Raw genomic sequence first — 57,671 nt, forward strand, 5'->3', positions numbered from 1 at the left:
TTTCGGATTGCTGTCGGCCGGGCAGATCCAGGGAAATATCCACTATTCTGAAAGTGAAAACGCATCTGCTTTTACGGGTATTCCGCCTAAAAAAGAAAATAAGAAGAATAAAAAACTGATTCTGGAAGCTTCTAACGGTGACCAGACGTGCCGGAAAATAGTCGGCATAGGGGAGAAATATGACTTTACCTATCTGCGTCCCGGCATATGGAACGTAAAAGTGTACAGGAATGGGTTGGAAAAAAGATATAAAATCCCGGTTGACAGTTTTCAGTTTATATTAAAATCATCGGAAACAAGAGATCTCATAATCCAGGTGATTAAACAGGCATCAGAAATAAAATATCAAAAGGAAAGTATTAAAGTAATGTATAATAAAAAGTAGAATGAGACAATTCGGAATACATGCGGTGATTTTTCTAATGATATCATGTAGAATATCCGCTCAGAGTACAGGAAACAGAACCATTGCCCTAACCTTACCTGTAGTAACATTGATCGACATTGAGCCTACCGGTACTATTACTCTGGCTTATTCTGCACCTGCAGATGCAGGGAGGCCGGTAACAACACCTTCTGCGAATATGACCAAATGGATTAATTATACTTCAGCCATAGCTCCGGGAGGAATTAGCAAAAGAATTACAGCAGCCGTCAATCAGGTGATTCCGGGGGTAAATGTAAGAATTCAGGCATCTGCGGCTTCAGGGGCCGGAGGCGGGACGTTAGGTATCCCTTCTGCGCAGATAACGCTTACAACCACGCCACAGACCATCATCAGCGGAATCGGTGGTGCCTTTACAGGGAACGGAGCCTACAACGGTCATCAGCTTAATATAAGCCTTACCACAAATATTTACGCTAATTTATATGCCAGAACAAATACTCCGATTGTCATCACCTATACCATCACTGAATAATTATAAAAGCATGACCTATAAAAATATTTTACTGAATAAAGGCTTCTTGTATAAAAGTATTATTCCTGTTTTTTTATTTGTCTCATGTCATGTAAAATCACAGCGAACCCTTACTGTGGGGGGAACCAACTGGATTGTAGCTGTGCCATCCATTACCGAAGCAGGCAGCAATTATTCAGGGACTTATGAAAGTGCAAATAATCAAGTACTGCTAAATGCCAGTATCCCGCTGCTACTGGGAAACGGCAAAGTGACAGTACGGTATGAGCCTGATCCTAGTTGGGACATCAATTTAATTTTGTATGCAAAACGGACAGGGAACGGGACTACGGCCTGCATTGCATGCACCATAACCGGAGGAACTTCTTATGTAATAATTCCGTTAACCGATGTGGAACTCTTCCGTATTCAGGCTACGCTTGCATTGGCTTCTTATACGAATATTCCGGTACAGCTGCAATTATCCGGTGTCTCCGTAACTATTCCTGCACGTACTTATAACAGTCGAATTATTTTTACGATAGGTGCTTTATAAAAGTATTATATAAGAAGTATGATTTATAAACGATGGTCTCAATATGATTACTGGTCAGATATATTTAAAATTAAGTTAAAATGGTCCTGATATCTTTTTAAGTTGAATACTTAAGATCTTCCGTGTATAAGAATATTTGTATAGCCATAAATATGTCAATGCATTCAGTTTCTGTGAATGTATTGCAATATTATTGTATTGGTATGTGTAGTGTAAGTTTTGGTATTTTGGCTTCAGTTTTTATAAATGTTTACAGTTATTGAGCCGTTTTGCTTTTAGAATTCCACATCTTTAAGCATCAGTTCTTTTTGCAGATGTGTGTATGTATGTATGTATGTATGTATGTATGTATGTATATATATTTGATTTTGTAATAGTTTCTAAACGCAAAAACTCCTTCATCGGATGATGAAGGAGTTTTATAAAATAAAAAAAGACTGGCGGCGACCTACTCTCCCGCTTTCGCAGTACCATCGGCGCTGGTGGGCTTAACTTCTGTGTTCGGAATGGGAACAGGTGAGCCCCACCGCTAAAACCACCCTAAAGGTTGTATATAGCTGTAGGCAGTAGGCTATAAGCTTTAGGCTTACAGCGTAAAGCATACTGCTTTTTATCGGTAAATATCATCACAAAGGCAAAACCATTTTGGCACTTATAAGGCTTGGCTTATCGCATGAAGCTATAAGCTTACAGTATCCTGATAGGCAATAAATCTACGGGTAATTAGTACTACTCGGCTATGCTGTTACCAACTTTACACCTGTAGCCTATCAACGTGGTCATCTCCCACGACCCTTAAAAGATGTCTCATCTTGAGGCGAGTTTCACACTTATATGCTTTCAGTGTTTATCTCTTCCAAACGTAGCTACTCAGCGGTGCACCTGGCGGTACAACTGATACACCAGAGGTTTGTTCAATTCGGTCCTCTCGTACTAGAATCAAGCCCTCTCAAACATCTAACGCCCGCAATAGATAGAGACCGAACTGTCTCACGACGTTCTGAACCCAGCTCGCGTGCCACTTTAATGGGCGAACAGCCCAACCCTTGGGACCTTCTCCAGCCCCAGGATGTGACGAGCCGACATCGAGGTGCCGAACCTCCCCGTCGATGTGAGCTCTTGGGGGAGACTAGCCTGTTATCCCCGGAGTACCTTTTATCCTATGAGCGATGGCCCTTCCATACGGAACCACCGGATCACTATGTCCTGCTTTCGCACCTGATCGACTTGTAGGTCTCACAGTCAAGCACCCTTATGCCATTACACTCTACGCACGGTTACCAAGCGTGCTGAGGGTACCTTTGAAAGCCTCCGTTACTCTTTTGGAGGCGACCACCCCAGTCAAACTACCCACCACGCAATGTCCTTCCATACAGAAGTTAGGCTCCAAGTAAGTAAAGGGTGGTATTTCAACGTTGGCTCCACAGACACTAGCGTGCCCGCTTCATAGCCTCCCACCTATCCTACACATTACTTACTCAAAGTCAATACGAAGTTATAGTAAAGGTTCACAGGGTCTTTTCGTCCCATTGCGGGTAATCGGCATCTTCACCGATACTACAATTTCACCGAGCTCGTGGCTGAGACAGTGCCCAGATCGTTACACCATTCGTGCAGGTCGGAACTTACCCGACAAGGAATTTCGCTACCTTAGGACCGTTATAGTTACGGCCGCCGTTTACTGGGGCTTCAGTCAAACGCTTCGCATTGCTGCTAACGCCCTTCCTTAACCTTCCAGCACCGGGCAGGTGTCAGACCCTATACAGCATCTTTCGATTTAGCAGAGTCCTGTGTTTTTGATAAACAGTCGCCTGGGCCTCTTCACTGCGGCCAGCATTGCTGCTGGCGTCTCTTCTTCCGAAGTTACGAGACTATTTTGCCTAGTTCCTTAGCCACGACTCACTCGAGCACCTTAGGATTCTCTCCTCGACCACCTGTGTCGGTTTTGGTACGGGTTGCTTCACTTCGGCTTTTCTTGGAATCTATTTCCTTACAGCAGCTTCGCCCGAAGGCTAGGCCTTGACTATTCCGTCAGTCTCCAGTAAGTACGTAAATCCGTCCCCTTTTTAGTGTGAGCAAGTATGGGAGTATTAACCCATTGTCCATCCACTACCCCTTTCGGGTTCGCGTTAGGTCCCGACTAACCCTCAGCTGATTAGCATAGCTGAGGAAGCCTTAGTCTTTCGGTGAGGGGGTTTCTCGCCCCCTTTATCGTTACTTATGCCTACATTTTCTTTTCTGTCCGCTCCACAATACCTCACGGTACTGCTTCGGTGCAAACAGAATGCTCTCCTACCAGATATAATAAATTATAAATCCATAGCTTCGGTAATATGCTTATGCCCGATTATTATCCATGCCGGACCGCTCGACTAGTGAGCTGTTACGCACTCTTTAAATGAATGGCTGCTTCCAAGCCAACATCCTAGCTGTCAATGCAGTCCAACCGCGTTGCTTCAACTTAGCATATATTTGGGGACCTTAGCTGTTGGTCTGGGTTCTTTCCCTCTCGGACATGGACCTTAGCACCCATGCCCTCACTGCCGCAGAACATTTATTAGCATTCGGAGTTTGTCAGGAATTGGTAGGCGATGAAACCCCCGCATCCAATCAGTAGCTCTACCTCTAATAAACTTTATTGCGACGCTGCACCTAAATGCATTTCGGAGAGTACGAGCTATCTCCCAGTTTGATTGGCCTTTCACCCCTACCCACAGGTCATCCGAAGACTTTTCAACGTCAACCGGTTCGGTCCTCCACTCTGTGTTACCAGAGCTTCAACCTGCCCATGGGTAGATCACAAGGTTTCGCGTCTAATCCTACTAACTATGCGCCCTATTCAGACTCGCTTTCGCTCCGGCTCCGGACCTGAAGTCCTTAACCTCGCTAGTAAAATTAACTCGTAGGCTCATTATGCAAAAGGCACGCCGTCACCCAACTTGTGGGCTCCGACCGCTTGTAGGCGTACGGTTTCAGGTTCTATTTCACCCTTCTATTCGAAGTGCTTTTCACCTTTCCTTCACAGTACTTGTTCACTATCGGTCTTTCAGGAGTATTTAGCCTTGGAGGATGGTCCCCCCATATTCAGACAGGATTTCACGTGTCCCGCCCTACTCATTTATCACTCAAATATGCCTTTCATGTACGGGGCTATCACCCTCTACGGCTGTTCTTTCCAGAACATTCTATTAAACATATAAAAGCTTTTGGGCTAATCCGCGTTCGCTCGCCACTACTTACGGAATCTCTTCGATTTCTTTTCCTCCGGGTACTTAGATGTTTCAGTTCTCCGGGTTTGCTCTCTAAATAAATTTAGAGTGACTGGTCTTCAACCAGACGGGTTGCCCCATTCGGACATCTCGGGATCAATTCGTGTGTGCCGATCCCCCGAGCTTTTCGCAGCTTACCACGTCCTTCTTCGCCTCTGAAAGCCTAGGCATCCGCCATACGCCCTTAACGATTTCTTTCCTATTTTTTAGGTTACTCAAGCACTTATAAGTGCTCGGTTTTCTCTTTGTGATGTCTTTACCGTTAATGTCAATGATCTTTGTTCTTGTACTTAAGCAATCAAGTGAAGCATACTAATGACGGCTCCGTCATTATGTAGAATATACACTTTCTTTTATTACCCTCATACATCATACCCTATTACCTAAGTAATTAAGTACAATCCGTGGAGAATAAGGGAGTCGAACCCTTGACCTCCTGCGTGCAAGGCAGGCGCTCTAGCCAGCTGAGCTAATTCCCCCTCTAGTCAGACTTAAAAGACTCAAGATCCTAGAGACAAGACTTTCTAATTGACAGTCTTGGTTCATGGCTCTCTACTCTTCCCGTCTTTTGCAATTAGTAGTCTCGGGCAGGCTCGAACTGCCGACCTCTACATTATCAGTGTAGCGCTCTAACCAGCTGAGCTACGAGACTGTCTTTTAGACTAACAGATCCCAGATGCTAGATACAAGACTTTTACATTGGTCTTGGTTCTTGGCTCTCCGCTCCTGTATCTCTATCCCTATACTAATTCCTAGTGGGTTTGTATTGTATTTTATGTAAGATAGCAACCAATAAAAAAACTAAAGCTCTAACTTTAAGTAAGTACTTGGTACAGTTAAGTACCTAATTTTGTTTATACTCGCTTAACGAGTCTCTAAAATGAGATGTTCCAGCCGCACCTTCCGGTACGGCTACCTTGTTACGACTTAGCCCTAGTTACCTGTTTTACCCTAGGCAGCTCCTGTTACGGTCACCGACTTCAGGTACCCCAGACTTCCATGGCTTGACGGGCGGTGTGTACAAGGCCCGGGAACGTATTCACCGCGCCATGGCTGATGCGCGATTACTAGCGATTCCAGCTTCATAGAGTCGAGTTGCAGACTCCAATCCGAACTGAGACCGGCTTTCGAGATTCGCATCTTATCGCTAAGTAGCTGCCCTCTGTACCGGCCATTGTATTACGTGTGTGGCCCAAGGCGTAAGGGCCGTGATGATTTGACGTCATCCCCACCTTCCTCTCTACTTGCGTAGGCAGTCTTACTAGAGTCCTCAACTTAATGGTAGCAACTAGTAACAGGGGTTGCGCTCGTTGCAGGACTTAACCTAACACCTCACGGCACGAGCTGACGACAACCATGCAGCACCTTGAAAATTGCCCGAAGGACGGTCTATTTCTAAACCCATCAATTCCCATTTAAGCCTTGGTAAGGTTCCTCGCGTATCATCGAATTAAACCACATAATCCACCGCTTGTGCGGGCCCCCGTCAATTCCTTTGAGTTTCATTCTTGCGAACGTACTCCCCAGGTGGCTAACTTATCACTTTCGCTTAGTCTCTGAACCCAAAAGCCCAAAAACGAGTTAGCATCGTTTACGGCGTGGACTACCAGGGTATCTAATCCTGTTCGCTCCCCACGCTTTCGTCCATCAGCGTCAGTTAAGACATAGTGACCTGCCTTCGCAATTGGTGTTCTAAGTAATATCTATGCATTTCACCGCTACACTACTTATTCCAGCCACTTCTACCTTACTCAAGACCCGCAGTATCAATGGCAGTTTCACAGTTGAGCTGTGAGATTTCACCACTGACTTACGAGTCCGCCTACGGACCCTTTAAACCCAATAAATCCGGATAACGCTTGCACCCTCCGTATTACCGCGGCTGCTGGCACGGAGTTAGCCGGTGCTTATTCGTACAGTACCTTCAGCTACTCTCACGAGAGTAGGTTTATCCCTGTACAAAAGAAGTTTACAACCCATAGGGCCGTCGTCCTTCACGCGGGATGGCTGGATCAGGCGCTAACCCATTGTCCAATATTCCTCACTGCTGCCTCCCGTAGGAGTCTGGTCCGTGTCTCAGTACCAGTGTGGGGGATCACCCTCTCAGGCCCCCTAAAGATCATCGACTTGGTGAGCCGTTACCTCACCAACTATCTAATCTTGCGCGTGCCCATCTCTATCCACCTCAGTTTTCAATAAAAAACGATGCCGTCTCTTATATTATGGGGTATTAATCTTCCTTTCGAAAGGCTATCCCCCTGATAAAGGCAGGTTGCACACGTGTTCCGCACCCGTACGCCGCTCTCTCTGTCCCGAAAGACAAATACCGCTCGGCTTGCATGTGTTAGGCCTCCCGCTAGCGTTCATCCTGAGCCAGGATCAAACTCTCCATTGTATGTTTGTCTGACTCACTCAAAGTTATTTTACGCTTTAGTTTTTCCTTATTCTTGGTTGTATATCTGTTTTTCAATGATCTCTCTTCTTCCGCTCCCACGGCCACCCTTTTCTGTCGTTGGGCTTTGCCGTATTTGCGTGTGCAAAAGTAAAACTTTATTTCTAATCCGCCAAATGTTTTTAAGGAAAATTTTAAAGTTTTTTTCTCTAACCTTAACCCCTCTCAACATCCAACCCCTCTACTCCTGCGCTCCCGTTTTACCGGACTGCAAAGATACAAATCTTTTCCAACCATCCAAATTTTATTTATCTAAAATCCTAAAAAGTTTTTCCCGATCCGTATCCTACACAACTGCCTGAAGCAATCCTGTAAGGTAGATGATTAGTTATTTTATTCCGGCTTACCTAAAAGCCTCTTCTGCGCTGCTGATCTACTCTCGTTTTTCAGTGGGGCAAAGATAGAAACTCATCCCTTATCTTCCAAATATACGTAACATTATGTTCATCTTAAAACACAATTTGTGGGAAAGTAAATCCTTATCCAACTGACTGCATAACGTTTACAGACAATTCAGAGTTATCCACAAGATTCAAATACCATGGGTATGGGTTAAAAAACTTAAGGTCATATAAAGTGGTTTCGCCGGTAAATGGAGACCAAAAGGACCTGAAAACAGATTTTAAATCAGTGGCGAAGGTTATAAATCCTACCGGTTGCTGACAAAGATTCTGATTTTTTATAACACAGTTCTCATATAATATATAAGAAGAAGTAACGAAATAAGTAAATTATGCCGGGATGGGTTTATCAAAGTGATTCCTGACAATACAATGATTGTTGAACTGTGATTAGATTAACATTGACCGGTGTAGAAACGACTTTGTGTGATAAATCTGTGAGAAAAACCGTAATGCAAACTTTAATCAAACCTTACAGGTTCTCAAAACCTGCAAGGTTAGGTTTCAAATACTTCTGACGGTAGGTATACTCTATAAGAGTATACAATATATAATAGTGCAATATATAGGAGCGCAATGTTCCAAACCACCCCGTCAAAAATCCTCTGGATTTTTGACACCCCTCCAAAGGAGGGGAATTTTTATAGCAGGATTATTAACACTGACTCATTAAAATTAAACTGGAATGATAACTCCTGATAACTAAGGATGATTCAATAATAATCCGGTAATAGCTAATGGTAATGGTAATGGCAGATGAGAAGTGTGATAATGAGAGATAAGAAGTGGCGGTTAAGTAATAGCACGCAGTAAACGGATTTTATAAACTGGTATTCTTGGGCCGTCCCAAACCCCTAGCCCCGATAGAAACGACTACCCCGCAACAAACAAGGATAGGCGAAGGAAATGCAGTGGCAAGACAAGGCGTGAGGAGTAATAGTGGATAGCGGGATATAGCTCCTAAAGAAAAAAATCAGAGCTTAGTTGCCCTGATTCTGTTTGGTATAGATGGTACTTAAAAATTCCGCAAAGGATTTTTCCAATCCGATGATATCGCCGCTTTTTAAGTTTAAGCCTCCCGTCCCGGTTTCATCAGCTTTCACCTTTGCCGATGAGATCCGGAAATACTGGTTTAAGCTGTTTTGCTTAGGCTGAACTTTTATTGTGGAACCCAGCAGTTTTTTTGTTGAGAGGGTATATACTTCGCCCGGAATTGTTTTAAGTTCAAGATAAGATCTCGGGGAAATGGTATAGTCCTTTTTATTTATAGCTATTGTCTGGTCTTTCTCCGAAGAGGCAAATATATAGATATACTCTTTCTGATCAGTCAATTTTTCTTTCGGCAGATAGTACAGGCTGAACCTATAATTGGCCGGATTGAAATCCTGACGTGAACCGTCAATGCTTTCAAACGGCTTTAATGAAAATGTATTGGCTCCGATTTCTTTTGCCTTTTTATAAATTAATGAAAAGATTTCGGCATCTTCTTTTGAAAAGCCCTGCACTTCTATTTCACCCAGATATTCCGCACCTTCAGTCTTTTCATTGATCTTATATAAAAATTTATCTGTGTTGTCATGTGTTTTTTCAACTTTTGTGAGGTATACATTCTGTGCACAGAAAAAGTGAACCAGAAAAATGAAAATAAATGCGCTAAGGTTTCTCATGTTATCTGTATTTTACTGTGTAAGGATATGAACACATTCTTCCAGGCTGTTTTCCCAGTGTTTGGGCTCTATTTTATAAACTTCTTCAATTTTATCAAGGCACATCGTACTTCTTGCGGGCCTTTTAGCCGGCGTAGGATATTGCTCTGTTGTTAATTGATTTAATTTTACTGATGATTTTGAGAACTCAGCGATTTTCTGCGCAAACTCAAACCAGGTGGCTTCAGGATAATTGGAGAAATGAAAGATGCCATATGTTTTTACAGGATTCTCAATAATCTGCATAATGGCTTCTGCCAAATCGTTTGCATTGGTAGGCTGGCCAAACTGATCTGCCACGATTCCCAGTTCTTCTTTCTGCGCGAACAGGCTCAGCATGGTTTTAACGAAATTTTTATTAAATTCCGAATACAGCCATGATGTCCTCAGAATAATGGTTTCAGGATAAATATCCAGTGCCAGTTCTTCTCCTTTTAATTTTGAGGCGCCGTAAACTCCAGTCGGATTTGTGAAGTCATCTTCAGAATAGCATAAATTGGTATCTCCGTCGAAAACATAATCTGTGGAAACATGAATAAAAGCTGTTTCATGTTCTTTACAGGCCTTTGCCAGATGGGCTACCCCTCCGGCGTTCACTGCAAATGCCCTGTCTTTCTCTGTTTCTGCAAGATCTACGGCCGTATAGGCGGAAGCATTAATACAGAAATCCGGTTTGTGATTATGAAAGAAGTCATTTACCGCGTTTTCATTGGTAACGTCTAAAGTCTGTGAATCGGCAAAGATAAATTCATAGTCCAGTTCAAAATCCGGAGCGATTTTTCTGATGCAGTTTCCCAATTGGCCATTTCCTCCTGTTACTAATATTTTTTTCATTATGAATTTTTTGCGTTTTGTGATCTCAGGAATTTAACCCTGGACTGAAAATCTTTCTGTTCCAAATCTACATAAAACTGCTTAAAGGTTTCCTGTATTTCTTCCGGATGTACTTCAGACTTTCTTGTTTTAATATTAAAATAAATTACCGTTACCCACAATACGGCATGTGTTGTTTTCTCATCCAGGCTTTTCATGAGGATTTCGACTTTGGATGTCCTGTCCTGAATATCGATGGTCTTGCTGCTGATTACTACGGAAGTATTATACCTTACTTCTTTCATGTAAGCGATTTCGTTCTGAATGGCAATCCATGTACATCCTGTAAGCTTGGTATATTCTTCATAGGTGAAACCGTAAAATGTTTCCACATGGTCTTCCCTGGCATTAAACATATAGTCAAGATACTTCACATTATTCAAATGGCCGATCGGGTCGCAGTCACTAAATCTAACCTTTACCGTGGTTGATACTTCTTTTTCCATTCTGCAAAAATAAAAAAACCACCCCGATGGGAGGTGGTTAGTTTTATAAATGTTTGTTAATTTCTAAAAATTACTGAACACCCAATTCTTTTTTCACTGCCGGAGTAGCATCTACGCCTCCTTTGAATACGAAAGCTGAAGAATTTGCATCCATGATATATTCATATCCGTTTGCTTTAGCCACTTTAGAAACCGCATCGTTCAGTTTTTTCTCAATCGGCTCATAAGCAGTATCCTGCTTAGCCACGAAATCTTTCTGGGCTTTATCGTTCATCTGCTGAATTTCCTCCTGCATTTTTGCCAATTCTGCCTCTCTTGCTTTGTTCTCGTCAGCTGTTTTCTTAGGTGCTTCTTCAGAATACAGCTTTAATTTAGCCTGTCCTGCATCTGCTTTTTTCTTAATTTCAGCTTGTTTAGTATCTAAGAAAGCTTTAAGATCAGTATCTGCTTTTTTCTTTTCAGGCATTGCATTTAGAACACCTATAACATCTAAAGTAGCAATTTTTTGAGCTTTTGCCATACCTACTGATACAACCATCATTACCGCTGCAAATAATACACTTAATTTTTTCATAATTGGTAAATAAATAATTTAATTTGTTTTTAGATTTGTAAATTTAATAAAAGTTAAACTTTTATTTTTTGGTTTTCGTTTTTTCTTTCTTTTCGGTATCCTTTAATAAGATATCCAATACTTTATCTGAGTAATCGAATCTTTTCTGGAGGAAAATGACATTGTTGCTTGTTTTGTCAAGAACCATACCCAAACCGTTTTTTTCAGACATTGTTTTTATCGCTCCCCAAATCTGATCCTGAAAAGGCTGTACCAGATTGGTTCTCAGTTTTTTTATTTCTCCTGTAGCTCCAAAACGCAGACTGGTGGTAGTTTTAACATTTTTTTCAAGATCCATCACTTCTTTTTCCCTAAGCTTCAGCTGATCGCCGATGAGAAGAACTTTTTCACTTTCGAAAGCTGATCTCTTCCGCTCATATTCAGACTGCAGGCTCTGCAATTCCGACTGCCATGTATCAATCTGTGCATTCAATCTTGCTTCTGCTTCTTTGTACTGCGGCATTTTGCTCAATATATATTCAGTATCCACAACACCCACTTTCTGTGCATTGCTTAGACCGAATAGCAGGAATAATACGAATGAGAAAACAATTCTGAAATTTTTCATAACATGAATGGATTATAATGATTGGTTCATCAGGAAGTGGGTCTTCCATCCGGAAGGCTCAGTTCCTGTAACGGTTTTATCGAATCCGTAAGCGAAATCAAATCCAATCAACCCGAATGCTCCCATGTAAACCCTTACACCAACACCCACGGATCTTTTTAACTGGAATGGATTATAATTCCCCCAGGAATTCCACACGTTACCTCCTTCTGCAAACGTCAACGCATAAATTTTCGCCGTCTGGTTCAATGAAATCGGGTATCTTAATTCTAACGTAAATCTGTTATAAATAGTACCTCCCCCTGTAGGCGTAATATCTTCAGAAGTCCCTCCGTAAGTAGAAGCATTTTCATACCCTCTTAACGGAATCAATTCTCTACCGTCATACCGTCCTCCGAAAAGCCCGGTACCTCCTACATAGAATCTTTCAAACGGCGGAGCCCCCAACTGTTTGTTGTATCCGTCCATGAATCCCATTTCAGCAGAAGACCTCAAGACCAGTTTCCCGACAATTTCGTTGTAAACATCGGCTTTGAACTTCACCTTGTAGAATTCCATCCACTTATACTTTTCCGTTGGCGTCATTGTAGAATAATCTTTATTATTAAACAATGAATACGGCGGAGTCAGTTTTACCGAAAGATCCAGGTTGGAACCTGTTGTCGGGAAAATCGGGTCGATACCGGCAGAGTTTCTGCTTAAGCCTATATTGACACTTAAGTTATTTGCCGTACCGTAATATTCTGTAGTTCCTCCGAAATCGAAAGGATAGTTTTTAAAGTCATATTTCTGGAACTGAAGTCCTGTATACAGAGAGAAATAATCATCCGGCCATTTCAGCAATCTGTTTAATCCTACTGTAGCGGAGAAAATATTCAGCTTCTGGGAAGATCCGAACTGATCTGAATATTTTACCCTGGAATTGTTTAAACTTACAGAAAGTGCAGTAGGTCTGGTCCCGAATAACCAAGGTTCAGTAAATGAAACTCCGTAATTCTGGAAGTACTGCCCTGCCTGTGCCTGAAGTGACAAAGTCTGCCCGTCACCCTGAGGAACCGGTCTAAAGTCTTTAAACTTCAGAAAGTTTTTTAACGAGAAATTATTGAAGGTTAATCCTAATGTCCCGATGAAGCTGTTCCCTCCGTAACCGGCCTGCAATTGTACCTGTGAAGATCCTTTTTCTACCAGCTTCCAGTTAATGTCCACAGTATTATCCTGCTGATTCGGCTGGATATCCTGTCCTACCTGTTGAGGATCAAAGAACTGCATCCCTGCCAGATCAAAATAGGTTCTTTTAATATCACTCTTAGCAAACAGGTTCCCCGGTCTTGTTCTCAGTGCCCTGAGAATTACGTGGTCATGGGTAGTGGTATTTCCTTCCCACGTCACCTTGTTCCAGGTTGCTTTTTCTCCTTCATTGATCCGGATTTCAAGATTGATCTTGTCACCGCTTACCGATTTTTCCACCGGTGTCACATTAGAGAAAAGATAGCCGTTGTTCATGTACATCGACTTGATATCTGAGTCATCTTCTTTTCCGCCGTCTTCCCCAACTTTTTTGTTGAACCCTACGGCATCGTAAATATCTCCCTTCTTATATCCCAATAACCTCTGAAGATAATCTGTAGGATATACAGTGTTTCCGGTAAAGGTAATGTCACCGATATAATATTGCTTTCCTTCGCTAAGCTTTACATTAATTTCGTAATTGTTTCTTTTATTTCTCCATACAGAATCTGAAACAATAGCTGCATCCCTGTATCCTAAGGAATTGTAATAACTGATCAGGTTCTGTTTGTCTTCCTGGTATTTGCCTTCGATAAATTTTGAAGACTTCAGGATTCCCCCGATCCCGAATCTTTTCTGTTTGGTTTCCTTAAAAGCGTTCTTTTTAAGCTTTCTGTCAGTCACCGCCTGATTTCCTTCAAATTCAATGTGATCTATCTTAATCCTTTTCCCTTTATCGACATTAATCGTCCAGTCTACCAAATTAGGGTCACCTGCATTTACTTTATCCTGAATGGTAATTTTAGCATCTGCATATCCTTTTTTGATATAGTCTTTAGGGATATTTGTTTTAAGACTTGAAACTAAGTTCTGGGTAATTTTAGTACCGGGCTTCAGATTGTTATCTTTAGCCATTTTCTCATTCTTCGATTTACCGATCCCTTTCCCGGTGAATTTCACTTCACCAAGGTCTTTAAGATCCTGCAGGTAGAAACGCAGGATTACCGTTTCGCCTTCAATACTCTGTACATACACTTCCACCTCAGAAAAAGACTGGGTGTCCCAAAGTTTTTTAACAGCATTGCTGATTTTCTGTCCCGGGATATCTACAGTTTCACCTTTTAATAATCCTGTAAACCTCAGAATCTGAGCTGGCGTATATTTTTTAACCCCATCTACAACAATGTCTTTCAAGGTGTAGGTTCCTGCCTGGTTTTCTGCATGCACAGAATTGCTCACCTTTGTGCTGTCCTGTGGAGTTACCTGTCCATAAAAATGTGCAGAAGCAACAAACATGATGATGGGTAATAGTCTAAACTTCATTTTTATCGTAGTCTTTCTTTTCTTAATTTACTGGATTTTTATCTGTTCGCCGGTCATTCCGAATCTTCTTTCCTTGTTTTGATAATTAACAATACACTGAAAGAAAATGTCTTTTGTGAAGTCCGGCCACAAAACATCTAAAAACTGCAGTTCTGCATAAGCGATCTGCCAAAGGAGGAAATTGCTGATTCTGATTTCGCCGCTGGTTCTGATCAGCAGATCAACAGGCGGAAAATCTTTTGTATATAGGTAACTTTCGAATAATTTCTCATCAATATTTTCTACATCTACCCTGCCTTCTTTTACGTCTTCGCTTATATTTTTTATGGCATTCAGTATTTCATTCTGGGAACCGTAGCTGATTGCCAGTACCAAATTGCCTTTTGTGTTTTCTTTTGTAAGTTCCACTACCCGGAGAAGCTGGTCTTTCACCAGTGACGGCAGTTTGTCCAGATTCCCGATAACATGCATCCTTAACCCTTTGCTGAAGATTTCCTCCGCCTCCAGAAGTAAGGTTTCCACCAGCAGATTCATTAAGGTATGTACTTCTTCTGCAGGGCGGCTCCAGTTTTCCGAGGAAAAGGTATACAGCGTTAAATAGGGAATGTTTATTTCATTGCATGCATTAATGGCATTCCTTACCGCATTAATGGCATTCCTGTGGCCGAAAGTTCTTTCTTCGCCACGTGATTTTGCCCATCTTCCATTACCGTCCATGATGATTGCAACATGTTTTGGTAAATTTTCAGGATCTATTTTATCTTTTATCAACGACATATTAATCACAATAACACGGAGGTCTTCCGAATGAGTAGGTAAGCCCTAAGCTTACGGTGTTCATCCAGTCCTTGGACTTAAGATCCCCTATATTTCTTTCTCCTATAAATGCAGCTTCTCTTTCTTTGGATACTACATAATATGCATCGGTTTCAAGCAATGATCCTCCGGTAACCGGGCTTAATATATCCCCGTTATAGCTGGAGATTACATCTTTGCTCAGAATTCTGTTGTAATCCAGCTGATCCGTCACCGTATATCTGAAGGTGGCTTCAGCAAAGATGGCCCAATTATAGTTGAACTTATATTTCAAACCTACCCCAAAAGGAATATGCATGGTTGTCTTTTTTCCGGTAGAGTATACCGGTGTTGTGGTAAAATCCAGTTCATTGATCGGGGCCAGTGCCACTCCGTCTGAGTCTCTTCTGAAATCATTTACCAGCGTGGCTTTCGGCGCATCAAACATCAAGGCACCTATCCCACCGAAAATATACGGGCTCACCATATTTTTCTGCTCATTGTTTACCGGGAAGAAGTTGTATTCGAAAACCAAACTTGCTTCATAAACATTATTTTTCCCGAATGAATTCCTGTTCTGCCTGTATTCTTCTTTTGCTACTTTATCATCAAACTGTATCTGGTTATACCCAAGATCCAATCTTACGGTCTGATGGGGATTAAAATTAAATCTGTATAAAATACCCCCATAAAACGGAACTCCCCACTCCGACGTCTTACTTAAATCCAATGGCTTTTGTAAAAGATAATTCGTTCTCCCTATATCCCCAACTAGGTTACTCATACCTAGACGAACTCCAAGTTCGTTTCTTTGAGCTTTAACGCTTACCACTGTTCCTAGAGCGGCAAGGAAGCTAAACAATAATTTTCTATTCATAAAAGAATATGGATTTATGGTTATTTTAAAATTTAATTTTTGCAAATATAAAACATTTTTATATTAAAGATAATCTTAATGCTTAGTTAAAAATAAACAAAAAAACATAATTTGTTATAAAGTAAACGGTAAACTCGCCAAATTATTCTTTTTTTAATAGATTCAACATGATTACTACAGTAATAAACCCCCATTAAATGAGGGCTTAAAAGTATTATTTTTTATTGAATATCTGCTGAACTTTATTCCTAATTCTTATCAGTAAAGGTTCTCTATAGAATTTGTCTTCATCAAAGTAGCCGTAACCATAGCCATAACCGTAGCCGTACCCATAGCCCTGCTTAACAGTATAGTCATTATACACGATTCCCAGATGATTGATTTCTCCGTTATGGTATTTCTCGGTAATCATCTTCAGCATATATTTTTCCGTATATTCATGACGCACCACATAGATATTCGCATCCGAATATTTCATCAGTTCATAAGAATCCGCTACCAGGCCTACAGGTGGAGAATCAATGATGATAAAATCATAAAGTTCTTTAAGATCTTCTATAAACTTGATATTCCTGTCGCTCATCAAAAGCTCGGAAGGGTTTGGCGGGATAGGTCCGGAGGTTGCCACGTCAAGGTTAGGGATTCTCGTTTTGTTGATGATCTGTTCCATTTCCACTTCACCGGTCAGGTAATTTGAAATCCCGTATTTATTGTCGATTTTAAAATCCCCGAAGATCTTAGGTTTTCTGAGGTCCATTCCCAGAAGGATTGTTTTTTTATCACTTAAACCAAGCACCGAGGCCAGGTTAATGGAAACATAGGTTTTCCCTTCTCCCCCGATTGAAGAGGTAATGAGTATCGTTTTGCTCTCACCGTTTTCACCGGATAAGAACCGCACATTCGCTCTAAGTCCCCTGAAAGCCTCTGAAACGGAAGATTTTGGCTGATCCAGTACGGTAAGCATATTTTCATTACTGTTATTCCCGATCACGCCGAGCAGCGGAATCCTGGTGGCATTAAGCAGTTCTTTGATATTCCTGATTTTGTTGTCCAGCAATTCTCCTATTAAAATAAACAGCAATGGCAAAACCAACAGCCCACCTATGATCCCTAATTTTGTTGCTTTTATATTAGGTGCAATTGGTGGCTGTCCTACATTCTTCGCCGGGTCAATCACGGTAATATCCGACTGGTTGCCCGCCATTCTCATCTGGGTTTCATTCTGTCTTCCCATCAAACTGTTGTAGGTAGCTTCAATCATACTGTACCCTCTTTCCGCATCCAGGTACCTTCTCTGTTTTTCAGGGTAGGTTGACAGATCTGAGTTTGCCTGATCCACCTGCTGGTTGATTTTTCCGATCTCATTATAATATCCTGAATAGTAATTCCTCAAGGCACCGCTAGAATTCATTTTAGCATCGTCAATCAATCTGTTGATCTCTTTCATCGGCTCAGAATCCGGCTTATAGATCAATGCCATTTCACGTTTTTTCAGATATAATGCTTTAAGCTCAGAAACTGAAGCACTGAAGAACCCATCCTGAAAACCGGCCGCCGTAGTACTGATCATTTTTTCAAAACTCTGGGCTTCCAGGCTTTGTTTGATCTGGTTTAAGGAAGTGATCTTGCTTTCGATATCTGCCTTTTTGGCCTCCAGTTCTTTAATCTTTGTTAAGGATTTCTCATCACGGTCTTTGATATCGTAGAGCTTTTCACTGGTTTTCATATAATTCAAGACATCAGCACTTGAATCCAGTTTTTTCCTGATTCTTTCAAGATTATCTTTTAAATAAACATCTGTATTTTTATCAACCGTTAGTTTATCAGCTAATCTGCGTTTCTGCAGCTGGTTGACAGACATGTTGAGAAAGTTCACTGTGCTGTTAAGATTATATCCCGTCTTCGTTATGATCATAATGGTACCGATCTCCTTATCAAAATCCACTCCTATATTGGAAACAATATTGGTAACCGACTGGTTTACCGTGTATAGTTTGACAATAATATTTTCAAGCTTGATTTCGGACTTTTTGGGATTGGCAATCAGCCTGAACCTAAGATTCGGTGATGTATACCACTCTCCGATTTTTATTATCTTATTGGCCGGCCTCTGATAGGGATTAATGTTGGAGAAGCTTTCTGCCTCATAACTGTACAGATTAGTGGACTGTCCGTCTTCCGGAAGAACCACTTCAAATGTATTTTTACCTTTAGGAACCAGGGTCACCGGATAATCCATCTGCTGAAGATGCTTCCTGTCTATCTGGAAGGATACAGGAGAATCGTCCCTATCCAGATAAGTGGATTTTATAACTCCTTTTGTAGAGTAATTAACAAAAAGATCAAGCTCTTTAACCAAAAACTCATTATGGGTTCTTGATAAAAGCATTTTTTTCAGATATACACCGTCCTGGTTTCCACCCTGTCCCCAGATGAAATTAATTGACTGATTGGGCGTAAAAAAGCTTGATGTATTATTGGAAATACTTAATGAAATATTGGAAGCATATATATTCTGTGCGTAATATTTGCTGTAGACCCAGGAAATTGCGTACCCTATGAAAAACATAAAAGCAAACCAATACCAGTTTTTCAGCAATCTTCTTAAAAAATGTTCAATATCAAACAGAGCGAAAGAGCCGTATTTTTCCTTTTGGGTCTCCACTCTCTCTGTCGTAGTATCTTTTCCTGGAATCATGCTGTTAAAGGTTTTTTAGAAGTAGATAAATTGATAATGCAGTAGTGATTACCGATACTCCTGTTGTTAAAGTCTGAATAGGGTCTTTTCCAAGCCCGTTTAAGCTCTTGGCCCTGGTATTCAGATAGATCTCATCTCCGTTCTGTACATAGTAGTAAGGAGAGTTCATCACATCTTCACGGGTAAGGTCTATTTTTGCGATCTTGATCCCTTCCGGAAGCTTTCTGTGGATTATAATATTTTTCCTGTCTATAGTCCTGTTAAGGCCGCCGCTTATCGAAATGGCTTCGGTAATGGTAAGTGTATTTTTATGCACTACCTTCTCTCCGGTCATTCCTGTTGTTTCGATATCGCCTAAGACATAGAAAGTAATCCCGTTGGTATTAAGCCTCACCTCAGATTTGCCTTCCTGAAAGTTTTCATTAACTTTCTGCTGGATTTCTTCACTTACTTCCTCTATCGTCCGCCCATCTACTTTTATAAAACCGATCCCGAAAACATTAATATCACCTTTGGAATCTACCTTTAAACCGTTAAAATAAAATACGACACTTCCTCCTGAATTACCGCCTCCGCCTGTTGCACCGCCTCCACCGCTCGCTACGGCATTTGTAGTTGGGGCAACGGTAGATCCAGATGTATTCAGAGAAGAATAAAACTGTGCCGCATCACCTTTTGGCGTGGTTACAATATTAAGGTTAAGGATATCATTTTTGGTAATTCTGTAGACCGGGATATTATAAGGAACCAGCCCTTCTTCATTAATGACCAGACTTTCGTTAGGCTGCATGTAACGCACATCTTTTGTTGTGATACAGGATGTCATCATCAGGAAAGAGAATAATAAAAGGAATATGTATTTATAGTTCTTCATCATATTTTCAAATTATTTGCAAAAGTAAAGATTTAATGATTAGTCTTTTTATTATTTTTTATAACATAGATAAAATCCGGAATATAGGCCCCTAAAAAGCCTACCAGCAAAATAACCACTAACAAAAGATTGATATTTATATGTCTGAAATAATAAGCAACGCCTACCACAAAAAGGTAATATAAAATAATATAGAAGCTGGATCTGCGGTGGGTGAGATTCAGCTGTAAAAATTTATGATGGATATGATTCTTATCGGCATCAAAGGGCGATTTTTTGTTTGCCAGCCTGATGATAATGACATTCAGGGTATCTACAATTGGCAGAATAAGGATGGCTACTGCCATTACCGGAGCAGACTGCAGGTAATAGCGAGGAACACCCGGAAGCTTCCTGTCAATAAAAACATCAATAAAACAGATGGAGGTAAAGGCCAGTAGAAAGCCCAAAAGCATTGATCCGGTATCTCCCATGAAAATTTTATTGGTCCTGTAATTGGATAAATTATAATACAGAAATGCCAGTACTGCCCCGATAATAATGACCGATAAAACAACAAGCGGATAATTATAGGCACCCAGCCTGTAATAACTTACGCCGAAAAGCACGCTGCAGATCACAGAATACCCTCCTGCAAGCCCATCGATCCCATCAATAAGATTAAAGGCATTGATGAGTATAATGAAAGTGACGATGCTGAAAATTACGCTGATAAAATACTTGAGTTCATAAATTCCCAGAATACCGAAAAGGCTCCTGATCCGTATGTCTGAGCCAATCACAATCAGTGCCGAGACAACAATCTGTGCCACCAGTTTCTTATAGGCCCTCATTACCACAATATCATCCATAACCCCGATATACAGGAGAATGATCATTGAAGCGAATAGAAATTTATAGAGGTCAAAAAGTTCATACGCAAAAATGGAAGCGGATACCCCGATAGAATAGAAAATAGCAATACCTCCGAGATTGGGGATCTTTCTCAGGTGGGAACTTCTTACCCCCGGTTCATCCATTAAGTTTTTCCTTCTGGAAATTTTAATGATCGTAGGAACGGAGAAAAAAGTGATTAAAAACGAAAATAAAAAACCCAGCCCTATTTTAAAATAAAAAATAGGAATTCCCGATTGAGTTAAGAACAATTCAAAATTCTTCATTTTTTCTATTCAAGTACTTCCATATCTTTATTAAGGGCTTATTAATCCGACTTTTATACTCCCGAAACAACAGTACTTAACATTTGTGTTAAATTAATTTCCTTATCAGTTTTTTCTGCCCTGCAAAAAATAACAGATAAAATATCTTTTTTTTCAGCGGCAAAGATAACAGATAATTTTGATCAAAACGATTATACTTTAATATATCTTTCAGTGTTATATTTCTTTTTTTTATAAAAAGCTCCAGTTCCCCGGCCATTTCATTGAAAATTTTTTCTTCTTTTACAAAAGCCAGATAAGCCAGAAATGAATATACCCCTTCAAAAATTTGAAAACTTCTGAGTTCTGATTTTCTGTCTGAATACCGCGAATGGGCAAAATGAAACTCCACATCTTCTACGGCCTTCAGGATGTCCAGGCCCTTTGCCGTATGTGTCTTTGTAATGGAATCCGTTCTTTCGAGATACTGGTAATGAAATTTCTGAGTCTGGGCCACCGTATCACATTCCAGTAAAAGCTGCGGAATCAGCTGGATGTCTTCAAAATGAACGGACTTCTTAAACCTTTTTCCGTTAAACAGTTCTTTACTGAATAATTTATTGCAGGCAAAATAACTCAGGTCTGCAAAAACCGAAAAATTGTCTTTAAGCGCAATGTATTCCGGCATATTCGGGATCTGGGTCAGCTTTTGGGTAACATTTCCATTCTGGTCAACTTTCTGAATGTTGCAGATTACCATTTTAGAATGATGCTTTTCTGCCAGGGCCAGCATTTCTTCAAACATATCCGGCGTTACATAATCGTCGCTGTCCACAAAACCGATATAATCTCCCGTTGCCCTGTCAATCCCAAAATTGCGGGCATCGCTTAATCCTCCGTTTTCTTTGGTGAACACTCTTATTTTTTCAGGATACCGATGGGCAAAATCCTGTATAACCTGTCCGGAATTATCTTTACTGCCGTCATTCACCACCAGGATTTCCATATGCGGATATGTCTGCCCGACCAAAGAAGCAAGGCATTTCGCCAGGTAGTTCTCTACATTATAAACAGGAACAATAACGGAAACTTTCAGGGGAACATCTGTCATATCTTATATTTTGGTAAACCGGGCACTGAGCCAGCCTTTTTTGGCTTCTTCAAAATCTTTTCTGGAGCAGGGAATACAGTTTTCTATATTTTCATCATCCCCAAAATACCAGAGATTGCTGAATGTATCCCTTTTGAAGGCATACTGGCGGTCATCAACCAAAACATAGAACAGTTCATAATGCCTTTCTTTAGGATGGGACCTCTGGATGTTAATCCCTTCTGTAAGGTACCAGATCATCTGTGCGAGAAGCTGATGGTTCAGCTGGTTCCCGGAATAAATATTATAATTGAAGATCCCGACAGATTTCAGGTTTTCGCTCAGCCCGATTTCTTTCATATAGGCACAGATTTCCCTTCTGTTCAAGCCGTTTACCTGCGGATTTACGGAAAAGGGTTCGCTGAAGCTTTCTATGGCATCACAGTTAACTGTTACCAGGTCTGCCTTCCTGAAAAAAGGCTCGGTTTTTTCCGTAGAGTTCATCATTTCTGCCAGACGCACGATATCAAATTCAACTTCTTTGATCAGCCGTATGGAATCTGCTTCATTCAAATGTTTCTGGTAGCCTAAATGATGGTAATTCTTGATAGAGAAATTCTTCGATCCTAAAATTTTGCCTAAAAAAGTGTATTCATCAATTGCCTCTCCCTGGTTCAGGGAAATGATGTTGCTGATCTGGGTGTAATTGATGTGTTTCAGATGAAGGTTCAGGGCTGAAAAAAGCGAAAAAGCAAAATCATTCGAGCCTCCGATAATTACCGGGACTGCTCTTTTAAAATGACAGGCCGATAATACTTCCTGAAGGATATAGTGGGAATCCTGAACGGATTTCCCGGAAACCAGGTCACCCAGGTCCACAACAGGAATATCAAAATCCAGCTGTGACAATTTGTAAAACTCTTTCCTGATCCCGGTAAAGTCTTGTACTTCCGCACTTCCGTTTGCCCCCCGGTAATCCGAAACGAAAAGGAGTACGATGCTGTCTTCCTTTATATTTTTCGTGATCCGGCTCCCGATCTGCCAGTTTTCCGTTTTGAAATTTCTTGGGGAAATAATAAAATCTTCAAAATTCATTCTCTCGTTTCAATCTTAATTTGGGGTCAAAAGTATTAAAATTAAATTATTTGCCAACCATAAAAAATTACTAACACTTTTTGTTAATGGCTTTATATTATTATTTTAATATTATTCCTCTTTTAAGATTTTAAAATCTCAAAAACAAAAGCCGTAGAAGTTCCAGATATGCCGCCCTGCGTGGCCCCGAATAAAAACTGAGGTTCTTTCCTGTCTTTACCCATCAAAATCATCGGGCGTTCCAGCCTTCCGAACCGGTTTAAATGTCTGGGAGGAGCCGGTTCACTGATGTAATGCTTCATTTCCAGATAGGCAATTTCCGGCTTCGTCCAGCGGATCCCGTCTTTTGTGGTTAAATGCAGGCCGTATTCGTGATTATAGAATCCCATATCCCTTGCCACCATATGAAATTTCCCATGCTGCTTCCAGACAAAAGCATCTTCCAGCTGGGCATTATCAGGCAGTGATGAAAAATCAATAACCGGGTTTTCAGATACTTTCCGGTAAGGCCCTTCCGGAAAATCTGCCTTTGCCAGCCCGTATTTCCGGTTTCCTCTTACCGCACCTTTCTGGGTTACATATTCTTCCGTGTTCCAGGATTTGTAGAACAGCCAGTATTTACCGTCGTTTCCTTTTACAAAAGCAGGATTCGTTGTGCAATGGTCGTCCCAGGAACCTTCTTCCCCGGGAAGGAGCAAAGGCTGTTCAGGCCTGGTCCAGTCTCCGTCGAGACTTTTTGAAGTGGCCAGTCCGATTCTTTTGGTATTGGTCTTCCCGTTGGAATTTCCCATGAAGAACAGATAATACCGATCCTCCACTTTTTTAATTAAGGGATTGTGACAAGTTGTGGCATCCCAGAAACCTTCACCTCTGGGAACAAGAATAACCTGCTTATGTTCAAATGTGTCAAACGGAGAATTGGCTTCTGCACGGCAGATTTCAGAACCGTTAAGCCAGCCGCCCATCCCTTTTTCTTTTTTCCACCGGGAATAAAAGAGATGGACTTTCCCGTCTTCACCCCAAATCGGTGAACTGCACCAGATGTAATAGCCTTCCAGAGAAAACTGCCGCCCCGATGGGTTTTAGATTAAAATACGGTTTTTCTTCCGTAGATAACAAGCTTGTAAATGAAGAACCCAAAATTACAGCACCCATTCCCAAGGCTGAAATTTTCAGAAAATTTTTGCGTGTGAATGTCGTGTCCTTAGTCATATCATCTATTTGAAAGCTAATTTAGCAGAAGCTTATAGATTGAGTATCCTGCGGTTTCAGGATTTTAAAATTATGAGTATATTCAAATGAATATACAGAACAAAAATTCATTGTTTTTCTATAATTGTGGTATTCCATTCTCAGAACTCATAAAAGAGAAAAGGACAAAAGAACATATTCCTGCACAAACTTTTTTCAGGATATCCAACAAGTTATAAAAATCAGAGAAAAACTGTTTCAACGTGCTATAATTGTAATCAAAAATATGCTAAAGTGGTTTTCTTGGATAAAAACAAAAAAAGCACAGACTAAAAATCTGTGCTTCATATTTTTTTAAAAATCAATTTATTTTTTTGCCGTTGGCTTTTTCACTGTCGGTTTTTTAGCCGCAGGCTTTTTGGCAGTCGCTGTTGTTTTTTTAGCAGCCGCAGTTTTCTTCGCTGCCGGTTTCTTTTTCTCCGCAAAGGCTTTTGGATCCTGGTCAGTGATCCATTTTTTAACCTCATCAAGAGAAATATCTTTCAGTTCTTCGCCTTCATATTTGGCATCGTCTGATTTTTTCGGGATTTTAAACATGGCTTTACCGAATTTGATGAAAGGCCCCCATCTTCCGTTTTCAATGGATATCTTTTCTTTTTCCCACTGCTGGATATACCGGTTGGCTTCTTTTTCCAGCTTGGCATCAATCAGCTCATTGATATCGCTCTGGGAAAGATTTTCAAAATCATATTTCTTCGGCACATTCACGAAAATACTTCTGTATTTGATGAAAGGCCCGAACCTTCCGGTACCTTTGGTTACCGGCTCGCCTTTATAGCTGGCAATGGGCGCATCGGCTATTTTCTTCTCATTGATGATTTCCTCCGCACGTTTCTGGTCTACAGACAGCGGATCTTCACCTTTCGGAATGCTGATGTAGGTTTCGCCCCATTTTACGTAAGGACCGAATCTTCCGACTCCGACTGAAACCGGCTGTCCGTCCACTTCATTCAGGTCAAAAGGCAGCTTAAACAGCTCAAGGGCTTCCTCAAAAGTGATGGTGGCAATATTCTGTCCGGCCATCAGAGAAGCAAAAACCGGCTTTTCTTCATCATCCGTTTCACCGATCTGGATCATCGCCCCGAACCTCCCGATTCTGGCATGGACATTTTTACCGGTTTTAGGATCTGTACCCAAAAGCCTTTCTCCTGTGGCGCGGTCTGCATTTTCTTCTACATCTTCAATCCTCGGATGGAATTTCGAGTAGAAATCATTCATCATCTGCTTCCATTTCTGGTCGCCACTGGCAATTTCATCAAAACTTTCCTCTACTCTCGCCGTAAAGCCGTAGTCCAAGATTTCTTTGAAATGATCGGTAAGGAAATCATTCACCACTTCCCCGATATCGGTAGGTACAAACTTATTTTTGTCGCCTCCGAACTTTTCTTCAAGGATTTCTTTTTTGATGGTATTTTTTGTCAGGGAAATTTTTACCACCTCTCTGGTCTGAGGTTCAATTTCTCTTTTATCAGCATATCCACGGTTCTGGATCGTCTGAATGGTCGGCGCATAGGTTGACGGACGGCCGATTCCCAACTCTTCCAGTTTTCTTACCAAGCCGGCTTCCGTATACCTTGCGCTTGGTCTTGTAAACTTTTCTGTTGCCGTGATTCTTTTATAGTCTAAAACTTCCCCTACTTTTACTTTCGGAAGCAGCTTTTCATTGTTTTCTTCATCATCGTCTTCTGCTTTTACAATCCCGTAGGCTTTCAGGAACCCGTCAAAGATAATTACTTCCCCCTGTGCCTCGAAGTTCTGAGGCAATCCGGCATTACCGATTTCAATAACGGTCTTTTCAATTTTGGCATTGGCCATCTGTGAAGCAAGGGTCCTTCGGTAAATCAGCTGGTACAATTTATTCAGCTGAACATCCCCTATACTTTTTACGCTGAAATCCGTAGGGCGGATGGCTTCATGGGCTTCCTGTGCAGATGAAGATTTTGTGGTATAATTTCTGGGTGCAGAATATTCTGCCCCGTATTCTGAAGTAATCTGTTTTTTTGCGCCTTCAATGGCTTCCTGGGAAAGGTTTACCGAGTCTGTCCTCATATACGTAATATACCCTTCTTCGTATAACCGCTGGGCAATACGCATGGTATTGGTTACATTATATCCGAGTCTGGATGATGCTTCCTGCTGCAGGGTTGAGGTGGTAAAAGGGGCAGACGCAGAACGTGTTCCCGGTTTTGTCTCAACATTCAGTACTTTGAATTCCGCAGCCTTCGCCAGTTCCAGGAATTTTTCAGCCTCTTCTTCTTTATTAAAATCTTTCTTAAGTTTTGCAGCGATTTCCTGCTGGGCCTGGTTCAGAAAAATACCGTCCAGCCTGAAGCTTGCTTTCGGAACAAATTCGCGGATTTCTTTTTCTCTTTCCACAATTAATCTTACGGCAACGGACTGTACCCTTCCTGCCGACAATCCTGGCTTTATTTTTTTCCAGAGTACCGGTGACATTTCAAAACCTACGATCCTGTCCAACACCCTTCTTGCCTGCTGGGCATTCACCAGGTTCTGATCTATATCCCTGGGGTTGTCAATGGCTTTCAGAATGGCATTTTTGGTAATTTCGTGGAAGACAATTCTTTTGCGGTTTTCAGGCTTCAGCTTTAACTCGTCTGACAAGTGCCAGGCAATAGCCTCTCCTTCACGGTCTTCATCGGAAGCCAGCCATACCATTTCGGCTTTCTTCACTGCCGCTTTCAGTTCCGTTACCAATTTCTTTTTGTCTGCAGAAACCTCGTAATCCGGGCTGAATGTAGCCAGGTCTATTCCCATTCCTTTTTTAGGCAGATCCCTGATGTGTCCGAAACTGGATTTTACATCAAAATCTTTTCCTAAATACTTCTGAATAGTTTTTGCCTTGGCCGGTGATTCTACGATTACTAAATTTTTCGACATCCTAAAATTTTTGCAAAAGTAAAGTTTTTTTATCAGATAGATTTTTTTATTACATTTTATTTAGTAATTCAAGAGGTGCAATACAGACCCTGTACAAGATCCCCTGGAAGGTAAACCCTTTCCCGGACATCTCTACCCTGTAGATTAAAGAGAAAATAATAATAGCCAGTGTGATCCAGAATTTTTTATCAATGACGATCAGTTCAAATCCATATACAGAACTGCTTTTCTTCAATAATAAAGCAAAAAGCACGATCATCATCATCATATGGATATACATCCATCTTCCCCAATCAATTGCCAGGTAAAACAGCGGAAGCGAAAATAAAAAAGCACCGGCCAGTAAAATAGACAACACCTTTCTGTTATTTAGAAATTTTAAATAATAGCTTAGATGAAAGATGCTGAACAGTACGCTTATCAGATAAAGTGCATATTCATTTTTATGTTCGATAATATAGTCTCTTTCATTGATATTCCAGTAAAAGATCCCGTATACCGGATGAACCCCCCGATCGGCGAGGATCTGCAGGGACATTCCTTCATTTACATTTTTCCCGAAGATTAAGATGAGCACAGTCGGGATTATGACGGAAAGAAAGTATTTCAGGTATCTTTTATATTCAAATTTTCCTGTTTTTAAATACAGGGCAATAGCAAAATACGGAATATAAAAAAGCACCACTTCATGCAGTAATGTAGTGATGAAAAGAGCCGCACAGAAAATATATTCCCGGTACCTTGTAAGTTTGCCTCTATCCAGAAGATAGACAAACCAGGTAAACAGCAGAAAAACGATAAATTCTTTTTTCCCGACATAGGTTACCGTGTTCAAAAGCCCTATAAAACCTATTGAAGAAAGCAAAAGAGACAGGTACAGCAGATCTGTCATTTTGTAACTGATCAGTTTTGTATATAGCCAGAAGAAACCTGATATGATTATAAACTGAAAGAAGTAAACAATATAATTAAGGCTCAGCCCTGTAAGATCCTGTAATATAAAAAAGAAGCTTCCGGACAATCCCCTTCTTTTGAAACCGCCGTCCTGGTAATTGATCAGCCAGTCCGCAAGAATATAGCCGTCGTCCTTAAAATTATAATAGCAGGTAAAAACAAGGGTGTAGAGTGCAGTAACCGCTATAAGGAAATAGATAAAAATTTTAATATTAAAGTACTGAACAAATTGGGATGGCCTCATAATGTGTTTAAAATTAGAACATAAAAAAGGAAACAAAGCAGGTTCAGCTTATTTTCATCATTTTTTTGCAGGTTCAAAAATAATGAATTTCAGCGTAAGTCTGCTTTATTTCCTTTAGCTATTTATTAATGCTCAGATTACTCTTTAATAATCTTTACCACTTCTTTTGAATCGTTAATCCTTAATAAATAAGCTCCTGAAATCAGTGAAGAAAGATCTGTTTTCCCGTTCTCAAATTTACCGGATTTCACCAGCTGGCCGGACATGTTATAGACCTGGTAGTAATACCCGTCATTACGGTCCGGTGTCCTGATATAAAGCTCATTTCTTACAGGATTCGGAAAGAATGATGTCTTTTCCCTGGCAGTTTCCTGAATTGCTTTTCCACTGAGAACCGCCGAAGGTTTTGTAGCCGGCAAAGCAGTAACCTGCAGCCTTGGAACCACACCTTCTTCATTTCCGTCAGCATCATATTTAATTTTAACACATCGGCAGCTCATCCCGAAATAAGGGTCATTGTTATCATGGAAGGCAATCATACGGTTGGCATTAGATGCAGTATCAAATAATACATTGATAGGCCTTCCGATATAGTTGCTGTTCAAGGCGGCCGTCCAGACTCCCGGATACTGGAAATTAATGGCATTAAAAGTTCCTGCAGCAGGCTGGTTAGCCGTTACGCTTCTGAATCCGCGTGATCCGGAATTAGGGTAATTGCCCACTCTGTAAGAAGAATCATTAAACGTATAGCCGATTGTATAACTTAGCGAAGAACTTCTTCTTACCCTCTGTCCTGCGTAATCACTCAGCACACTGTATGCAGTAGCTACATTTTTATCTTTTTTGTACCATGATGTAAATCCAAAATCCTGTCCGGAGGCAATGGCCACACCGGTAAGATCAGGAACCCTCCAGCCTTCAGGACACGGATCGAAAGGAGATTTTTCGCCTCCTCTTCCCCAACGGTCCGGAGCCAGATTCGGTTCGGTAGCCAGCCAGTCGGTACCGTTTGTATAAAGCGGTGCCGAACCGTTATAAGGCGCGAAACTGCTCGGAACCATATACACCAGCGGATTTCTTACAGAATAAGAGAGTACTTTTGCAATTTTTTCCGAGGTTTTATCAGTGGTCAGAACATTGGCATTGGAAGCATTTGCATAGGTATTATAAGGTACGATATAGTTTCCTGCCAGATCATTGTAGGAGGCAAAGGAAAGTGTGCTGTACGTAGTTGTTCCGGCTGCATTTACATTTCCAAGGTAAACAGGGTAAGAAGCCCGGTCATCTGCATACTGAAAAACCGGAATCGGGTCTTTTCTTCCCCACTGGTAGTGCATGCCGGTAGAAGCTTTGATCTTTGCCAGTTCTGCTGCGGACGGGGCCAGCGGATTATCCACTACCGGAAAGGCATCCGTGGCGCCCAGGTTCCTGTCCATAAATTCAGTCTGGAAAATATTATCGGACTTTGGCGTGTAATTGACATAATTGGTGACCGAAGAGACCGGTAATTCTGTTGTGTAATTATATGAACCCACAGCAGTATCCGTTACCCAGATATGCCAGGACCAGTACACCGGATTGGTGACACTTCCGTTATGCAGCGTTACCACAGCGTTCCCGCTTTGGTTCGGATTTACGGTAACTGTAATCCTGGAAGATGTAATAGCGCCTAACGAACCCGGAGAAGGATTGACCACCGTTACGTTATTGATCAGGTTTGTATTCGTTGTCCAGAGAACTTTGGTTTTAAGATTGTTAAAGTTAGCCGTATTTAAAATGTCTTTATTATTCAATAGCTGGCTTTGCACGGAGAATGCCTTATTCACCGGGATATCAATGGTAAAAGCCGAAGTGTTCTTTACAACCTGGTACGTATTCGGATTATCGAGGCCTTCACGGTATTCTGTCTGGGGAAGAAGGTATTCCGTAGGGAAATCATATTCATCCACTACGTATAACGGATCTTTGATGCATCTGCAGCCGGCAGCATCCGTAGTAGGGTTTCCTCCTAGAGGAAAATACCAGTACCTGCCCTGAACCCCCGGATAATTGGGATCCGCAACATCAGGCTGCCTTTTATCCGGGATCAGAAATAAAGTCCTTGCACTGACTGCCGGAGTCGTATCAAAGTTTCTGGTCATGGTTGCTGTCCACAGGGTCGTCTGATGCTGGTCTGTAAACTGGCCCTGGTGAGCATTGTAAAAAATAGCTCCCGTCCCGGGATACATTCCCATATTAAAGCCTCCTGCATTGGACAGATCAAACCCGAAATTGGGATAAAGCTTAAAGTTGGTCATAAAACCCGGCACTCCGGAATCCGTAGGCTTTATTTTATGGTAGCTGTTGGCCTCAAAAACATTTTTCCCCATATTTGTCCTTACGCCGAAGGGTGAGAAATCTACCCTGATATCATCCACATATGATGATGAAGACAAATTAGCTACCAGAACCGAAGGCATTCTCCAGCCGTTCGGGCACGGATCGTAAGAAGATTTGTCCTGATAAGGCTGCGCTGCCTCATCAGCATTATAATTGGCATTTACCCTGCCCCGGGAGTTGTCTGACCAAAGGTTAAGTTCGGGCAATTGGCTGTCATTGAGGCCCGGCATCCTGCCGAACCAGTTTACCATCAGGTTTGTATTGTTGTTGTAATAGGCGATCCCGGAATTATCATTTTTATTTACATAGATAAGGCTGAGCGGATTTTTTACGGAAAGCCGGATGTTATTTGTGATGGTGGCACTGGAAAGCGTGATAAACCTCCTCAGATTATCAAAATTCGTAGCGCCGGTAAAATTCTTTGCGCCTCTGTGTCGTACCCGCCCTATCGATCCTGAAACTTCGTAAAAGTCATTTCCACGCTGTACCAACGGCGGGATAGGGTCTTTCCTTCCCCACTGGTACAGCAGCCCGATGTTCCTGTTCCACTCATTTGCGGTAAGTGAACCGCTTAAGGCTCCGAGATTCCTGTCCATCCAACCCCATTCTGCATCAGGAATAGTTTCAATAGTTCCATCTGCTCTTTCCCTTTTTACATTGGGGTAACTTTTGTATTTTGAGCCATTGGAAGGGTCATCCGTCACCCAGATATGCCAGGACCAGAAAATTTCACCGTTTACCCTGAAAACAACTACCGCATTCCCTTTTTTAGCTTTATTTACAGGTACCCGGATTTTTGCATTTTCGCCGGAGTCCACTACTTCCAGTGCATATCCCTGTCCGGACTTTATCAATCCGTGGACGTCTTCCCATAAAACATCTGCCGTAAGTTTCCCTGCAGGGATCGAGGCTCCGCCGATATAACGGTCCTGTTCCCACATGGCATAGGCTTTTCTTACAGGAATATAGAGACCGTCACCGTTCTGGCTAGGATCAAATATATAACTGTTGGGTGCCTTGGTCCAGTCCGGACCGCCAATTCTGGATGCACTTTTTACAGCATCAGATAATTCACTTAAACCGATAGAGCTTATATTTCCATTAAGATTTTGTTTTTTATCTGCATTCAGAGATGCAGATGATTTGATTAAAGAATCCGGGTTTTTGAAATATGCTTTCTGATGCATCTCAAAATCCCGACTTGTTTTTACTTCCATGCTTTTGGCACAGACCCCTTGCGTAACCAGAAAACAGGATACCGCTGCTAAACTTATGACTGACTTCCTCATGTTTTAAATTTTGTGTATTATAAAAATACAACATTTACACCTTTCTCAAAGAAAATTGATTTATTTTATAAATAATTAATGAATAAAATAATTCACACAATAATAAGATAACACAAATCATATATTATCACACAAATCCTATTTGGATTTATCGTTTTTTTACGAAAACAAGGCGTTTTTTAAAAAATTTATAAATAAGGACATTCAGTTTTAACAATTCTTAACATTGGGAAATATTATAGATGGTATAAATAACATAACAGATGAGGGCAGCGTCTATCAAACACTGCCCTCGCTATTTTTTATTTTTACCGTTTAATTACGGTAAAACATGATTTTTGTAAAGTTCCCAGGTAAACCTTCCGGCGGTAATGTTCCTGAAGCTTGAAAAGACCACAAAATTGAAAATCGTAAGCGCAATAATAAAGGAATAAATTGCTCTTTTTGTAGCTTCAGAAGTTACATACATGGCATTCGGGATGATAATATAGGCAAACCCGATAAATGATCCGGCCAGCCTGGAAGAGAAAATAGGGTTACTCCTGAAAATGAAATAAAAACATACACCGATTACCACATATGCTCTGTGGTATTCGTAATAAGGGAATTTTTCTTTCATCTTTTCATCAAAGGTAAACAGGAAGAACGTGAGGATGGCCATCATTACTTCCGGAATCCCGATGGCCCCATTCAGCCTCTCGGCAGACTCATCCATATACCCGTTGAAACCTACGGCAAAGGTACTGTCTGATGCAATACTGTTCATGACACTTCCGAAGGAACGGTATACTTCAAACGGCGACAGGAATACGGAAATAATGATCATCCCAAGCATCACGAACCTGTTCAAAGGAATCTTCACCAGCCAGTACATGGGTAAGAACACATAACAGACAGTATGGATTCCGGCGGCAAGGTAAATGCATAAAAGATAGGCTATGAGTTTCCGTTCTTTAATATACCTTATTCCGAAATAGGCTATGAAAGAACCCAGGTTCTGCCTGATCTGCCCGCTTTCCCCGATAAAGAATCCGGGAATAAACAGAAACAGCATGAAGGTAAAAGGATAAAAAGTATTCTCTTCCGTATATTCCACTTTAAAATAAATGGCCAGAATGGCAATGACAAAAGTAAGTATGTAGAAAGGGGCATTAAAGATATTGAGTAGAAACTTATTGATGAAAACATACAGCCATTCTACTTCCACGGGCTGAGGCCCCTCCATCCCGATGGCTTTCAGGAACAGGGAAATATAATATTTGGTATCTGAATACACATAAATCCCACGGTAACTTCCATAATCCGGGCCTACATTATCCCGGAGCCCGGCAATAACCATTAAATACAGACCTAAAAACCAAAGCCATTTTTTTTCCACTCTTCCATTGAACACTTCCTGGTAGCTGAAAATCATCATGTAGATGATCGCAATGATATAATAAGGATGTAATAAATGCATGCTTAGATATAATGTTTTTTAAACTGATAAGAAGCCATTACCATCCCCGTAAGAATGAGCGGCATAAACAACCTTGTTTCCCAGAAAATCCCTACCAAAGCAATCATAATAAGATAAGGGATGGAGAAAAATAAGTACTTCCTGATCATTGTTTTACCGGTATTATCGCAGAATGTATAGCTGAAATAAATACCCAATGCACCGAACAGCAATCCCACGAGGTTATACGGGCTTGTTACATTTTTAATCAGGTAAATCCCTTCAAAGAATGAAGCATGCTGAGGAATCAGGATCCTCAAAGCCATATAAGGTACTATAAAAGCAATTACCAAGGCAAATACCTCTTTAAGAAAGATAAAGTTTTTATTTTTAAGGTTTTCAAAACTGATAAAAACCGCTGCAAAAAAAGCAATATTAAGACAGGCTGTTTCTCTCACCAGTGTCGAGATAAAAATAATGATCCCCAAGCCGATTAAATCTGCCTGCGCTCTGCATTCTGCATATTTAAGGGTAAAAAACAGTCCCCAGATATAAAAAAAAATGGCGATCAAGTCACAGTTGGTAGGAACATACTGCATAATCACGATAAAAAATACCGCAATAAGGTGGACCATTTTCCTGACATTTTCATTGATGAGAAGCGCAACAGGCTTCAGCTTTAAAATCAGATGAAAGACAAATGATGTAAGAAGAAAAAAGAAAACATTAATAAGGAATGTGCTGTGATAAAACAGAGATCCCTGCTTTAGAAGAAAACTTTTCGCAAAAGGCAGGTAATGATTTACGGTAAAAGTTACCGCATCCGTTACATGTACACTCAGGTAATTCGGGATTACGCGGTAGGCATACACGGAAGAAAACATAAAATCCGGTGCTTTTTCCCAGGATTTGATACCGACCACATAGGAAGTTTCAAACCCGTAATAGGAGATAAAGAACAGTAAAAAGGGAAAAATTATTATAAATAAAAATCCGTTTATTTTTTCATCAGAGATTTTAAACATACCAAATCTGAGCTTATTGGCTCAGTGATTTTTGTTTCATAAAGTATTTCATCAGCCGGGAAGTTTTGCAAAAGTAGATTTTTTTTTCATTTCGCCTAAATATTTTGTTGATTTTCAGTCAAAACTTATCGAACTCATTATGAAAAAATTAAATTTGCAGCTTGATTTAACATGGGATGCATCGTTTTTTTATTTATTTATATTACCTCATCTCCCGAAACAAGCTCTTTTCTGCATTTATTGCAACAGGAGTCGCCGTTTTGTGCCTGTTTTTTGCTGCAAAAATCAATTTTGAAGAAGACATTAACCAGATCATTCCTAAAAGCGAGAAGTCTGACCTTACAGCAAAAGTCCTCAGACAGCTTAACTTTTCAGATAAGATCATTGTCATTATCGAAAATAAATCGGCGGAAAACAGTTTCCAGCTCTCAGAAACGGCGGATGTATTTTTAAACAAGATTAAACCGCTGCAGAAATACATCGGTTCGGTTCAGGGAAAGGTAAATGACAGTGAAATTTCAGAAACCTTTGATTTTGTCAACCGGAACCTCCCGTTATTCTTAAATGAAGAAGATTATCAGGAAATTGAAAAAAAACTTCAGAAAGACAGCATTGCACGGCAGGTAGAAAACAATTATATCTCTCTGTCTTCACCGGCCAGCCTTGTGACCAAAGAATTCATCAAGAAAGATCCGTTGGGAATTACGTTCTTAGGGATTAAAAAACTCAACGCTTTGAATATCAGCAAAGATTTCAAACTTGAAGACAGCTATATCGTTACAAAAGACGGAAAAAATCTCCTGCTCTTTATTGATCCTAAAAACAAAAGCAGCGACACCAAAAACAATGAATTTTTCGTCAATCAGTTAAATGGAATAAAAAACGGGCTCAACAATCAATTCGCAGGCAAGACAGAAATCAGCTACTTCGGTTCTCCGGTAATCGCCGTGGCAAATGCCCAGCAGATTAGAAAAGACATCCAGAATACGGTCATTATTTCCATGACGATCCTTCTGATTCTCCTGATCTACTATTTCAGGAATGTTTTTACTCCGGTGATTGTTTTCCTTCCGACTGTTTTTGCGGTTTTGCTTGCCCTGCTGATCTTATATTTCATCAAAGATAAAATCTCGGCTATTTCGCTCAGTGTCGGGGCAATCCTTATCGGCATTACGATTGATTATGCCTTGCATATCCTCACGCACTACAAGCACAACAACAATATTGAAGAGCTTTACAAAGAGATCACACAGCCTATTATATTGAGCAGTGCCACAACGGCTGTTTCTTTTCTCTGCCTTGTTTTTGTACGTTCCGAAGCATTGAAGGACCTTGGGCTTTTTGCTGCCATTACAGTGATCTTATCTGCAGTCTGTGCTTTAATTATTGTTCCCCAGCTTTACAAACCGAAAATTCAGGAAAATAAAGTCAGTACCAATTTCATCGATAAAATAGGATCTTACCCTTACGAAAAAAACAAGCCTTTAGTTATCGGCTGTTCCGTTATGATCATCGCCTGCCTTTTCGGGTTCAGGCATGTTGGCTTCAATGAAGACATCGGCGACCTGAATTATATCCCGAAAGATTTAAAAATAAGCGAAGCAAAACTTCAGAAGCTGTCAGACATCACGTCTAAATCCATCTATACCATCTCTTACGGAAATTCTGAAGAAGAAGCCTTGACAAGGAATTCCCGGCTGAGCGGGTTCCTGGAAAAAGAAAAAAGAGAAGGGAAAATATTAAGTTACAGTTCTCTGGGAAATGTCGTTTTATCCGGGAAAGACCAGCAGCAAAAGATTGAGGCATGGCAAAAGTTCTGGGATCCGCGCAGAAAGAGCCGGACCATTTCCGAACTGGCTGATAACGGCAGCAAATTCGGGTTTAACAGCTCAGCCTTTGACCGGTTTACTGAAAATTTAAATAAGCCGTACACCACTTTAAGCCTGAAAGACTATGAAAAAGTAAAAGCCTTACAGATTTCCGAATTTCTAAGTCAGGAAAACGGGTTTTATACCGTTTCAAATGTAGTGAAGGTAGATGAAACAAAAAGAGACGCTTTCATCCGGGATGTCGAAAAAAACCACGATGCGCTGGCTATTGACCGGCAACAGATGAATGAAAACTTTTTAGGCCTTTTAAAAAGGGATTTTAGTACCCTGATCAATTATTCCCTGCTGGCAATTGTCTTAACCATCATTATTTTCTTCAGGAATTTTGAACTGACGATTCTTACCATGTTTCCGATTGTTTTAACAGGGATTATGACGGCAGGAATACTCTATTTTTTAGGATTGGAGCTTAATATTTTCAGTACCGTGGTCTGCACACTGGTTTTCGGAGTAGGGGACGATTTCAGCATCTTCCTGACCCAGGCCATGCAGAAGGAGCATACCACCGGGAAAAATGAGCTTCCCACCTACAGGACCTCAATTATTCTGGCTGTTTTCACCACCATTTTATCCATCGGATCATTAATTTTCGCAAAGCATCCGGCTTTGCATTCATTGGCTTTGGTTGCCCTGATCGGAATGTTTTCCGTAATCATCATTACCTCAACCCTGTATCCGTTCTGGTTCAGGCTGGTCATTACCAACCGGGCAAAAAAAGGGCTGTCGCCTATTACATTCAGGCTGTTTATCTATTCTGTGTTTTCCTTTTTATATTACGGACTGGGAGGCCTGTTCTTTTCCGTCTTTTTAAGTTATTCCACAAAGAATTCCAAAGGCAGAACGCTTAACGTAATCAAATTAATTTTAGCCCGTTTTTTAACTTCCGTCCTGTTTACGAATCTATGGGTAAGGAAAAAGGTCATTAAAAATACAGAAGAGGATTTCAGCAGGCCTGCAATAATTATTGCAAACCATACCTCTTTCCTGGATACGCTGGCCATTTCCATGGTGACCCACAAAGTTGTCTACCTGGTTAACGACTGGGTATACCGGTCGCCGGTTTTCGGAAGGATGGTAAGGGCATTGGGATGCTACCCTGTTTCCCAGGGCATTGAAAACGGGATGAATCAGTTAAAGGAAAAAGTAAATCAGGGATACTCCCTGGTGGTTTTTCCGGAAGCGGAACGGTCTTACACCAATGAGGTCAAGAGGTTCCACAAAGGGGCATTTTATCTGGCAGAACAGTTTGGTCTGGATATCCTGCCGCTTTACATCCACGGAAATGCCGATGTACTGCCCAAAGGGGATTTTATTATTTATGACGGGGCCATTACGGTAAAAGTAGGTGACCGGATCATGAAAGAGGATGTAAGCTTCGGCAGCAGCTATTCTGAGAGAACCAGGAAAATCAATGCTTACTATAGGGAGGAGTTTGCCAAACTGAGAACAGCACTTGAAGACGAAAATTACTTCAGGAAAAAATTATTTTTAAGCTTCCTGTATAAAGATGCCGAAGTAGTGAAAGAAGTAAAAAAGGATTTTGACCGGAACAGATCGGTTTATCACGAACTGAACAGACATATCCCGAAGGATGCTTATATCCTGCATATGGCAGATGATTTCGGGCAGAAGGATGTCCTGCTCACCCTTCAACAGCCGGGAAGGACGGTGTTCAGCCTTATAAAGGACCATGAAAAACGGCAGGTTGCCCAGCAGAATTATCTGTTGAGAAGAAGAAAGATCAGTTACATAAATAATACAGAGGAAATTAAAAAACGGATTGACGTTTTACTGGTTTCTGATGATAAGTTCAGGATTAATGAACTGGCAGAGCTTCCTGCAATTGTTATCTTCATCAATACAGATAAAAATGGATTGGATCCTGAAGTTTACAGGCTTACATGGGATTCCGGGTCTTTAAAAGTATTTAGTTCTGAATAATAAATATGAAAATCATATTTTTGTACCCTGATAAAGAGAATTAATGAAAAAGAATATACTTGTGCTCTATTACACTCAGACCGGCCAGCTGGAAGATATTGTAAAAAATATTGCCCGGCCGTTTGAGAATAAAAACGAGGAATATGAAGTTACGTATTACAATATCAAACTGAAAGAGGATTTTCCCTTTCCATGGCCCAGCGATGTGTTTTTCAATACGTTCCCGGAATCCTACCTGCAGATCCCGAGCGAGATCCTTCCGCCTCCGGCTGAGGTACTGAACAAGAAATTCGACCTGATCTTATTCGGGTACCAGGTCTGGTATTTAACCCCTTCCATTCCTACCATTTCATTCCTGAAAAGCAGGTATGCAGCAGATATCCTTAAAGATACGCCGGTTGTTACCATTTCCGGAACCCGGAACATGTGGATGCTTTCGCAGGAAAAATTAAAAGTATATTTGAAAGATCTGAAAGCTCAGCTGGTAGGAAATATTGCACTGGTAGACCGGCATGACAATTATACCAGCGTACTGACAATCCTCCGGTGGATGACTACCGGTAAGAAAGAAAAATCAGGAATGCTGCCGGCTGCCGGCGTGTCAGACGAAGAAATCGCAGGCTCCGGAAAATACGGGGAAATCATAGAAAACCATTTTTCCCAGGATAATTTTACAAAGCTTCAGCCGGAACTGGTAAAAAACGGAGCTGTGGAAATCAGGCCGTTCCTGGTAAGAGTGGAAAAAGTAGGGAACAAAATTTTCACGGTATGGTCTAACCTTATCATCAGGAAAAAAGAAAAGCGCCCATTGCTGATCAAATTCTTTAAGGTATATTTGATGGCTGCGATCTGGATTATTTCACCTATCGTACTGGTTCCGCACCTGCTGACCACCCCCGTGTTCTGGTTTAAAAGAAAGAAACAAAGAGAATATTTACAAGGAATTAATTTAAAATAGAATGTACGACGTATTTATAACAAAAGCATCCACATACCTACCCAATGAAGCGGTTTCAAATGACGAAATGGAAACGTATCTTGGTTATATAAACGACACGCCATCTAAAGCAAAGTCTTTAATTTTAAGAAATAATAAAATCACAACGAGGTATTACGCATTGGATAAAAACGGGAAACCTACACATACCAATGCCCAGATCACCGCAAAAGCAGTTGAAATGCTCTTTGACGAAGACTTCTCAAAAGAAAAAATGGAGCTGCTGTCCTGCGGGACCACATCAGCAGACCAGATCCAGCCTTCGCATGCCTCCATGGTACACGGCGAACTGAACTTGGGCAGGTCTATTGAAATCAATACCTCTACCGGGCTCTGCAATTCAGGGATGAATGCCTTCAATTACGGCTTCCTATCCGTAAAAGCAGGGGTGAAACAAAATGCCGTCTGTGTAGGATCGGAAAGGTTCTCGGCATGGATGACCGCAGATAAATTCAATCACGAAGCGGAAAACTTAAAATTGCTGGAAGAAAGGCCGATTATTGCCTTTAAAAGGGAATTTCTGAGATGGATGCTTTCTGACGGGGCCGGTGCACTCCTGTTGGAAAACAAACCGAGAGAAAACAGCACTTCGCTTAAGGTAGAATTCATTGATTTCTATTCTTATGCCCATGAAATCGAAGCGTGCATGTATTCAGGCTGTGAAAAGCAGGAAGACGGCAGCCTGAAATCCTGGGCGGATTACCCTTCAGACGAATGGCTGAAAGAATCCATCTTCGCTTTGAAGCAGGATACGAAAATCCTGGATCAGTATATTCTGGTAAAAGGGGCCGAAAGCTTGAGATCCTCTTTTGACAAGCACAACCTGGATCCTGAAAAAATAGACCATGTACTGGCACACATTTCATCAGGGTATTTTAAAGAAGGGTTAAAAGACGAATTTGCCAAAAAAGGAATGGATTTCCCCTGGGAAAAATGGTTTTATAACCTTTCCGAAGTAGGAAATATAGGTGCAGGATCCATTTTCATTGCCTTGGAAGAGCTGATGAATTCCGGCAGGCTGAAAAAAGGTGAAAAAGTACTTCTTTGTGTGCCTGAAAGCGGCAGGTTTGCTTATTCATGTGCATTGTTAACCGTTTGCTGATGGAGCGTAAACTACCTGTAAACGACCGGGATTTTGTGGAAAGCCTGATTCCCCAACGGTCACCGTTTGTAATGGTCAGCAGTATTGACCACTATACCGAAGACCGGCTGATTTCGGGGTTTCAGATTCAGGAGGAAAATATTTTTGTCCATAACGGGCTTTTCCAGGCGTCAGGGCTCATTGAGCATCAGGCGCAAAGCGTAGCTTTGCATACCGGCTATAAATTTTATCTGCTGGGAAAGGAAGCACCCACAGGGTATATCGGTGCCATCAAGTCTTTTGAGGCCGGGGCACTGCCGAAAGCCGGGGATGTTTTAAAGACAGAAGTTAAAATACTGAATGAAGTCATGGGCGTAACATTGGTAGATGCCGTTACCACATTGAATGATAAGGTAATTGCAAGCTCCCAGATGAAAACAGTAGTAAAATAAACCTTAAAGCTGCTGAAAGAGCAGTTTGTTGTAATTCAAAAGCAACTCATAAAACTTTAAGGTTTTATGATTAAAAAATAAAAATGGAAATCAAGGACGAGAACATCATCAACATCCATAATTTTCTTCCGCACCGGGAACCGATGCTGATGACAGATTATATCCTGGAATTAACCCAAGAAAAGGTGGTGACTTCCTTTGAAATCTCAGAAGACAATATTTTTGTTCACAATAACCACTTTGTTGAAGCAGGCCTTATTGAGAATTTAGCCCAGACCTGTTCTTCAATCCTGGGCCAGAGCTTCTTTGAAAACCCTGAAACCGATACAAAAGTAATAGGCTTTATCACCAATATCAAAAAAATTGAAGTTTTCATGCTGCCGAAAGCAGGTGACAAGATCATCTCAAAGGCATCGCTGATTTCCAAGTTTGAAAACATCTGCCATATTTTTTGTGAGACTTTTCATCATGATGAATTATTGATCCGCGCTGACATCAACCTGTTCATCCAAGAAATAAAGCACTGATAAACAATGAAAAAACAAGATCTCCCACAGGACGAGAGCAATATGAAATCAGCCAACATGACGGAAGTGCTGTATGTGACTGATGAAAATGATAACTATACCACGGCCAACAGCATTGGATGGGATGCCAAAAAAGCTGCCCTGGACGAATCCATGGAGCTGATTAATGAAAGGATTGAAGAAGCCAGGCAAAATGTTGCCGATCATAAGGTAAGCCCCGTTATTTATTTCATGGAACTCAATAAAATGGACCTGCAGGTTTTGTCAGCCTATGTCGGGATGTGGCAGTGGCGCGTTAAAAGACATACGAAACCTAAAATATTTAATACACTAAGTGAATCCGTACTGAAAAGATATGCCGATACATTCGGGATTTCAGTAGATGAATTAAAAAACTTCAACGGTAAATAAATAAAGATGCCCGGAGAATTGTATTGTCGTTCGTTCTGACAACAAGAATCTCCCGGACAGATCTTAAGATGATTGACCGGACAGGAAGATAAAGCTGTGAATGAATGAATGAATGAATGAATGAAATTCATTAGGCTTATATAAACCAAGAGTTACGAATGAAAATTAATTTTGAACATCACCAGACTGCGCATTGCGAGAACGGTGTCGCCTCTAATTTACTGCTCAATAAGGGCCTGAAGCTCAGCGAACCTATGATTTTCGGAATCGGTTCCGGACTGTTCTTTGTATATCTCCCTTTTTTAAAAGTAAATTTTGCTCCCGGGTTCAGCTACCGCCCCATGCCGGGTGCCATATTCAGCAAAGCGGCAAAGCGTCTGGGGATTAAAATAAAAAGAATAAAATTCTCCGATCCTCAGGAAGCCCAGAAAGCTTTAGAGAAAAATCTTGAAAATAATATCCCGACGGGTTTACAGGTAGGGGTTTTCAATCTCACTTATTTTCCTGAAGAATATAAATTCCATTTCAATGCCCATAATCTGGTTGTGTACGGAAAAGAAGACGGCAAGTTTTTAATCAGTGACCCTGTAATGGATTATGTGACTTCCCTCTCTGAAGCGGAACTGGAAAAAGTAAGGTATGCCAAAGGGGCACTTCCCCCGAAAGGCCATATGTACTACCCCACTTATATTCCGGACAACGTAAACCTGGAGGAAGCTATTAGAAAAGGAATTAGAGATACCTGTAAAAACATGCTTGCGCCGGTCCCGATTGTCGGGGTAAAAGCCATACGCTGGGTAGCAAAAAATATCCCGAAATGGGCTGAAAAAAAAGGGACAAAAACCACCAACCATTACTTAGGGCAGCTGATCAGGATGCAGGAGGAAATCGGGACCGGCGGCGGCGGCTTCAGGTTCATCTATGGTGCATTTTTACAGGAAGCTGCCACAATCCTCAAAAATGACCAGCTGAAAGAACTTTCCAGGGAGATTACCGCAATCGGCGACCTTTGGAGGGATTTTGCCGTTGATATTGCAAGGGTCTATAAAAACAGGAACTCGAAAAGCGATATTTATAACGAACTTTCAAAATCAATGCTTCATATTGCAGATCTGGAAGAAGCTTTTTATAAAAAACTGAGAAAAGCAATCTGACCATGGCAGAACACAGCATTGAAATTAAAAATTTATATAAGAAATATAAAAATGCAGAGGATTTTTCCGTCAATGACATCTCTCTGAACATTGGAAGAAATGAAATCTACGGAATCCTCGGACCGAACGGAGCGGGAAAAACAACTCTGATTTCCATGCTCTCGGGACTGATAAAACCAACTTCAGGGAGCTTTACAATCAACGGCTTATCATTACAGAAGGACGGGTTCAAACTAAAACAGATCATCGGTATCGTTCCGCAGGAATACGCATTGTACCCTACCCTGACGGCTAAGGAAAACCTGATGTATTTCGGGAGCCTTTACGGATTAAGCCATAAAAAATTAAAAGTATCTATTGATGAATCACTGGAAATCATGGGCCTCTCTAAATTTGCTGATAAAAAATTAGAACAGTTTTCGGGAGGGATGAAGCGCCGGTGCAATTTAATTGCAGCCACCCTGCACAGCCCGCAGGTCCTTTTCCTGGATGAGCCTACGGTAGGCGTGGACGTCCAGTCTAAAAAAGTAATCATTAATCACCTCCAGGATCTGAATAAAAAAGGGACATGCATTATTTATACTTCGCACCACCTTTCGGAGGCAGAGGAATTCTGCACTAAGATTGCCATTATCGATCACGGAAAAATTCATGCCACCGGAACACCGGAAGAACTGGTGACCCGGGTTTCCCATGCCGAAAACCTGGAGGATGTTTTCATTTCATTAACCGGAAAAGAATTAAGAGATGTTGTTGTATAAACTGTGGAGAAGCTTCATTAAGGAAATCCTTTTGCTGAAAAGGGACATCGGAGGAATTGTCATTATTTTCGTAATGCCGCTGCTGCTCATCGTAACCATTACCCTGATTCAGGATTCTACATTTAAAAACCTGGAAGGCTCAAAAATCCCGATTATTTTTATTGATAATGACCAATCTGAAATTTCAAAAAGCATAAAGCAGGAATTTGAGAGCAGCAAGGCTTTCGAACTGATAAGCAGGGATGATGAAAAGTCTGCACGGGATGCCGTTTTTTCGGGAGATTACCAGATGGCCATTGTTATCCCGAAAGATTTAACGAAAGATTTAAATTTAAATATCGAGTCTAAGGTACAGGCTATTGTAAGCTCATTCGGGCTTGAAACTGATTCTGCCTCTGCGGAGAAAAAAACAGCTGTAAAAGCCAAAGATATCCATTTATACTTTGATCCCGCAACCAACATCGGCTTCAAAAACAATGTGATGAACTCGGTGAACAAAATGATTTTCGAAATCGAGAACAAAAAGATTTACAAAGCATTTCAGGACCAGCTGGGAACCACTGAAAATCTTGAAGAAAGCAAAAATCTGATCGGTTTCAAAGAGATTACGCCTAAAAAGAACAAAACGGAGCTGATACCGAATTCTGTTCAGCATAATGTTCCGGCCTGGGCATTATTTGCCATCTTTTTTATCGTCGTGCCTCTGTCTATCAATTTAGTTAAAGAAAAAAGCCTGGGGACAAGTGTGAGGGCCAGGATCAGCCCTACGCCTTATTCCGTTCATATTTTAGGGAAAACATTTACCTATCTTATCATCTGTGTCATTCAGTTCTTGCTGATGGTTGCCGTAGGGATTTACCTTTTTCCTTATATGGACCTGCCGCAGTTTGATGTTACCGGCAAGATGCTCCCTCTGATCGTTGTTACGGTTTTTGCAGGACTGGCCGCTATTGGTTTCGGCATTTTATTAGGAACCGTTGCCAATACACAGGAACAGTCGGCTCCGTTTGGGGCAACTTCAGTGGTTGTCTTAGCCGCTATCGGAGGAATCTGGGTACCTGTATTTTTAATGCCTGAGTTTATGCAGAATGTTGCCAGGCTTTCTCCGATGAACTGGGGACTGAATGCATATTACGATATTATTTTAAGGAACAGCGGGATCGGCGGGATTGCCAGCGAGCTTATTTCCTTATTTTTATTTTATATAGCCATGGTTGCTGTTTCATTACTTTATGAAAGAAAACAAAATGCAGTCTGAAGAAAAAAAGTTAAGCTGTACGGAAGAAGTCCGTGTAAGGTTCAATGAGACAGATCCCCTGGGAATTGTCTGGCACGGGCATTATATTGTTTATTTTGAAGATGGCAGGGAGGCCTTCGGAAGGCAGCACGGCCTTACCTATCTTGATATTCAGAAAGCCGGATACGTTACGCCGATTGTAAAAAGCACCTGCGAACATTTTCTTCCGCTGAAATACGGGGAAACGTTTCGTGTGGTAACAACTTTTATAAATTTACCTTCCGCGAAACTGATGTACAAATACGAGCTTTTCAATAAGGATAATACGCTGGTCTGCCGGGGAGAAACCGTTCAGGTATTCCTGGATGCTGATAACAATCTGTGCCTGTACAATCCTGGTTTTTTTCAGGCCTGGAAAGATAAAATGGGATTATCATGATGACGACGGATATTTATATTACAGATTATAACTGTGTCACGCCTTTGGGCTTTGATGTCCAATCCAACTGGAATGCCCTGCTGGAAGGGAAGTCCGGCATAACTCCACATAAAATCATAGAAAATAACGGTGCATTTTATGCTTCGATGGTGGATACCGGAAGTCTTGAAAAAGAATTTGACAGCGTTTTCAACGGGATTCACCATGACAGCTCAGATTTTACGAGGCTGGAAAAAATGTTCCTGCTGAGCCTGAAGCCGCTGGCTGAAAGACATGCCATTACAGAGGAAACCGCATTTATCTTATCAACCACCAAAGGCAACATCAGCCTGTTGAAAAGCCAAGACACTCTGCCGGAAGGCGTTTATCTTTCCAGCCTGGCTAGGAAGATTGCTGATTTTTTCGGATTTACAACAAAACCGGTCGTAATTTCCAATGCCTGTGTTTCAGGCGTAATGGCGATTGCCGTTGCTAAAAATATGATCCGTGCCGGAAGATACAAAGATGCTTTTATCGTGGCCGGGGACGAGATTTCAGAATTTGTGATTTCCGGGTTCAATTCTTTCCAGGCAATCGCAGCAGGTCCCTGCAAACCTTATGACAAAGACCGCAACGGCATCAATATCGGTGAAGCTGCCGCTGCAATGTATGTTACTTCGGAATTAAACCGGAATGAAAAATTCAGGTTTAAAGTTTCAGGAGATTCCGCCATTAATGATGCCAACCATATTTCCGGGCCTTCGAGAACCGGTGACGGATTGTTTGCAAGCATCAGAAATGCCATGGCAGAAGCCGGTGTTTCAGCAGAAGATATCAGCTTTATTTCTGCTCACGGAACCGCTACTTTATATAATGATGAAATGGAATCCATTGCTTTTAACAGAATGGAACTGAAGCATATTCCCTTAAACAGCATGAAAGGCTATTACGGCCATTGTTTAGGGGCATCCGGACTTTTGGAAAGCATTATTTCCATGGAGAGTTCGATTCACGGGACCTTAATTCCCTCCAAAAACTTTAAAGAAACGGGGATTTCCCAGCCGCTGAATATTATTACAGAAAACCGGCCTGCAGAAATCAGATATATCCTGAAAACAGCTTCAGGTTTCGGAGGATGCAATGCGGCAGTTGTTTTGGAGAAAGCATAAAATAATTTTGTAATTTTGACAGAATCAAAGTTCTAGTAAATGGCATCTACTTTAGAAATCAGAAAAAGAATTTACGACTTCATCGACATTGCAGATGAAAGAATTTTACGTATTATCAATAGAATTATAGAGGTTAAGGAGCAGGAAGATGATTATCCTGCAATTCCTGATTGGCATTACGATGAAATAAACGAAAGACGGGAAAAGTATTTAAGCGGAGAAAGCAAATCTTACACTTGGGAGAAAGTCAAAGAAAAAGCAAAATCTGCTTTAAAATGACTTATGAATTAATTTTACAGGAAGAAGCCGGCCTGGAAATTCTGGAAGCATACATTTATTATGAAGATTCACAAAAAGGTTTGGGAGAAATATTTATGAAACATATAGATAATACTTACGCAGAATTCAAAACAATCCAAAACATTTTCAGCTTAAAAAAAATTACAGAGAAAATTTTATTCAAAAGTTCCCGTACCTCATCGTTTTTGACATTATTGATTACAAAATCATTGTGCTTTCTGTTTTCAACAATTATCAAAACCCAACAAAAAAGCCATAATCTTTTTGAAAATCCTTAATGAAGAAAACAGATACCTGCATCATAGAAAATTCAGAAATCATCGTCAACGGACAAACCGTTTTTGAAAGCCTGGCCGGAAACTTTCAAGATTTTGCGAAAGAAGCTTATAAAACTTTAGAACTCAATTATCCTAAATTTCATAAAATGGATAATCTCAGCAAACTGGCTTTTCTTGCTTCCGAAATGATTCTGAGAAATGACGATCACGGCAAAACGGCATTGGTTTTCGCCAACAAATCATCGAGCCTTGACACCGATTTTAAATATCAGTCAAGCATTAATTCAGAAGAAAATTATTTCCCCAGTCCGGCCGTTTTTGTCTATACTTTGCCGAACATCTGCGTCGGGGAAATCAGCATCAGACATAAAATGCAGACGGAAAATGCTTTTTTTGTCCTTGATGAATTTGATGAAGAATTTTTGAATGCATATGCGGCACAGATTCTGCAGTCAGGAAAAGCTGAAAAAGTCTTGTGTGGCTGGGTAGAACTATATCAGGAAAGTTATAAAGCTTTTGTATATTTGCTGACTGCGTAATTTAACAATATGAAAATGTGCCCGTCTAACAACTTTTAAATAATATTAACAACTGTTGTTACATTGCTGAACGGATACATTCATACATTATAAATGAAATTTATTTTATGGAAAACCTAAGAGAAGAATTAAAGCACAAAATCATAGAAGTTCTTAATCTTGAAGACGTTGCCATTGAGGAAATCAAAGATACAGACCCATTATTTGGTGGCGGTCTCGGCCTTGATTCTATCGACGCTCTTGAATTAATTGTTCTTCTTGACAAAGAATACGGAATCAAACTGGCCGATCCTAAAAAAGGAAAAGAAATTTTCACTTCCATAGATACCATGGCAAAGTTTATAGAAGACAACCGAACCAAATAATCCAATCTGACAGGGTATCAATCTCGGCACACTGTTAAATTGATACATTGATTGATACATTATTGAATAAAATGAGTCAAAAAATTGCCATTACCGGGATGGGCATCATTTCTTCCATCGGGAACAACGCAGAGGAAAACCTGAGCTCGTTAATAACCGGGAAACACGGGATTTCAGACATTGAACTGTTTGAGACCCGCCATGCAGGGCACATTAAGACAGGCGAAATAAAACGGTCTAACAAAGAACTGATGCAGGAACTTCAGTTAAACGAAAGCAGCAATGCCACGAGAACCGCTTTATTGGGAATGACTGCCGCCAGGGAAGCCGTAAAACATGCCGGGATTTCAGATATCAATGAATTCCGAACCGGTCTCATCTCCTCTACCAGTGTAGGCGGAATGGATATTACTGAAAAATATTTCTACCAATATGAGGATTTTCCTGAGCAGCAGAAATATATCGACGCCCATGATGCCGGGAACTCTTCACTGATGATTGCCGATGATCTGGGGTTAAAAGGGATGGTTTCCACCATCAGTACGGCCTGCTCTTCAGCAGCCAATGCCATCATGATGGGGGCAAAGCTCATCAAAAACGGTGTTCTGGACCGTGTGATAGTCGGTGGAACGGATGCGCTCTCAAAGTTTACGCTGAACGGCTTCAATACCCTTATGATCCTCACAGATTCTTACAATACCCCTTTTGATAATGACCGGAAAGGCCTGAATCTCGGTGAAGCTGCCGCTTATATTGTCCTGGAATCTGATGAAATTGTACGGAAACAGAATAAAAAAATATTAGGCTATCTTTCCGGATACGGAAATGCAAACGATGCCCACCATCAGACGGCTTCTTCGGAAAACGGGCAGGGTGCATTCTTAGCGATGGAAAAAGCCCTGAAAATATCGGGACTGGAAAAAGAACAGATTGATTACATCAACGTCCACGGAACGGCAACCCCGAATAATGATTTATCCGAAGGCATTGCGATGATCAGGATTTTCGGAGAGAACAGCGTTCCGGAATTCAGTTCCACAAAAGCATTTACAGGCCATACGCTGGCGGCGGCGGCAGGAGTTGAAGCCGTATATTCATTATTGGCCATCCAAAACAATGTTATCTTCCCAAACCTGAATTTTAAGACAAAAATGCAGGAATTCGATCTGATGCCTGTTACTGAGCTGAAACAGAAGAATATCAGCCATGTACTGTCCAACTCATTCGGTTTCGGGGGAAACTGTTCAACTTTAATTTTTTCAGAATCATGAGCGGAGTTTACATCAACAGTGCCGCCTGCATCTCGGCCCAGGACACTTTAAATGATGATTTTTTCCGGAATTTAAAGCCGGAGAATTCGGTTCAGGTTTTAAAGGCTGTGGAACCCAATTATAAGGAATTCATTCCGCCGGCCATGATCAGGAGAATGTCCAGAACCGTGAAAATGAGTTCTGTAGCGTCTCACTACGCTTTGAAAGAAGCAGGAATTGACAATCCCGATGCGATTATCGTGGGGACGGGAATAGGCTGTGCGCAGGATTCTGAAAAGTTTCTGAAAAACGTCCTGCATAACAATGAAGAGTTTCTTACCCCTACTTTCTTTATTCAGTCTACCCACAATACAGTGGCCGGGCAGATTGCCTTAGGCCTGAAGTGCCATGCTTACAACTTTACCTATGTAAATCCTTCTTCCTCACTTGAGTTTTCATTCCTGGATGCAAAACTGCAGATCGATGACGGCGAAGCATCAACGGTTCTGGCAGGTTCTACGGATGAACAGACCGACAGGATCATGGAACTGTACAAATTAAAGAAGATCATCAGAAAAGAGGAAAATCTTCCGGCTGATTATTTAAACTCAACGGTCAACGGAGTCATTTGGGGCGAAGGGGCCAGCTTTTTTGTTTTAGGGAAAGATAAAACAGAAACGGCTTATGCCGAGTTAAAAGATATCGGGATCATCAATAAACCGGATGCTGAAGGTACTCAAAAATTTATCGGAGATTTTTTAGCGAAAAATAATTTAACTTTTGATGAGGTTGATGCCGTTATTTTAGGATTCAGCGGGGACGCAAAATCTGATCGCTATTATCATGAGGCAATGGAGTTATTTGAAAACTCTGCATTGCTGTATTACAAGCACCTGAGCGGGGAATTCAATACCGCAAGCGGCTTTTCGACATTTATGGCCTGCCATATTTTAAGAAACCAGGAAATTCCGGAGGTTATGATGATAAATCCCGTAAAAAAAGACGGAATTAAAAATATCCTGCTGTACAATCATTTAAGAGGGAATGACCACAGCCTTGTTTTGCTGGAAAGGATTTAGATCTTTTACAGCACACTGAAACGTATATTATAAATTTCAGGCTGTCTGATATTCATACCGGCAAGGCACACGAAAAATTTAAAATCCAATCCATAAAAAATTCAAGATGAAGCATTATCCATTTATTCTATTCTATCTTTTCTGCAATGCTTTTATCTATGCATTTCAGGCAAGCATGTGGGTTTATGTATTCTGCTTTCTGCTATTTTGTTTTGTAGTAGCGTGGGGTTCTTTTGATATTCAGCTGGGCTATTTCGTTAACAGCATTACGCACAAAAGAACAAAGATGAAGGAAGTTGCCCTGACTTTTGATGACGGCCCGACTGAATTTACCCCAAGATTTCTGGACCTGCTTAAAGAGCATGACGTAAAAGCCACCTTCTTCTGCATCGGGAAACAGATTGAGCAATATCCTGAAACATTCCGGAGAATTGTTGATGAAGGCCACAGCATCGGGAACCATACGCTCTCCCATGCCCGCAATACCGGCTTTTTATCCGCACCGGAAATGGTAAAAGAAATTGAGGCCTGTGACGATATAATGTCCGGAACTGCAAATGTCAAAACCAGCTTATACCGGCCTCCGTTCGGGGTAACCAACCCGAATATTGCCAAAGCCATAAAAAAAACGGGCAAAATAAGCATCGGCTGGAATGTCCGTTCCCTGGATACGGTAACGGAAAATGAGAAAAAAATTTACCGGAAAGTGACAAAAGGATTAAAAAAAGGCAGCATCATCCTCTTTCATGACACTTCGGAAAAAACATACAATGTCCTGGTGGATTTATTGCTATTTTTGAAGGAACAGAAATATTCAGCCTTTACGGTTGATTCAATGATTAAATCTAAAACCAATGATTAAACCTATCGCATTCGGCATAATTTTATTAATATCAGGCTTATTTTCCGCCCAGACTACAGCAATGTCGGCAGCTGAAGCAAAAGCATTTGTTGCCCGGGTCTCATCCGAAACGAAGGGAATGAAGACCCTGCAGAGCGATTTTACCCAGACCAAGAAAATGGACTTCCTGGATAAAAGCATTGTAACCTATGGGAAAATGACGTTAAAAACCCCGAATATGCTGAGCTGGAAATATACAAAGCCTTACCAGTACAGCATTGTTTTCAGGGACAATAAAATTTTCATCAATGATCAGGGGAAAAAGTCTTCTGTGGATGCGAAAAGCAAAACATTTGAAAAAATCAATAAACTGATTGTAGGGAGTTCAAACGGCCAGATGTTCAATGATCCGGAGTTTTCCGTAGCGTATTTTAAAAACGGGACTTCCAATATGGCAAAATTCACCCCGAAATCTTCCCAGCTTCTGAAATACATCAGGCAGATTGAACTTCATTTTCCTAAAAACCAGTCGGCTGTTTCGCAGGTGAACATGACGGAGGCTTCAGGGGATACTACGAATATCATTTTCAAAAATACCAAGATCAATGCGCCGGTTTCTGCTTCAGATTTCAGTCTATAGCCTGGTCCTTCTGCTTTGCTTTTCCTGTACAGCTTACCGGTTGAATGATGTAAAAAAAGTTTTAGGGACTCAACAGACCGTTGAAAACCTGTATTTTTCTTCCCGTGAAGATTATGTGTATAAATGCAGGATGGATATTTATAAGAACCCCGTAAGCGGAATCCTGATCATCAAAAAGCTTAATGAACACACGCACCGCGTCGTCTTAACTTCGGATTTCGGAAATAAATTAATTGATTTTGAAATTTCAGAGGGCAGTTTTAAGCTTAATTATGTCCTTCCTGATCTTGATAAAAAAATCGTTATTAACTTTCTGAAAAATGACTTTCAGGAACTCTTAAAAAGACAGTATCCCGTAAGCGAAACCTTTGAGAACGAAAACTCTAAAATTTACCTTTCGAAGACTGGTAAAAAGGCTTATTACCTTTTCTTCAGCAAAGAAAACGGCTTTCTGAAACAAATGGTTTATACAAAAAACAACAGGGAAAAAATAGATTTTACTTTTGATGCAAAAAAACATATCTTCGCAGACAGCCTGAACCTTCAGCATAAAGATTTTAAAATCACGATCAAGCTCAACCAGATCACCGAGACAGAATAACAGTATGGAAATTTTTTTCTTATTGATCCCGGCAGGGTCCGATCATGGACCATACAAATGTGCTTTTTCAGGCAGGTGTTTATTATACATTTAATATGAAAAAATAATTTTATGCAGACCATCCTTACAGACTTTTACCATTTAAATTCGTACGAGAAAACAGAGGGCGGAAGCTTCATTGCCTATATTTCGCTGAACAAGGACCATGAGATTTTCAAAGGCCATTTTCCGGGTAACCCTGTAACGCCGGGAGTCTGTATGATGCAGATTGTAAAAGAGCTGACGGAAGAATATACCGGTAAACAATTATTTCTGAAATCCGCCTCGAACGTAAAGTTTATGGCCATCATCAATCCCTACGAAACACCTGAGCTGAAGCTTCAACTGGATATTAACGAAGATGAAGATCATGTTAAGGTGAAGAATACCACGTCTTTTGGCGGCACTATTGCATTAAAAATGTCAGTCAACTATCAAAAATTGCCATCATGAAGCTTATTTTCTCATTACTTACAGTTTTTTTCCTTTTCCTCCAGTCGGGTCTTGAATCTTTAAGGAACAGTTATGCCAAGGCAAATTCATCAAATGCCGGCACCGAGGCTTTCATTGCCACAGCCGAAAAAACTTCCGGATCTGATCCTGTGATACAGGGCTATAAAGCTGCTGCTCAGATCATGAAAGCGAAAATTGCCAAAACTGACAGGAAAGCGATGGTAAAATCCGGTGCCACAAACCTGGAAAACGTAATCAAAGCCCATCCTTCTGATATTGAATTGAGGGTAATCCGGTTAAGCATCCAGGAAAACATCCCGAAAATTGTAGGATACCGGGGAAGCCTTAAGGAAGATAAAACCTATATTCTCAACAATTACGGGAAACAGGGTGCTGCAATGAAAAATTATATCAAAAGATTTGCAGCACAATCCAAGACCATGACGCCTGAAGAACGGGCAGCATTAAAATAAAATAATGATCCGGACCCATGCTGATGTAAAACAGGCCATTTCTGAAAGGAAAATCTGTGTTTTGATCCCCACCTATAACAATGCAAAAACCCTGAACCGGGTTATTGATGGTGTACTGGAATATACGGATGCGGTCATTGTTATAAATGACGGATCTACCGACGCCACACCTCAGCTTTTAACGCGCTACTCGCAGATTACCACTGTTACCCTACCCGAAAACAAAGGGAAAGGAAATGCCCTGAAAAAAGGGTTCAGGAAAGCTGAAGAATCAGGCTATCATTATGCCATAACCATTGATTCGGATGGACAGCACTATCCTGATGATATTCCGGTTTTTGTAGAGGCACTGCTGGATGAGCCGCAGGATGTCCTGCTTATCGGGAACAGGAATATGTCTCAGGACGGCATTCCGAAAAAAAGCAGCTTCGGCAACCGGTTCTCTAATTTCTGGTTTTGGTTTGAAACGGGAATCAAGCTGGAAGATACACAATCCGGCTACCGGCTCTATCCCCTGCATAAAATTCCTAAAAAATATTTTACTCCGAAATTTGAATTTGAAATTGAGATCATCGTAAGGACAGCATGGAGACACGTTCCGGTAAAAAATGTTCCGGTAAAGGTGTTGTACGATCCTGCAGAGCGGGTTTCGCATTTCCGGCCGTTCAAAGATTTTACAAGGATCAGCATCCTCAATACGATACTCGTTGTCATTACTTTGCTTTACATTATCCCGAGGAACTTTATAAATAATTTCAGGAAAAAGAGTTTTAAAAGATTTATTAAGGAAGATGTACTGCAAAGCGACGGAAGCAACCGCACGAAGGCATTTTCCATTGCACTGGGTGTATTCATCGGGTTGTCGCCTTTCTGGGGATTCCATACATTTCTGGTGATTTCACTTTCTGTACTGTTCAAGCTGAATAAAGTACTGGCTTTTGTATCTTCCAATGTCAGCCTGCCGCCGTTTATCCCTTTTATTATTGCAGCTTCACTGTTTCTGGGTTCGCCGTTTACAGAAGGCAGCAGCAATATCCTGAGCCAGGACCTGAATTTTAAACTGATAAAAAACAACCTCGTGCAGTATCTCATCGGAAGTATGATTTTAGCAACGGTCATGTCCGCCGTTTCATGGGTTGCCGTTTTTATTTTCCTGAATAAAGTGAACCCTGAAAATAATAATACCTTTAAATAAGTTTGCGAATTGCCGTATCTGCGGGAAGTTTGTTTAAAATTAAGCCTGAACAGGCTTTACAAATAATCCTTACTTGAGCTTTTTTAATGTTTTCCTCAGGTACCCTTCAACATTTACCTTATCCGGGACCGTGGTAATTTCCTTGGTTAAAGCTTTTTCAAATTCGGTTTTTGCCTTGGAATATTCTTTTTGATTGAAATAGTACTTTCCGGACTGATAATAAACCAGCCAGAAATCAGGATTTAAAGACTGATAATGTGCCATAGCTTCTTCACCAATCCTTTTTTCTTTATCATTAGCAGCACTTTCGATCTGTGAACTCAGCTTTCTGTATTCTTCATAATTTTTAAATTCCTGAGAACCTGCAAAAGAATCCCTTGGAATATTTAAATCTGACCTGGAAAATGTACCGTTCCTTAACCTTTTATCAGAAAAAATTTCATTTAAGTCATAACACACAAATTCACCGAGCTGATAAGGATCCGATGAAACCCACGCCAGTTTTTTCCGGGGCGAAAAAATCACGGCATGATGCGCCAGGAGCTGGTTAATTGCTTTCTCGTTCCCGTAGCCGATCTTCTCGCCTTTAAGTCCTGATTTATTCCGTAAGACTGAAGCCATTTTCTCAGGGTTGAGCTTTTTATATTCCTGCAAAAGTTCCTGAAGCTTTTCATAACGGTATTCCGAGTGGCTTTCTGCCTTGTGCTTCCGGTTCCTTTTATCATTTTTGTAAGCCTCAGACTGAAAATGATTGGTGCAGAACACCTTGCCTGAATTCTGAACGCTGTACACCCCGAAATGATCCGGAGACACTTCAATAACTACGGCATTTTTATCATTTGCACTTCCCACGAGAATGGATTCTGATACAAAAACTTTTCTTTTTTTCGCAATGGCTACCGCTTCATCAATCGTTGCTGCGTATTGCAGGATTTCCCTTGTTACCAGAGATATCGGCGTTTTGGCGGCTAATGGGATTTTTGATTTCCCGGCATTAATCGTCACCGTTATGCCTTCTTTATTCATCCCTGAAACCACGCCGATCATTCCCGGCCAGCTTACCGACATATAAGGGATTCCGTTTTCCGGTTCCACAAATTCGATGAGCTTATTTTTGGCAAAGTCATCGCCTGCATAAAAGTCGAAATTACGCCCGATCAGCAAATCGCCGTCTTCGGTATTTTCATTCCATACCGCGAGCGAAGTACAGCCTACCATCATCAGGTCCTGCATAGCATGGCCGATATCATGGGCACCGTGAAGGTAAAAAGTCCGGAGGTATTCCGGAGCAATGAAATTATACCGGTCTGATGCGTATCGTGATAACCCGTATAGCTCCGCCTGAAAATCTTCGCGGACATTCAGATACATTTTGCGGTTGTACCATTTCAGGAAACCCCTTAACAGGTTTTGTTTAAACTTTGACGGCACCAGGCCTTCCACTTTCGAAAAAAAGATTTCTTCCTGCTTCCGCATCAAGTCCCGGGTCAGTGCCCCGTTATTATACCCCAGCTGCAGAGGATTCCCTTTAATATACAGTTCCCAGAGCTGTTGCGGGTTCTTTGTCAGGTAATTCTGCTTAAAACTGAACGTGGAATCATTGATCTTATTAACCTGAGGAATTTCCAGTGAATACGGTTGTACATCAGGAATGTGCCGTATTGATTTCTGTATTCCGCATGAGGTGAGGTGAATGACAATCAGTGCGTAAAACAAAGCTTTCACAATATCATTCCGGTAAGGATACCTGTTATTTTTATTCACTTTTATTTTTATTAAGCATTTGCATTAACCTGCCGTCCACCACTTCCTTGCCCAGGATTTCAGCGCAGGTATTGAAAGCGCCGATGGTACAGCCTAAAATCCCGTGCATATTTACGGACTGGCCCGTAAGAAACAGGTTATCGATCTTGGTTCGCGGAGAAACCATTGTTTTCAGAGGGTTCTCCGAATTTTTGCTGTAGCCGTACATATTCCCTTCAAAACTCCCGATATAATCCCGGTAAGACAAAGGTGAAGAAGTATACATCCGTTTTACGGACTTTCTTAAATCCGGAATTTTTTTCTCTAAAGCGCTCAGCATTTTTTCTGCTTTCCCGGCTTTGAACCTTTCGTACAAAACTCCCCTTTCCTGCTCTTCCGTTACCGTATTAAAGGTATTTTCCCATTCTTTCACCTCATCAAAATCCATATAGGAAATGGCGGTCAGGCTTTCTGCAAACCCGGGATGGTGTTTGGACGGCGTACAGGAAAGCATATAAGTTTCCGGCCAGGAGTCTTTATCGTAACGGTATGCATTCCAGACCAATTCCTGTGATGAAAAATGATAGATGTTGTAATTGAAATTAGAGATCGTCCTGGGCTTTAACACAAAGTAAACACTGAAGCATGAGGAAACGGGCTCCCAGCTTAAGACCCTGTTCAGAAAAGATTTCTTTAATCGTTCCTCACCGATCAGCCGGACCATGGAACGGATTTCAATATTGGAAATAAACTGTTTTGCCGAATACTTTTTTCCTGCTTTCGTTTCAACCCTTGTTATGCAGTGATGTCCATCAAAAATCAGCCGGGAAACTTCAGCATGTTTGTGAACTTCAGCCCCGTACTGCCGCAGCTTCCTGATCAGCAGCTTTGAAATCCGGCTTCCTCCTTGTACGCATTTATAGGCACTCTGTATATAAGAATTTACGGTTAAGGCATGTACATAAAACGGAACGTTTTCAGAATTGCCGGCATATAAAAAATTGGACCCGAGCAATACGGACTGCAGTTTTTTGTCTGAAATAAGCGACTCGACGAATCTTTTGGTATTCAGATGGAGAATCTCCTCATTATACCGGTCTTCGCCCACTACATTATATCTCGGGAACTGATTACAGATCCGCTGTATCTCTTCACAGTAATTTTCCAGATTGTCCCTTTCTCCAGGAAAATATTCAGATAACTGTTCAACAAAATTTTTATAGCCCTGCGCGTGGGGATATTCAGTTGCATCGTCCCCGAAAGTAATTTTATCATAACCGTCCTCATTCATTTTCTGAAGTTCCAGATCATCCATGATTTCCAGATAGGAGAAAAAGCGGTGGAGGTTCTGCCCTTCGGAAAGCCCGCCGAGATAATGCACGCCGGTATCGAAAATAAGCTTATCCCGGGAAAAGGTCTGCAGGTTTCCGCCATACTGGTTGTTCTTTTCCAGCACACA

At 41.1% G+C, this 57,671-nt stretch carries 47 protein-coding genes, 2 tRNA genes and 3 rRNA genes (2 of these 52 only partly in view); 25 read left to right on the top strand and 27 right to left on the bottom strand.

Features of this window, described 5'->3' with window-relative positions; all coding sequences use genetic code 11:
* The 3 genes in view from SD427_RS17065 to SD427_RS17075 are tightly spaced (at most 10 nt apart) and all read left to right on the top strand, a layout consistent with a single transcriptional unit that may run on beyond the window.
* A protein-coding gene (locus SD427_RS17065; protein WP_320558981.1) for a hypothetical protein crosses the window boundary here: on the top strand, positions 1–385 show its 3' portion. Its footprint begins 2,348 nt before the window's first position; only the last 385 of its 2,733 coding nucleotides appear in the window; its start codon lies off the left edge, out of view; the stop codon is at positions 383–385.
* A 1-nt stretch (position 386) separates the two neighbouring features.
* Positions 387–920, top strand: coding sequence for a hypothetical protein (locus SD427_RS17070; protein ID WP_320558982.1), 534 nt, complete (start codon positions 387–389; stop codon positions 918–920).
* A 10-nt stretch (positions 921–930) separates the two neighbouring features.
* Positions 931–1,455: a hypothetical protein gene (locus tag SD427_RS17075; protein WP_320558983.1), complete on the top strand. Its 525-nt coding sequence runs from the start codon at positions 931–933 to the stop codon at positions 1,453–1,455.
* A 435-nt stretch (positions 1,456–1,890) separates the two neighbouring features.
* Here SD427_RS17075 and rrf read toward each other — a convergent pair.
* From rrf to SD427_RS17200, 25 genes are all read right to left on the bottom strand, one after another.
* Positions 1,891–1,998, bottom strand: a 5S ribosomal RNA gene (gene rrf, locus SD427_RS17080).
* Between the two features lie 160 nt (positions 1,999–2,158).
* Positions 2,159–4,922 (bottom strand): 23S ribosomal RNA (locus SD427_RS17085).
* A gap of 207 nt (positions 4,923–5,129) precedes the next feature.
* Positions 5,130–5,203 (bottom strand) — tRNA-Ala (locus SD427_RS17090).
* Positions 5,204–5,302: 99 nt separating this feature from the next.
* A tRNA-Ile gene (locus SD427_RS17095) sits at positions 5,303–5,376 on the bottom strand.
* A gap of 226 nt (positions 5,377–5,602) precedes the next feature.
* Positions 5,603–7,119: ribosomal RNA gene (locus SD427_RS17100) — 16S ribosomal RNA — on the bottom strand.
* The 16S, 23S and 5S rRNA genes sit together here with 2 tRNA genes alongside, the layout of an rRNA operon.
* A 1,438-nt stretch (positions 7,120–8,557) precedes the next feature.
* Positions 8,558–9,244, bottom strand: a complete 687-nt coding sequence (locus SD427_RS17105; RefSeq protein ID WP_320558984.1) for a hypothetical protein — start codon at positions 9,242–9,244, stop codon at positions 8,558–8,560.
* A gap of 12 nt (positions 9,245–9,256) precedes the next feature.
* Positions 9,257–10,117: a dTDP-4-dehydrorhamnose reductase gene (gene rfbD / locus SD427_RS17110; RefSeq protein WP_320558985.1), complete on the bottom strand. Its 861-nt coding sequence runs from the start codon at positions 10,115–10,117 to the stop codon at positions 9,257–9,259.
* On the bottom strand, positions 10,117–10,602 hold the full coding sequence (locus tag SD427_RS17115; RefSeq protein ID WP_320558986.1) for an acyl-CoA thioesterase: 486 nt from the start codon (positions 10,600–10,602) through the stop codon (positions 10,117–10,119). Before SD427_RS17115 ends, rfbD begins: the two co-directional genes overlap by 1 nt.
* Before the next feature lie 70 nt (positions 10,603–10,672).
* The gene (locus tag SD427_RS17120; protein WP_320558987.1) at positions 10,673–11,176 is read right to left on the bottom strand and encodes an OmpH family outer membrane protein; all 504 of its coding nucleotides are present in this window, start codon (positions 11,174–11,176) and stop codon (positions 10,673–10,675) included.
* A 61-nt stretch (positions 11,177–11,237) separates the two neighbouring features.
* The gene (locus SD427_RS17125; RefSeq protein ID WP_320558988.1) at positions 11,238–11,783 is read right to left on the bottom strand and encodes an OmpH family outer membrane protein; all 546 of its coding nucleotides are present in this window, start codon (positions 11,781–11,783) and stop codon (positions 11,238–11,240) included.
* A 12-nt stretch (positions 11,784–11,795) separates the two neighbouring features.
* A complete protein-coding gene (bamA, locus tag SD427_RS17130; protein ID WP_320558989.1) occupies positions 11,796–14,333 on the bottom strand; it encodes an outer membrane protein assembly factor BamA in 2,538 nt (845 codons plus the stop codon).
* Between the two features lie 27 nt (positions 14,334–14,360).
* Positions 14,361–15,110, bottom strand: coding sequence for an isoprenyl transferase (locus SD427_RS17135; RefSeq protein ID WP_320558990.1), 750 nt, complete (start codon positions 15,108–15,110; stop codon positions 14,361–14,363).
* Position 15,111: 1 nt separating this feature from the next.
* Positions 15,112–16,005 (bottom strand): DUF6089 family protein, encoded by an 894-nt coding sequence (locus tag SD427_RS17140; RefSeq protein WP_320558991.1) that lies wholly within the window; start codon positions 16,003–16,005, stop codon positions 15,112–15,114.
* 214 nt (positions 16,006–16,219) lie between these two features.
* Positions 16,220–18,703: a polysaccharide biosynthesis tyrosine autokinase gene (locus SD427_RS17145; protein WP_320558992.1), complete on the bottom strand. Its 2,484-nt coding sequence runs from the start codon at positions 18,701–18,703 to the stop codon at positions 16,220–16,222.
* Between the two features lie 4 nt (positions 18,704–18,707).
* Positions 18,708–19,577, bottom strand: a complete 870-nt coding sequence (locus SD427_RS17150; protein WP_414017730.1) for a polysaccharide biosynthesis/export family protein — start codon at positions 19,575–19,577, stop codon at positions 18,708–18,710.
* Between the two features lie 32 nt (positions 19,578–19,609).
* Entirely contained in the window at positions 19,610–20,737 is a 1,128-nt protein-coding gene (locus SD427_RS17155) for an MraY family glycosyltransferase (RefSeq protein ID WP_320558994.1), read from the bottom strand.
* Between the two features lie 88 nt (positions 20,738–20,825).
* On the bottom strand, positions 20,826–21,827 hold the full coding sequence (locus tag SD427_RS17160; RefSeq protein ID WP_320558995.1) for a glycosyltransferase family 2 protein: 1,002 nt from the start codon (positions 21,825–21,827) through the stop codon (positions 20,826–20,828).
* Between the two features lie 3 nt (positions 21,828–21,830).
* On the bottom strand, positions 21,831–22,901 hold the full coding sequence (locus tag SD427_RS17165) for a formimidoylglutamase (protein WP_320558996.1): 1,071 nt from the start codon (positions 22,899–22,901) through the stop codon (positions 21,831–21,833).
* Positions 22,902–23,023: 122 nt separating this feature from the next.
* Entirely contained in the window at positions 23,024–23,866 is an 843-nt protein-coding gene (locus SD427_RS17170) for a glycoside hydrolase family protein (RefSeq protein ID WP_320558997.1), read from the bottom strand.
* Positions 23,867–23,915: 49 nt separating this feature from the next.
* Positions 23,916–24,113, bottom strand: a complete 198-nt coding sequence (locus tag SD427_RS17175; protein WP_320558998.1) for a hypothetical protein — start codon at positions 24,111–24,113, stop codon at positions 23,916–23,918.
* 345 nt (positions 24,114–24,458) lie between these two features.
* Positions 24,459–27,050, bottom strand: a complete 2,592-nt coding sequence (topA, locus tag SD427_RS17180; protein ID WP_320558999.1) for a type I DNA topoisomerase — start codon at positions 27,048–27,050, stop codon at positions 24,459–24,461.
* 49 nt (positions 27,051–27,099) lie between these two features.
* A complete protein-coding gene (locus tag SD427_RS17185; protein ID WP_320559000.1) occupies positions 27,100–28,248 on the bottom strand; it encodes a hypothetical protein in 1,149 nt (382 codons plus the stop codon).
* Positions 28,249–28,385: 137 nt separating this feature from the next.
* Positions 28,386–31,916 carry a T9SS type A sorting domain-containing protein gene (locus SD427_RS17190; protein WP_320559001.1) on the bottom strand — a complete coding sequence of 1,177 codons (3,531 nt, stop codon included), beginning with the start codon at positions 31,914–31,916 and terminating at the stop codon, positions 28,386–28,388.
* Between the two features lie 319 nt (positions 31,917–32,235).
* The gene (locus SD427_RS17195) at positions 32,236–33,375 is read right to left on the bottom strand and encodes an EpsG family protein (RefSeq protein WP_320559002.1); all 1,140 of its coding nucleotides are present in this window, start codon (positions 33,373–33,375) and stop codon (positions 32,236–32,238) included.
* Positions 33,376–33,377: 2 nt separating this feature from the next.
* A complete protein-coding gene (locus SD427_RS17200) occupies positions 33,378–34,379 on the bottom strand; it encodes a hypothetical protein (RefSeq protein ID WP_320559003.1) in 1,002 nt (333 codons plus the stop codon).
* A 176-nt stretch (positions 34,380–34,555) separates the two neighbouring features.
* Here SD427_RS17200 and SD427_RS17205 point away from each other — a divergent pair, with 176 nt between their 5' ends.
* From SD427_RS17205 to SD427_RS17310, 22 genes are all read left to right on the top strand, one after another.
* Positions 34,556–38,209, top strand: a complete 3,654-nt coding sequence (locus tag SD427_RS17205; RefSeq protein WP_320559004.1) for an MMPL family transporter — start codon at positions 34,556–34,558, stop codon at positions 38,207–38,209.
* A gap of 43 nt (positions 38,210–38,252) precedes the next feature.
* Positions 38,253–39,167 (top strand): dialkylrecorsinol condensing enzyme DarA, encoded by a 915-nt coding sequence (locus tag SD427_RS17210; protein ID WP_320559005.1) that lies wholly within the window; start codon positions 38,253–38,255, stop codon positions 39,165–39,167.
* Position 39,168: 1 nt separating this feature from the next.
* The gene (locus tag SD427_RS17215) at positions 39,169–40,308 is read left to right on the top strand and encodes a beta-ketoacyl-ACP synthase III (protein WP_320559006.1); all 1,140 of its coding nucleotides are present in this window, start codon (positions 39,169–39,171) and stop codon (positions 40,306–40,308) included.
* Positions 40,308–40,739 (top strand): hypothetical protein, encoded by a 432-nt coding sequence (locus SD427_RS17220; RefSeq protein WP_320559007.1) that lies wholly within the window; start codon positions 40,308–40,310, stop codon positions 40,737–40,739. The genes SD427_RS17215 and SD427_RS17220 overlap by 1 nt, the downstream gene beginning before the upstream one ends.
* 83 nt (positions 40,740–40,822) lie before the next feature.
* A complete protein-coding gene (locus SD427_RS17225; protein WP_320559008.1) occupies positions 40,823–41,266 on the top strand; it encodes an ABC transporter permease in 444 nt (147 codons plus the stop codon).
* Positions 41,267–41,272: 6 nt separating this feature from the next.
* A complete protein-coding gene (locus SD427_RS17230) occupies positions 41,273–41,677 on the top strand; it encodes a hypothetical protein (protein ID WP_320559009.1) in 405 nt (134 codons plus the stop codon).
* 158 nt (positions 41,678–41,835) lie between these two features.
* Positions 41,836–42,831 (top strand): BtrH N-terminal domain-containing protein, encoded by a 996-nt coding sequence (locus tag SD427_RS17235; RefSeq protein ID WP_320559010.1) that lies wholly within the window; start codon positions 41,836–41,838, stop codon positions 42,829–42,831.
* Positions 42,832–42,833: 2 nt separating this feature from the next.
* Positions 42,834–43,592, top strand: a complete 759-nt coding sequence (locus SD427_RS17240; RefSeq protein WP_320559011.1) for an ABC transporter ATP-binding protein — start codon at positions 42,834–42,836, stop codon at positions 43,590–43,592.
* Positions 43,579–44,850, top strand: coding sequence for an ABC transporter permease (locus SD427_RS17245; RefSeq protein ID WP_320559012.1), 1,272 nt, complete (start codon positions 43,579–43,581; stop codon positions 44,848–44,850). Before SD427_RS17240 ends, SD427_RS17245 begins: the two co-directional genes overlap by 14 nt.
* Positions 44,825–45,268: an acyl-CoA thioesterase gene (locus SD427_RS17250; protein ID WP_320559013.1), complete on the top strand. Its 444-nt coding sequence runs from the start codon at positions 44,825–44,827 to the stop codon at positions 45,266–45,268. Before SD427_RS17245 ends, SD427_RS17250 begins: the two co-directional genes overlap by 26 nt.
* A complete protein-coding gene (locus SD427_RS17255; RefSeq protein WP_320561057.1) occupies positions 45,268–46,416 on the top strand; it encodes a beta-ketoacyl synthase N-terminal-like domain-containing protein in 1,149 nt (382 codons plus the stop codon). The genes SD427_RS17250 and SD427_RS17255 overlap by 1 nt, the downstream gene beginning before the upstream one ends.
* A gap of 39 nt (positions 46,417–46,455) precedes the next feature.
* Positions 46,456–46,695 (top strand): addiction module protein, encoded by a 240-nt coding sequence (locus tag SD427_RS17260; RefSeq protein ID WP_320559014.1) that lies wholly within the window; start codon positions 46,456–46,458, stop codon positions 46,693–46,695.
* Between the two features lie 298 nt (positions 46,696–46,993).
* A complete protein-coding gene (locus SD427_RS17265) occupies positions 46,994–47,533 on the top strand; it encodes a 3-oxoacyl-ACP synthase (RefSeq protein WP_320559015.1) in 540 nt (179 codons plus the stop codon).
* A gap of 107 nt (positions 47,534–47,640) precedes the next feature.
* Positions 47,641–47,898 carry a phosphopantetheine-binding protein gene (locus SD427_RS17270; RefSeq protein ID WP_320559016.1) on the top strand — a complete coding sequence of 86 codons (258 nt, stop codon included), beginning with the start codon at positions 47,641–47,643 and terminating at the stop codon, positions 47,896–47,898.
* Between the two features lie 71 nt (positions 47,899–47,969).
* Positions 47,970–49,169, top strand: coding sequence for a beta-ketoacyl-[acyl-carrier-protein] synthase family protein (locus SD427_RS17275; protein WP_320559018.1), 1,200 nt, complete (start codon positions 47,970–47,972; stop codon positions 49,167–49,169).
* A complete protein-coding gene (locus SD427_RS17280) occupies positions 49,166–50,227 on the top strand; it encodes a beta-ketoacyl synthase N-terminal-like domain-containing protein (RefSeq protein WP_320559019.1) in 1,062 nt (353 codons plus the stop codon). Before SD427_RS17275 ends, SD427_RS17280 begins: the two co-directional genes overlap by 4 nt.
* A 106-nt stretch (positions 50,228–50,333) precedes the next feature.
* A complete protein-coding gene (locus SD427_RS17285) occupies positions 50,334–51,089 on the top strand; it encodes a polysaccharide deacetylase family protein (protein WP_320559020.1) in 756 nt (251 codons plus the stop codon).
* Positions 51,082–51,708 carry an outer membrane lipoprotein carrier protein LolA gene (locus tag SD427_RS17290; RefSeq protein ID WP_320559021.1) on the top strand — a complete coding sequence of 209 codons (627 nt, stop codon included), beginning with the start codon at positions 51,082–51,084 and terminating at the stop codon, positions 51,706–51,708. Before SD427_RS17285 ends, SD427_RS17290 begins: the two co-directional genes overlap by 8 nt.
* Positions 51,674–52,309, top strand: coding sequence for a hypothetical protein (locus SD427_RS17295; protein ID WP_320559022.1), 636 nt, complete (start codon positions 51,674–51,676; stop codon positions 52,307–52,309). Before SD427_RS17290 ends, SD427_RS17295 begins: the two co-directional genes overlap by 35 nt.
* A 111-nt stretch (positions 52,310–52,420) precedes the next feature.
* A complete protein-coding gene (locus SD427_RS17300) occupies positions 52,421–52,801 on the top strand; it encodes a 3-hydroxyacyl-ACP dehydratase (RefSeq protein ID WP_320559023.1) in 381 nt (126 codons plus the stop codon).
* A complete protein-coding gene (locus SD427_RS17305; RefSeq protein WP_320559024.1) occupies positions 52,798–53,274 on the top strand; it encodes a hypothetical protein in 477 nt (158 codons plus the stop codon). Before SD427_RS17300 ends, SD427_RS17305 begins: the two co-directional genes overlap by 4 nt.
* Before the next feature lie 4 nt (positions 53,275–53,278).
* Positions 53,279–54,469: a DUF2062 domain-containing protein gene (locus tag SD427_RS17310; RefSeq protein WP_320559025.1), complete on the top strand. Its 1,191-nt coding sequence runs from the start codon at positions 53,279–53,281 to the stop codon at positions 54,467–54,469.
* Positions 54,470–54,538: 69 nt separating this feature from the next.
* Here SD427_RS17310 and SD427_RS17315 read toward each other — a convergent pair whose 3' ends face one another.
* Both SD427_RS17315 and SD427_RS17320 read right to left on the bottom strand, forming a co-directional pair.
* Positions 54,539–56,233, bottom strand: coding sequence for a C45 family autoproteolytic acyltransferase/hydolase (locus tag SD427_RS17315; protein WP_414017697.1), 1,695 nt, complete (start codon positions 56,231–56,233; stop codon positions 54,539–54,541).
* Positions 56,226–57,671: the 3' portion of an NAD(P)/FAD-dependent oxidoreductase gene (locus SD427_RS17320; RefSeq protein WP_320559026.1), read on the bottom strand. The gene runs 90 nt beyond the window's last position; only the last 1,446 of its 1,536 coding nucleotides appear in the window; the start codon falls outside the window, past its right edge; it ends in the stop codon at positions 56,226–56,228. Before SD427_RS17320 ends, SD427_RS17315 begins: the two co-directional genes overlap by 8 nt.

Source organism: Chryseobacterium sp. JJR-5R, from assembly GCF_034047335.1.
Lineage (GTDB): Bacteria > Bacteroidota > Bacteroidia > Flavobacteriales > Weeksellaceae > Chryseobacterium.

What these genes read in the sequence shown, in the direction of transcription:
- SD427_RS17070 (WP_320558982.1), top strand. Translation starts at nt 387, where the DNA reads ATGAGACAATTCGGAATACATGCGGTGATTTTTCTAATGATATCATGT.
- SD427_RS17075 (WP_320558983.1), top strand. Translation starts at nt 931, where the DNA reads ATGACCTATAAAAATATTTTACTGAATAAAGGCTTCTTGTATAAAAGT.
- SD427_RS17105 (WP_320558984.1), bottom strand. Translation starts at nt 9,244, where the DNA reads ATGAGAAACCTTAGCGCATTTATTTTCATTTTTCTGGTTCACTTTTTC.
- rfbD (WP_320558985.1), bottom strand. Translation starts at nt 10,117, where the DNA reads ATGAAAAAAATATTAGTAACAGGAGGAAATGGCCAATTGGGAAACTGC.
- SD427_RS17115 (WP_320558986.1), bottom strand. Translation starts at nt 10,602, where the DNA reads ATGGAAAAAGAAGTATCAACCACGGTAAAGGTTAGATTTAGTGACTGC.
- SD427_RS17120 (WP_320558987.1), bottom strand. Translation starts at nt 11,176, where the DNA reads ATGAAAAAATTAAGTGTATTATTTGCAGCGGTAATGATGGTTGTATCA.
- SD427_RS17125 (WP_320558988.1), bottom strand. Translation starts at nt 11,783, where the DNA reads ATGAAAAATTTCAGAATTGTTTTCTCATTCGTATTATTCCTGCTATTC.
- bamA (WP_320558989.1), bottom strand. Translation starts at nt 14,333, where the DNA reads ATGAAGTTTAGACTATTACCCATCATCATGTTTGTTGCTTCTGCACAT.
- SD427_RS17135 (WP_320558990.1), bottom strand. Translation starts at nt 15,110, where the DNA reads ATGTCGTTGATAAAAGATAAAATAGATCCTGAAAATTTACCAAAACAT.
- SD427_RS17140 (WP_320558991.1), bottom strand. Translation starts at nt 16,005, where the DNA reads ATGAATAGAAAATTATTGTTTAGCTTCCTTGCCGCTCTAGGAACAGTG.
- SD427_RS17145 (WP_320558992.1), bottom strand. Translation starts at nt 18,703, where the DNA reads ATGATTCCAGGAAAAGATACTACGACAGAGAGAGTGGAGACCCAAAAG.
- SD427_RS17150 (WP_414017730.1), bottom strand. Translation starts at nt 19,577, where the DNA reads ATGAAGAACTATAAATACATATTCCTTTTATTATTCTCTTTCCTGATG.
- SD427_RS17155 (WP_320558994.1), bottom strand. Translation starts at nt 20,737, where the DNA reads ATGAAGAATTTTGAATTGTTCTTAACTCAATCGGGAATTCCTATTTTT.
- SD427_RS17160 (WP_320558995.1), bottom strand. Translation starts at nt 21,827, where the DNA reads ATGACAGATGTTCCCCTGAAAGTTTCCGTTATTGTTCCTGTTTATAAT.
- SD427_RS17165 (WP_320558996.1), bottom strand. Translation starts at nt 22,901, where the DNA reads ATGAATTTTGAAGATTTTATTATTTCCCCAAGAAATTTCAAAACGGAA.
- SD427_RS17170 (WP_320558997.1), bottom strand. Translation starts at nt 23,866, where the DNA reads ATGGGCGGCTGGCTTAACGGTTCTGAAATCTGCCGTGCAGAAGCCAAT.
- SD427_RS17175 (WP_320558998.1), bottom strand. Translation starts at nt 24,113, where the DNA reads ATGACTAAGGACACGACATTCACACGCAAAAATTTTCTGAAAATTTCA.
- topA (WP_320558999.1), bottom strand. Translation starts at nt 27,050, where the DNA reads ATGTCGAAAAATTTAGTAATCGTAGAATCACCGGCCAAGGCAAAAACT.
- SD427_RS17185 (WP_320559000.1), bottom strand. Translation starts at nt 28,248, where the DNA reads ATGAGGCCATCCCAATTTGTTCAGTACTTTAATATTAAAATTTTTATC.
- SD427_RS17190 (WP_320559001.1), bottom strand. Translation starts at nt 31,916, where the DNA reads ATGAGGAAGTCAGTCATAAGTTTAGCAGCGGTATCCTGTTTTCTGGTT.
- SD427_RS17195 (WP_320559002.1), bottom strand. Translation starts at nt 33,375, where the DNA reads ATGCATTTATTACATCCTTATTATATCATTGCGATCATCTACATGATG.
- SD427_RS17200 (WP_320559003.1), bottom strand. Translation starts at nt 34,379, where the DNA reads ATGTTTAAAATCTCTGATGAAAAAATAAACGGATTTTTATTTATAATA.
- SD427_RS17205 (WP_320559004.1), top strand. Translation starts at nt 34,556, where the DNA reads ATGCATCGTTTTTTTATTTATTTATATTACCTCATCTCCCGAAACAAG.
- SD427_RS17210 (WP_320559005.1), top strand. Translation starts at nt 38,253, where the DNA reads ATGAAAAAGAATATACTTGTGCTCTATTACACTCAGACCGGCCAGCTG.
- SD427_RS17215 (WP_320559006.1), top strand. Translation starts at nt 39,169, where the DNA reads ATGTACGACGTATTTATAACAAAAGCATCCACATACCTACCCAATGAA.
- SD427_RS17220 (WP_320559007.1), top strand. Translation starts at nt 40,308, where the DNA reads ATGGAGCGTAAACTACCTGTAAACGACCGGGATTTTGTGGAAAGCCTG.
- SD427_RS17225 (WP_320559008.1), top strand. Translation starts at nt 40,823, where the DNA reads ATGGAAATCAAGGACGAGAACATCATCAACATCCATAATTTTCTTCCG.
- SD427_RS17230 (WP_320559009.1), top strand. Translation starts at nt 41,273, where the DNA reads ATGAAAAAACAAGATCTCCCACAGGACGAGAGCAATATGAAATCAGCC.
- SD427_RS17235 (WP_320559010.1), top strand. Translation starts at nt 41,836, where the DNA reads ATGAAAATTAATTTTGAACATCACCAGACTGCGCATTGCGAGAACGGT.
- SD427_RS17240 (WP_320559011.1), top strand. Translation starts at nt 42,834, where the DNA reads ATGGCAGAACACAGCATTGAAATTAAAAATTTATATAAGAAATATAAA.
- SD427_RS17245 (WP_320559012.1), top strand. Translation starts at nt 43,579, where the DNA reads ATGTTGTTGTATAAACTGTGGAGAAGCTTCATTAAGGAAATCCTTTTG.
- SD427_RS17250 (WP_320559013.1), top strand. Translation starts at nt 44,825, where the DNA reads ATGAAAGAAAACAAAATGCAGTCTGAAGAAAAAAAGTTAAGCTGTACG.
- SD427_RS17255 (WP_320561057.1), top strand. Translation starts at nt 45,268, where the DNA reads ATGACGACGGATATTTATATTACAGATTATAACTGTGTCACGCCTTTG.
- SD427_RS17260 (WP_320559014.1), top strand. Translation starts at nt 46,456, where the DNA reads ATGGCATCTACTTTAGAAATCAGAAAAAGAATTTACGACTTCATCGAC.
- SD427_RS17265 (WP_320559015.1), top strand. Translation starts at nt 46,994, where the DNA reads ATGAAGAAAACAGATACCTGCATCATAGAAAATTCAGAAATCATCGTC.
- SD427_RS17270 (WP_320559016.1), top strand. Translation starts at nt 47,641, where the DNA reads ATGGAAAACCTAAGAGAAGAATTAAAGCACAAAATCATAGAAGTTCTT.
- SD427_RS17275 (WP_320559018.1), top strand. Translation starts at nt 47,970, where the DNA reads ATGAGTCAAAAAATTGCCATTACCGGGATGGGCATCATTTCTTCCATC.
- SD427_RS17280 (WP_320559019.1), top strand. Translation starts at nt 49,166, where the DNA reads ATGAGCGGAGTTTACATCAACAGTGCCGCCTGCATCTCGGCCCAGGAC.
- SD427_RS17285 (WP_320559020.1), top strand. Translation starts at nt 50,334, where the DNA reads ATGAAGCATTATCCATTTATTCTATTCTATCTTTTCTGCAATGCTTTT.
- SD427_RS17290 (WP_320559021.1), top strand. Translation starts at nt 51,082, where the DNA reads ATGATTAAACCTATCGCATTCGGCATAATTTTATTAATATCAGGCTTA.
- SD427_RS17295 (WP_320559022.1), top strand. Translation starts at nt 51,674, where the DNA reads ATGCGCCGGTTTCTGCTTCAGATTTCAGTCTATAGCCTGGTCCTTCTG.
- SD427_RS17300 (WP_320559023.1), top strand. Translation starts at nt 52,421, where the DNA reads ATGCAGACCATCCTTACAGACTTTTACCATTTAAATTCGTACGAGAAA.
- SD427_RS17305 (WP_320559024.1), top strand. Translation starts at nt 52,798, where the DNA reads ATGAAGCTTATTTTCTCATTACTTACAGTTTTTTTCCTTTTCCTCCAG.
- SD427_RS17310 (WP_320559025.1), top strand. Translation starts at nt 53,279, where the DNA reads ATGATCCGGACCCATGCTGATGTAAAACAGGCCATTTCTGAAAGGAAA.